The organism is Candidatus Phytoplasma zeae (assembly GCF_001712875.1).
In the GTDB taxonomy this organism is placed as follows: domain Bacteria; phylum Bacillota_I; class Bacilli_A; order Acholeplasmatales; family Acholeplasmataceae; genus Phytoplasma; species Phytoplasma asteris.
The window spans coordinates 519,043-576,118 of the sequence record NZ_CP015149.1 but is presented as its reverse complement, the minus strand read 5'-3'; the positions used below and the strand labels follow the sequence as shown (position 1 = coordinate 576,118).

General features: G+C 27.8%; 54 protein-coding genes and 1 other RNA gene. 45 read left to right on the top strand and 10 right to left on the bottom strand.

From position 1 onward, the window contains the following. Nucleotides 1–774: 774 nt before the first annotated feature. On the bottom strand, nt 775–936 hold the full coding sequence (locus MBSPM3_RS03030) for a hypothetical protein (protein WP_157084493.1): 162 nt from the start codon (nt 934–936) through the stop codon (nt 775–777). 96 nt (nt 937–1,032) lie between these two features. Between MBSPM3_RS03030 and asnS the strand changes: the two genes are divergently transcribed. From asnS to MBSPM3_RS02740, 20 genes are all read left to right on the top strand, one after another. Continuing rightward, the gene (gene asnS / locus MBSPM3_RS02840; RefSeq protein ID WP_069028428.1) at nt 1,033–2,553 is read left to right on the top strand and encodes an asparagine--tRNA ligase; all 1,521 of its coding nucleotides are present in this window, start codon (nt 1,033–1,035) and stop codon (nt 2,551–2,553) included. Nucleotides 2,554–3,017: 464 nt separating this feature from the next. Continuing rightward, nucleotides 3,018–4,124 (top strand): ABC transporter ATP-binding protein, encoded by a 1,107-nt coding sequence (locus tag MBSPM3_RS02830; RefSeq protein ID WP_069028426.1) that lies wholly within the window; start codon nt 3,018–3,020, stop codon nt 4,122–4,124. Beyond that, nucleotides 4,125–5,066: a carbohydrate ABC transporter permease gene (locus MBSPM3_RS02825; protein ID WP_069028425.1), complete on the top strand. Its 942-nt coding sequence runs from the start codon at nt 4,125–4,127 to the stop codon at nt 5,064–5,066. Between the two features lie 35 nt (nt 5,067–5,101). Then, a complete protein-coding gene (locus MBSPM3_RS02820) occupies nt 5,102–5,989 on the top strand; it encodes a carbohydrate ABC transporter permease (protein WP_069028424.1) in 888 nt (295 codons plus the stop codon). Continuing rightward, nucleotides 5,973–7,595: an extracellular solute-binding protein gene (locus MBSPM3_RS02815; protein ID WP_069028423.1), complete on the top strand. Its 1,623-nt coding sequence runs from the start codon at nt 5,973–5,975 to the stop codon at nt 7,593–7,595. Before MBSPM3_RS02820 ends, MBSPM3_RS02815 begins: the two co-directional genes overlap by 17 nt. 34 nt (nt 7,596–7,629) lie before the next feature. Next, nucleotides 7,630–8,598 carry a DHH family phosphoesterase gene (locus MBSPM3_RS02810; protein ID WP_069028422.1) on the top strand — a complete coding sequence of 323 codons (969 nt, stop codon included), beginning with the start codon at nt 7,630–7,632 and terminating at the stop codon, nt 8,596–8,598. 219 nt (nt 8,599–8,817) lie between these two features. Further along, nucleotides 8,818–10,200 carry a tRNA uridine-5-carboxymethylaminomethyl(34) synthesis GTPase MnmE gene (mnmE, locus tag MBSPM3_RS02805; RefSeq protein WP_069028421.1) on the top strand — a complete coding sequence of 461 codons (1,383 nt, stop codon included), beginning with the start codon at nt 8,818–8,820 and terminating at the stop codon, nt 10,198–10,200. Nucleotides 10,201–10,295: 95 nt separating this feature from the next. Continuing rightward, the gene (locus tag MBSPM3_RS02800; protein WP_069028420.1) at nt 10,296–11,234 is read left to right on the top strand and encodes a DHH family phosphoesterase; all 939 of its coding nucleotides are present in this window, start codon (nt 10,296–10,298) and stop codon (nt 11,232–11,234) included. A gap of 249 nt (nt 11,235–11,483) precedes the next feature. Then, nucleotides 11,484–13,409 (top strand): threonine--tRNA ligase, encoded by a 1,926-nt coding sequence (gene thrS, locus MBSPM3_RS02795; RefSeq protein ID WP_069028419.1) that lies wholly within the window; start codon nt 11,484–11,486, stop codon nt 13,407–13,409. A gap of 288 nt (nt 13,410–13,697) precedes the next feature. Then, complete coding sequence (gene infC / locus MBSPM3_RS02790) at nt 13,698–14,342, top strand: translation initiation factor IF-3 (protein WP_232308836.1); 645 nt, start codon at nt 13,698–13,700, stop codon at nt 14,340–14,342. A gap of 132 nt (nt 14,343–14,474) precedes the next feature. After that, a complete protein-coding gene (gene rpmI, locus MBSPM3_RS02785) occupies nt 14,475–14,681 on the top strand; it encodes a 50S ribosomal protein L35 (RefSeq protein ID WP_011412939.1) in 207 nt (68 codons plus the stop codon). A gap of 14 nt (nt 14,682–14,695) precedes the next feature. After that, nucleotides 14,696–15,619 carry a 50S ribosomal protein L20 gene (rplT, locus tag MBSPM3_RS03330; RefSeq protein WP_069028418.1) on the top strand — a complete coding sequence of 308 codons (924 nt, stop codon included), beginning with the start codon at nt 14,696–14,698 and terminating at the stop codon, nt 15,617–15,619. Nucleotides 15,620–15,769: 150 nt separating this feature from the next. Beyond that, a complete protein-coding gene (locus tag MBSPM3_RS02775) occupies nt 15,770–16,399 on the top strand; it encodes a hypothetical protein (protein WP_069028417.1) in 630 nt (209 codons plus the stop codon). Then, nucleotides 16,392–17,450 (top strand): M42 family metallopeptidase, encoded by a 1,059-nt coding sequence (locus MBSPM3_RS02770; RefSeq protein ID WP_069028416.1) that lies wholly within the window; start codon nt 16,392–16,394, stop codon nt 17,448–17,450. Before MBSPM3_RS02775 ends, MBSPM3_RS02770 begins: the two co-directional genes overlap by 8 nt. Before the next feature lie 270 nt (nt 17,451–17,720). After that, nucleotides 17,721–17,951 (top strand): acyl carrier protein, encoded by a 231-nt coding sequence (acpP, locus tag MBSPM3_RS02765; protein WP_011161081.1) that lies wholly within the window; start codon nt 17,721–17,723, stop codon nt 17,949–17,951. A 103-nt stretch (nt 17,952–18,054) separates the two neighbouring features. Beyond that, complete coding sequence (gene leuS / locus MBSPM3_RS02760) at nt 18,055–20,520, top strand: leucine--tRNA ligase (RefSeq protein WP_069028415.1); 2,466 nt, start codon at nt 18,055–18,057, stop codon at nt 20,518–20,520. A 150-nt stretch (nt 20,521–20,670) separates the two neighbouring features. Continuing rightward, nucleotides 20,671–21,309 carry a guanylate kinase gene (gene gmk, locus MBSPM3_RS02755; RefSeq protein WP_069028414.1) on the top strand — a complete coding sequence of 213 codons (639 nt, stop codon included), beginning with the start codon at nt 20,671–20,673 and terminating at the stop codon, nt 21,307–21,309. After that, complete coding sequence (locus MBSPM3_RS02750) at nt 21,290–21,535, top strand: DNA-directed RNA polymerase subunit omega (protein ID WP_042067559.1); 246 nt, start codon at nt 21,290–21,292, stop codon at nt 21,533–21,535. Before gmk ends, MBSPM3_RS02750 begins: the two co-directional genes overlap by 20 nt. A 170-nt stretch (nt 21,536–21,705) precedes the next feature. Then, nucleotides 21,706–22,620, top strand: coding sequence for a 16S rRNA (cytosine(1402)-N(4))-methyltransferase RsmH (gene rsmH, locus MBSPM3_RS02745; RefSeq protein WP_069028413.1), 915 nt, complete (start codon nt 21,706–21,708; stop codon nt 22,618–22,620). A 161-nt stretch (nt 22,621–22,781) separates the two neighbouring features. Next, complete coding sequence (locus tag MBSPM3_RS02740; RefSeq protein WP_069028412.1) at nt 22,782–24,242, top strand: MATE family efflux transporter; 1,461 nt, start codon at nt 22,782–22,784, stop codon at nt 24,240–24,242. Nucleotides 24,243–24,442: 200 nt separating this feature from the next. On the opposite strand, the gene MBSPM3_RS02735 is transcribed toward MBSPM3_RS02740, so the two are convergent. The 7 genes from MBSPM3_RS02735 to MBSPM3_RS02705 form a co-directional block, all read right to left on the bottom strand. Further along, nucleotides 24,443–26,443 carry a heavy metal translocating P-type ATPase gene (locus MBSPM3_RS02735; RefSeq protein WP_069028411.1) on the bottom strand — a complete coding sequence of 667 codons (2,001 nt, stop codon included), beginning with the start codon at nt 26,441–26,443 and terminating at the stop codon, nt 24,443–24,445. A 219-nt stretch (nt 26,444–26,662) separates the two neighbouring features. Further along, nucleotides 26,663–26,962 carry a septation regulator SpoVG gene (gene spoVG / locus MBSPM3_RS02730; protein ID WP_034172172.1) on the bottom strand — a complete coding sequence of 100 codons (300 nt, stop codon included), beginning with the start codon at nt 26,960–26,962 and terminating at the stop codon, nt 26,663–26,665. Between the two features lie 275 nt (nt 26,963–27,237). Then, entirely contained in the window at nt 27,238–28,044 is an 807-nt protein-coding gene (gene rsmA / locus MBSPM3_RS02725) for a 16S rRNA (adenine(1518)-N(6)/adenine(1519)-N(6))-dimethyltransferase RsmA (protein WP_069028410.1), read from the bottom strand. Nucleotides 28,045–28,150: 106 nt separating this feature from the next. Next, nucleotides 28,151–29,404 carry an HD domain-containing protein gene (locus tag MBSPM3_RS02720; RefSeq protein ID WP_069028409.1) on the bottom strand — a complete coding sequence of 418 codons (1,254 nt, stop codon included), beginning with the start codon at nt 29,402–29,404 and terminating at the stop codon, nt 28,151–28,153. Between the two features lie 305 nt (nt 29,405–29,709). Then, nucleotides 29,710–30,306 carry a phosphate propanoyltransferase gene (locus MBSPM3_RS02715; RefSeq protein ID WP_232308835.1) on the bottom strand — a complete coding sequence of 199 codons (597 nt, stop codon included), beginning with the start codon at nt 30,304–30,306 and terminating at the stop codon, nt 29,710–29,712. 279 nt (nt 30,307–30,585) lie between these two features. After that, nucleotides 30,586–30,996: a restriction endonuclease subunit S gene (locus MBSPM3_RS03065; RefSeq protein WP_069028407.1), complete on the bottom strand. Its 411-nt coding sequence runs from the start codon at nt 30,994–30,996 to the stop codon at nt 30,586–30,588. 417 nt (nt 30,997–31,413) lie between these two features. Beyond that, nucleotides 31,414–31,752, bottom strand: coding sequence for a hypothetical protein (locus MBSPM3_RS02705; RefSeq protein ID WP_069028406.1), 339 nt, complete (start codon nt 31,750–31,752; stop codon nt 31,414–31,416). A gap of 913 nt (nt 31,753–32,665) precedes the next feature. Here MBSPM3_RS02705 and MBSPM3_RS02700 point away from each other — a divergent pair. The 17 genes from MBSPM3_RS02700 to rnpB all read left to right on the top strand — a co-directional run bounded on the left by MBSPM3_RS02700 (nt 32,666) and on the right by rnpB (nt 44,119). After that, nucleotides 32,666–32,902: a hypothetical protein gene (locus MBSPM3_RS02700; RefSeq protein ID WP_157084492.1), complete on the top strand. Its 237-nt coding sequence runs from the start codon at nt 32,666–32,668 to the stop codon at nt 32,900–32,902. Continuing rightward, a complete protein-coding gene (locus MBSPM3_RS02935) occupies nt 32,817–33,077 on the top strand; it encodes an ABC transporter permease subunit (RefSeq protein WP_083985322.1) in 261 nt (86 codons plus the stop codon). The genes MBSPM3_RS02700 and MBSPM3_RS02935 overlap by 86 nt, the downstream gene beginning before the upstream one ends. 560 nt (nt 33,078–33,637) lie before the next feature. Further along, complete coding sequence (locus tag MBSPM3_RS02695) at nt 33,638–35,434, top strand: ABC transporter substrate-binding protein/permease (RefSeq protein ID WP_069028404.1); 1,797 nt, start codon at nt 33,638–33,640, stop codon at nt 35,432–35,434. A 1-nt stretch (nt 35,435) separates the two neighbouring features. After that, complete coding sequence (locus MBSPM3_RS02690; RefSeq protein ID WP_069028403.1) at nt 35,436–36,164, top strand: amino acid ABC transporter ATP-binding protein; 729 nt, start codon at nt 35,436–35,438, stop codon at nt 36,162–36,164. A gap of 177 nt (nt 36,165–36,341) precedes the next feature. Further along, nucleotides 36,342–36,755: a hypothetical protein gene (locus MBSPM3_RS02685; RefSeq protein WP_069028402.1), complete on the top strand. Its 414-nt coding sequence runs from the start codon at nt 36,342–36,344 to the stop codon at nt 36,753–36,755. Further along, nucleotides 36,679–36,921, top strand: coding sequence for an IS3 family transposase (locus MBSPM3_RS02930; RefSeq protein WP_083985321.1), 243 nt, complete (start codon nt 36,679–36,681; stop codon nt 36,919–36,921). Before MBSPM3_RS02685 ends, MBSPM3_RS02930 begins: the two co-directional genes overlap by 77 nt. 241 nt (nt 36,922–37,162) lie before the next feature. Further along, on the top strand, nt 37,163–37,423 hold the full coding sequence (gene rpsT / locus MBSPM3_RS02680) for a 30S ribosomal protein S20 (RefSeq protein WP_069028401.1): 261 nt from the start codon (nt 37,163–37,165) through the stop codon (nt 37,421–37,423). Nucleotides 37,424–37,573: 150 nt separating this feature from the next. Further along, entirely contained in the window at nt 37,574–37,837 is a 264-nt protein-coding gene (locus MBSPM3_RS02675) for a hypothetical protein (protein ID WP_069028400.1), read from the top strand. Nucleotides 37,838–37,962: 125 nt separating this feature from the next. Continuing rightward, the gene (serS, locus tag MBSPM3_RS02670; RefSeq protein ID WP_069028399.1) at nt 37,963–39,237 is read left to right on the top strand and encodes a serine--tRNA ligase; all 1,275 of its coding nucleotides are present in this window, start codon (nt 37,963–37,965) and stop codon (nt 39,235–39,237) included. 250 nt (nt 39,238–39,487) lie between these two features. Beyond that, a complete protein-coding gene (gene trhO, locus MBSPM3_RS02665) occupies nt 39,488–40,414 on the top strand; it encodes an oxygen-dependent tRNA uridine(34) hydroxylase TrhO (RefSeq protein ID WP_069028398.1) in 927 nt (308 codons plus the stop codon). 182 nt (nt 40,415–40,596) lie between these two features. Further along, complete coding sequence (gene rplU, locus MBSPM3_RS02660) at nt 40,597–40,905, top strand: 50S ribosomal protein L21 (RefSeq protein ID WP_069028397.1); 309 nt, start codon at nt 40,597–40,599, stop codon at nt 40,903–40,905. A 5-nt stretch (nt 40,906–40,910) separates the two neighbouring features. Further along, nucleotides 40,911–41,246: a ribosomal-processing cysteine protease Prp gene (locus MBSPM3_RS02655; protein WP_069028396.1), complete on the top strand. Its 336-nt coding sequence runs from the start codon at nt 40,911–40,913 to the stop codon at nt 41,244–41,246. A 1-nt stretch (nt 41,247) separates the two neighbouring features. Then, the gene (gene rpmA, locus MBSPM3_RS02650; protein WP_069028395.1) at nt 41,248–41,526 is read left to right on the top strand and encodes a 50S ribosomal protein L27; all 279 of its coding nucleotides are present in this window, start codon (nt 41,248–41,250) and stop codon (nt 41,524–41,526) included. A gap of 33 nt (nt 41,527–41,559) precedes the next feature. Next, nucleotides 41,560–42,819: a GTPase ObgE gene (gene obgE, locus MBSPM3_RS02645; RefSeq protein ID WP_069028394.1), complete on the top strand. Its 1,260-nt coding sequence runs from the start codon at nt 41,560–41,562 to the stop codon at nt 42,817–42,819. A 342-nt stretch (nt 42,820–43,161) separates the two neighbouring features. Beyond that, entirely contained in the window at nt 43,162–43,332 is a 171-nt protein-coding gene (locus MBSPM3_RS03230) for a Panacea domain-containing protein (RefSeq protein ID WP_232308834.1), read from the top strand. A gap of 158 nt (nt 43,333–43,490) precedes the next feature. After that, complete coding sequence (locus MBSPM3_RS03225) at nt 43,491–43,652, top strand: hypothetical protein (protein WP_232308833.1); 162 nt, start codon at nt 43,491–43,493, stop codon at nt 43,650–43,652. 95 nt (nt 43,653–43,747) lie between these two features. After that, an RNA gene (rnpB, locus tag MBSPM3_RS02635) (RNase P RNA component class B) lies at nt 43,748–44,119 on the top strand. Between the two features lie 285 nt (nt 44,120–44,404). Here rnpB and MBSPM3_RS02630 read toward each other — a convergent pair. Next, a complete protein-coding gene (locus tag MBSPM3_RS02630; protein WP_232308832.1) occupies nt 44,405–45,271 on the bottom strand; it encodes a hypothetical protein in 867 nt (288 codons plus the stop codon). Nucleotides 45,272–46,706: 1,435 nt separating this feature from the next. On the opposite strand from MBSPM3_RS02630, the gene MBSPM3_RS02620 reads away from it, so the two are divergent. The 8 genes from MBSPM3_RS02620 to MBSPM3_RS02585 all read left to right on the top strand — a co-directional run bounded on the left by MBSPM3_RS02620 (nt 46,707) and on the right by MBSPM3_RS02585 (nt 55,793). Further along, nucleotides 46,707–47,852, top strand: coding sequence for a metal ABC transporter solute-binding protein, Zn/Mn family (locus tag MBSPM3_RS02620; RefSeq protein WP_069028391.1), 1,146 nt, complete (start codon nt 46,707–46,709; stop codon nt 47,850–47,852). Between the two features lie 30 nt (nt 47,853–47,882). Further along, complete coding sequence (locus tag MBSPM3_RS02615) at nt 47,883–48,647, top strand: metal ABC transporter ATP-binding protein (RefSeq protein WP_069028390.1); 765 nt, start codon at nt 47,883–47,885, stop codon at nt 48,645–48,647. 100 nt (nt 48,648–48,747) lie between these two features. Further along, nucleotides 48,748–49,812 carry a metal ABC transporter permease gene (locus MBSPM3_RS02610; protein ID WP_069028389.1) on the top strand — a complete coding sequence of 355 codons (1,065 nt, stop codon included), beginning with the start codon at nt 48,748–48,750 and terminating at the stop codon, nt 49,810–49,812. Then, nucleotides 49,812–50,906 (top strand): metal ABC transporter permease, encoded by a 1,095-nt coding sequence (locus MBSPM3_RS02605; protein WP_069028388.1) that lies wholly within the window; start codon nt 49,812–49,814, stop codon nt 50,904–50,906. The genes MBSPM3_RS02610 and MBSPM3_RS02605 overlap by 1 nt, the downstream gene beginning before the upstream one ends. A gap of 406 nt (nt 50,907–51,312) precedes the next feature. Beyond that, nucleotides 51,313–52,497: a hypothetical protein gene (locus MBSPM3_RS02600; protein WP_232308831.1), complete on the top strand. Its 1,185-nt coding sequence runs from the start codon at nt 51,313–51,315 to the stop codon at nt 52,495–52,497. Nucleotides 52,498–52,634: 137 nt separating this feature from the next. After that, a complete protein-coding gene (locus MBSPM3_RS02595) occupies nt 52,635–54,146 on the top strand; it encodes an ABC transporter ATP-binding protein (protein ID WP_069028387.1) in 1,512 nt (503 codons plus the stop codon). Nucleotides 54,147–55,050: 904 nt separating this feature from the next. Beyond that, nucleotides 55,051–55,305, top strand: coding sequence for a hypothetical protein (locus MBSPM3_RS02590; protein WP_157084491.1), 255 nt, complete (start codon nt 55,051–55,053; stop codon nt 55,303–55,305). Nucleotides 55,306–55,373: 68 nt separating this feature from the next. Beyond that, on the top strand, nt 55,374–55,793 hold the full coding sequence (locus tag MBSPM3_RS02585) for an iron-sulfur cluster assembly scaffold protein (RefSeq protein WP_069028385.1): 420 nt from the start codon (nt 55,374–55,376) through the stop codon (nt 55,791–55,793). 154 nt (nt 55,794–55,947) lie between these two features. On the opposite strand, the gene MBSPM3_RS02580 is transcribed toward MBSPM3_RS02585, so the two are convergent. Beyond that, nucleotides 55,948–56,997: an HD domain-containing protein gene (locus MBSPM3_RS02580; protein ID WP_069028384.1), complete on the bottom strand. Its 1,050-nt coding sequence runs from the start codon at nt 56,995–56,997 to the stop codon at nt 55,948–55,950. Nucleotides 56,998–57,076 lie beyond the last annotated feature (79 nt).

The following is a 57,076-nucleotide window of genomic DNA, read 5'->3' as shown; positions in this document are numbered from 1 at the left end:
TTTAATATTACCTTTAGTATTTTATTTTAATTATTGTTTTTTATTTGTTATATTAATTTTTTATTAAATTATTATTATTATTAATCACATTTTTTGTTCCTAATTCTAAAAAAAATAGCTTTTAACTTTATTTTTCCTCAAATTAAGGAAAAATTTATTAACATTTTAGGAACTATTTTTAACAGTTTGGAAACATTTTATTTTTAACAACTATTTTTAAAATTTTTTTGCTTTCACATTTTTTCTAGAAAAAATAAAATTATTCAATAAAATAATAACATAAAAAGCCACAGTTTTTAGGAACAAAAAAAATAACTTTTTCCTAACTTTGAAAAACCTTTCTTTTTAAAAAAGAAGGAACAATTTTAGAAAAAATCAACTTTTATTTTAATCTTTTTCTAAGTTAGTTTTTTACAACTAAAAATTAATTTTTTTAAAACTTAGGAACATTTTTTAAAACTTAGGAACATTTAAATCTATTTTTTCCTAACTTTTATTTTTATTTTATTTTTACTTTGTTATTGTTTTTTATTCTAATTTATTGCGTTTTTTTCAAAAAAATATCAAAATATAACTTAAAAATGATAAAATAAATTTGTAATTGTTTTTAATTCTTTCAATTTTTTTTGGGTTATTTTTATTTTGAGTGTCTTTTTTAAAAAAAATTTTATTATTTTTAGACAATTTTTATAATCTTTTTTTACTTTTTTAATTAAGATCTATTAATTTCCTAAAACTTTTAAAATTTTCAATTTTTTATTATATATCGCTATTTTAATTAAAAAAATAAACAAAAAAATTATTTTTCATATTACTAATTCTAATACTTTTTGCCTCTCTTTTTTTATTTTTTGCTTCGCTATTATTTTTTCCTCCGATTTTTTTCTTTAAATTTCTTTTTCTTCTTATTTTAATCCCCCTTTTTTCTATTCCCATTTACATTTTTTTTAATTCATATTCGTTTCATTTCACTTTTTTATTTACAACAAAATATTACAACATTAAATAAAAACAAAGGATTAGTAAATTACAATGAAAATTTCTATCAAAGATATTTTCCAAAAACCAGAGTTATTTTATCAAAAAAAAATAGTATTAAATGGTTGGGTTAGAAATTGTCGTTATCAAAAAAAATTAATTTTTATCGATTTAAATGATGGTACTTTTCTGGAGAATTTACAAATTATTTGTAAAGAAACCAAAACCAAAAACATCGAAATCGCCGCCGAAATTACCGAATTTCATGAAAACCAAAAAGTCAACACCAACAACGAATCTCCAAATAACATTAATTTAGAAAAATTAAAAGAAATGTTGCAAATTGGGGCTTCTTTGCAAGTGGAAGGTATTCTAAAAGCAACCAAAAATCGCCAAACGCCTTTTGAAATTAGTGCCCAAAATGTTTCTCTTTTAGGCGCAAGTGATTTTTCTTATCCGCTTCAACCCAAAAAACATTCTAAGGTTTTTTTGAGACAAATATCTCATCTAAGAGTGCGCACCAAACTTTTTGGAGCAGTTTTTCGCATTAGAAATACCGCTTTTTTTGCCCTGCACAGTTTTTTTCAAAAAAAAGGTTTTTTTCACATCAACACTCCCATTATCACTGCTAATGATGGCGAAGGCGCGGGTGAATTATTTCAACTTACAACCCTTAATTTAGAAGCTTTGCCACAAACAAAAAACATTTCAAACGCTTCCAAACTTGCCGATGAGACTACCAGCAAAAATGAAATTGATTATCAAAAAGATTTTTTTGGCAAAAAAGTTTTTTTAACAGTAACAGGTCAACTAGAAGCAGAAGCGATGGCTTTGGGTTTGAATAAAGTCTATACTTTTGGTCCTACTTTTAGAGCTGAAAAATCAAATACTCCAAGACATGCTGCTGAATTTTGGATGTTAGAACCTGAAATGGCTTTTTGCAATTTATCTCAAAATTTAAAAGTCGCCCAAGAAATGTTACAATTTGTTATTGCTAAATGTTTAGAACAAAATTATCAAGATATAGAATTTTTGGATAAGACAGAAAAAAACGGTTTAATTGAAGAATTAAAAAACATCGCTGAGGAAAAAGAATTTTTGACAGTAAAATACGAACAAGCTTTAGAAATTTTGCAAAAAAGCAACACCAAATTTGAAAACCCCCTTTTTTATGGCGCTGATTTGGCAACCGAACACGAAAAATATTTAACCGAAACACATTTTAAAAAACCAGTTTTTATTGTTGATTGGCCCAAAGAAATTAAAGCTTTTTATATGAAAAATAATCCCGATCAAAAAACAGTAGCTGCGATGGATCTTTTAGTTCCTCGTGTCGGAGAATTAATTGGCGGATCGCAAAGAGAAGAAAATTTATCAGTTTTAATTGAAAAAATGAACCAAATGAAAATTCCTCAAAAAGATTTGGAATGGTATTTAGATTTACGCCGTTTTGGGGGATGCATTCATTCAGGTTTTGGCTTAGGATTTGAAAGACTACTAATTTTTTTAACAGGATTAGATAATATTCGTGATGTAATTGCTTTTCCAAGAACTTATCATAATTTAGTTTTTTAAGTTTAATTAATAGTATCGTTTTTTATTTATCAATTTACAAGAACTTTAAAACTTTTTAACCTTTTCTTAAATATTTTTTAACTCTAAAATATTTTTCTAAAACATTTTTTTATTTTTTGTTGGGAATTTCGCTTTTAATTATTTTTAAAAAACAAAAAAAATTGCAAAATCATATTTAATATTTTTTAACTATTAATTGTCAATATTTTTTAAACATTTATAAAATTTTATAAAATTCAAAAAAGTAAACAAAAGTCCAAAAATAAAAAAATCACCAATAATTAAAAAATGATTAAATTCATCTAAAAGATAAAAACCAAAAATCAAAAAACCAAAAACAATAAAAAAAGTTAAAAATAATAAAATCAAAATAATAAAACCAAAAAACAAATCAAACCAAACCAAAATCACAAACACAAACACAAAATTAAAAGCCAAAAAGCTAAAAATAAGGAATACAAAAAATGGGTATAAAATTAGAACAAGTTTCTAAAATTTTCATCGATAAACAAACTAAAAAAGAAACTTATGCTGTAAAAAAAATTGACATCAACATTCCTAAAGGAAAATTGGTAAGTCTTTTAGGTCCTTCGGGTTGTGGCAAATCGACTACTCTTTACATGATTGCAGGTCTTCATCCTATTTCGGCTGGAAAAATATTTTTTGGCGACAAAGATGTCACTAACCTGCCTATTGAAAAAAGAGGTATTGGTTTAGTTTTCCAAAATTACGCTCTATATCCTCATATGACAGTTAGACAAAATATTTCCTTTCCACTGGAAAATCTAAAATTTGCGCGCGACATTATTGTGCAAAAAGTAGAAGAAATTGCCAATTTAGTAGGAATTGCCGATCATTTAGACAAAAAACCTCAGCAAATTTCAGGCGGACAACAACAACGAGTAGCAATTGCAAGAGCCTTAGTAAAAGAACCTCAAGTTTTGCTTTTAGATGAGCCCTTATCCAACTTAGATGCAGGGTTACGCCTCAAAACTAGAGAAGAAATTAGAAGAATCCAACGAAAAACTGGAATCACTGCTATTTTTGTTACACACGACCAAGAAGAAGCAATGTCTATTAGTGATGAAATTTGCTTAATGAATAAAGGACAAATCCAACAAAAAGGCGCTCCTCAAGAAGTTTATGCCAATCCTAACAACTTGTTTGTTGCCAAATTTTTAGGTAATCCGCTTATCTCTATTTTTGAAGGAAAAATTACTTTTGGAAAAGTAACTATTGGAGATTCACTTCTTTTTGATTTTTCTTCTAACAAAACTTTAAAAAACCTAAATCAAGAAATCTATGTAGCCATTCGTCCCGAAGGTTATTGGTTTGACACAAACGGTAATTTTGAAATCGAACCTCTCTTTTTAGAAAATATGGGAAGAAACCTAATGATGTTAGCAAGACATCCGCAAGCTGTTAAAAACACTTTCCACCTTGTCTTTGATGAAAAAAGTAAAGATATTATTTTTCCCCAAGGATTTGTTTCCAAGAAAAAAATTAGATTCCAAATTAAAGAAAATAAGTGTTTTCTTTTTGATAAAAAAACCGAAAATAGGATTTTTTAAATGTCATTGCTAAAAAAACTTTTCCATCACAATTCCACTAAATATTCCAAACATAATCATTGGTATTATTTGGCGCCTGCCTTAATTCTTATGGTTTTATTTAATTTTTATCCTTTGGTAAAAACACTTTTTATTTCTTTGGATAGTAGATATAATAAATTTGCAGACACATTTTCTTATTCGTTTAATTTTTACAATTACACTACTACTTTTTGTGATCCTGATTTTAGAACTGCACTTTTTAACACTTTTTTACTGGTGTTTGTTGCTGTTCCTATTTCTATTTTTTTGTCTTTAATGATTGCCTTAGCACTTAACAGTGTTTATAATCGTTTTTTAAAAAATATCTTTCAAACCATTTTTTTCCTCCCTTATTTAACAAATCCTGTTATTATGGGAATGGTTTTTGCAGTCCTTTTTTATCACAATAGTTTTGGCATCCAAACGCGCCCTGAAGGTTTTTTTAATTCTTTTTTTGGGCTCCAACAAGATTGGATTAACATTGCAGCTCCTTATTCGTATAAAATGTTTGTTTTAATTTTTTATGTAGTGTGGAAATCCCTTCCCTTACAAATTTTAATTTTTAGTGTGGGATTAAAAAACATTAGTAAAGATTATTACGATGCTGCCAGAATTGACGGCGCTTCTAAAATAACTCTTTTTAGAAAAATTACTCTTCCCCTACTTGCTCCTACTATTTTTTATCAACTTATTATTGCAATAATTCAAGTTTTTAAAGAATATGAATCTGTTATTGGAGTTTTTGGTAATTCCGATATTACTAAGGTAAATACTGTGGTAGGCTATATTTATCAACAATTAGAAGGAACTTTAATGGATTCTTATTCCAGAGGCGCTGCAGCCACTGTTATTTTGCTTTTAATTTCTATTCTTTTTACCGCCATTAATTTTTTCTTTTTTGAAAAGAAATTAAATGAATAAAATAAATAATAAATAAGGATCGAACCTTGATAATTATGTCAAATTCAAATAATAAAACAAAACTCATTTTTGCCAAACTTAAAAAACATTTACCCAAAGTTTGTGCCACTTTTACCAAATACTTTTTTTTGTCTTTTTTTGCTCTTTTTTTGGCTATCCCTTTTTATTGGATGCTAAATTTAGCTCTACAAGACAATCCTGCTTGTCCTAGTTTTTTTCCTAAAGATTTGACGTGGAACAACTTCTCTTTTCTATTTACCCGTTATAGCTTGTTTTTGACTTTTTTTAAAACCCTTACTGTTGTTTTTATCTCTACTGTTTTAGGTATTTTTGTCTCTATTATAACTGCTTTTGCTCTTAGTATTTTAGAATTTAGAACTAAAAAAATTATATTAGGAGTCTTTCTAATCACCACTATGATAACTACTGAAAGTATGTTTTTAACTAACTATCAAACAGTTGCACGCCTAGGTTTTGTTGATTCTGGTCAAGGTACGCGCGTTTTTAGTGGCATTTATTTAGCAATGATTCTTCCCTTTATAATCAATGTATTTCATATTTTTTTATTAATGCAAAATATCAAAAAAATTCCCAAAGAACTCTATTTATCTGCCAAAGTTGATAGTAGTAGTGATTGGAAGTTTTTATACAAAATTTTAACTCCGCTTTTAAGAGATAACATCATTAATATCATTATTTTTAGAGCAGTTGCTACTTGGAATGCTTATTTGTGGCCTGAACTTGTAGGCGGGAAATTGCTTACTAATGTGATTAGAAATATTTTTGACTCTGAAAAAAACCAACATTTAGTCAATCAACAAATGGCAGCTACTGTTTTGATGACATTACCTTTAGTTTTGTTGTTCATTTTTTGTAAAAGATATGTTTTAGAAGGAAAATTAAACAGTGGTATCAAAGGATAAATCAAAAATCATTCATTTTTTTACTTGCTTATTTGTTATTTTAGCATTTATTGTATTATTTCCTAAAATTGATTCTAATGCTTTAAGAAATAACCATGAACAAGAATTAAATGAAATGCTTACCAAATATAAAGATAGCGAAGCATGGGAAAAATTTCTAGAAAAACCCATCGAAATTGTTTTTTGGCATCGTTTAGATCCTGAAAAAGAAAAAGGAAAACCAAAAAATGCTTTAGAAGAAATTATTGAAGAATTTAGAGAAAAATATCCCAAAATCAAAGTAAAAACAGAATATAAACCTAGTTGGAGTGGGATTGTAAAAAACATTAATGTAGCTCTTCCAGCCAACAACGAACCTCATTTAATTGTTTCTTATGCTGATCATTTAGTAAATTATTATGAATCAGGTAAATTAGTTCCCCTTGATGGATTTAAAGATCACACCAATGAAAAAATCAAATTAGACCCTTGTACAACAGATCCCCAAACAGAAAAAACATATTTTTATTCTAGTTTTGAAAATGAGGCTCAATTGCCTTTGGGTAATGAAAAAGAACCAGGGAAATGGTATTCCTTGCCATTTTCTAAATCTATTGAATTGATGTATTACAATCAAGATTATTTTAAACAATTAAAAGGCAAAATTCAAAAACAAAAAATCGGAATCGATTCCGATTTTGAATCTTGTTTTGACAATTATGATAACTCTAATTTTGAAGGCAAACTTAAAGATGGTATTACATGGGAACAAATGAAAAAGTTATGCAAAGTAATTAAACAAGTTGACTCTGAAAAAATCCCTATTTCTTACGATTCTGAATCTAATTTATTTATTATATCTTCCGAACAAAGAGGAATTGAATATACAACTTCACCAATTAAAAAAGATCCATCAAGTCGTGAAGTAGGAGTACGTTTTAATAATCCAGATGCTAAAAAAATGATTAAAGATTTTAAAAAATTTTATGATAAAAAATATTTAATTACTCGTAAATTATCTGGTGAAAGTTATACTACTCATTTATTTATGGATCAAAAAATTTTAATGGATATTTCTTCTTCTAATGGATTTGAATATGTTTCCAAAGCTCCATTTAAAGTAGGGATAACTTCGGTTCCTTATTGGAAAAAAGGAAAACAAGGTCCTGAGTCAGGCAAAAGAAAAGTTTTACAACAAGGTTCTAATATTAATTTATTTTATAAAAAAGATAAAGATGAAGTGCTTGCTTCTTGGTTGTTTTTAAAACATTTAACTTCTAAAGAAACAAACGAAAAATTAATCCAAAAACTTAGTCAATTTCCTACTCGTCCTTGTTATGATAAAAGCGCCCAACCAGAACAAACAAATTCTGAAAATCCTTCCAAAAATTCTAAAAATCCAGAAATAAATAAAGATATTTTTGACTTTATGAAACGTGAAAGAAAAGAAGATGAAGAATCATCTCAAACAGGTAACCCCATTTATTTCTTTTCTCCCACTTTTAGAAAATCCCAGATGTCGCGTATAGTTGTAGAAAAATTAGTAATAGATTGTTTTTTAGATAAAGACTTAGACAAAAACATCGATACATTATTTAATGAAGCCCAACAAAAAGCAAACTCCTAAAAACTTATTAAAATTAACAAATTAAAGGAACATTATGAAAATTATTTACAATAAAATTAAAGCTTTTGAAACAATTATTATTCACGGACACATCAATCCAGATGGTGATTGTTATGGCGCTCAACTAGGTTTAAAAGATGCAATTACAGCAACTTTTCCCCAAAAAAAAGTCTATGCAGTAGGGCAACAAAATCATTCTTTATCTTTTGTAGGTGTGATGGATGAAGTTTGTGATTCTTTGTACCAAAGCGCTCTTGCTATTGTTGTTGATTGTGGTCAAGAAAACAAAATTAGTGACCAAAGATTTAAATTAGCTAAAGATACAATTAGAATTGATCATCATTTATTAATGGATAATTACTGCAATTATCAATGGGTAGATGCTAATTATTCTTCTTGTTCTCAAATGATTTTTGAATTTAAAGAAAAATGCAATATGAAATTAACTCATAAAGGTGCTTTGGCTATGTATGTAGGTATGGTAACTGATACTGGTAATTTTTGTTTTGATAGAGTTGACCAAAACACTCTTAAAGCTGCTTCTTCCTTAATTGCTTTTGACCTTGATGTATCACAAATTTTTTTTCATCTTAACAAAGAAACTCTTACCTTGTTTCAATATAAAGCCTATATTTATCAAAATGTAGTTACTTCCCAAGGATTTGCTTACGTTTTTATTTCTCAAGAAACATTGAAAAAATTTAACTTACATATTGACGTTGCTGCAAGTTTGGTTAATATTTTGGGTCATTTAGAAAATCATCCAGTTTGGGCTTTTTTCTTAGAACAACCAGATTTAACAATTAGAGCTCGCATTCGTTCTCGTGGTCCTGAAATTAACTCCATTGCTAGACAATTTAAAGGCGGAGGTCACCTTAGAGCTTGTGGTGCTACTTTAAATAACAATCAAGAAATGACTTTTTTCATATCTCAAATAAAAGACTCAATTAAAGCTTTTGAAACCAAATCCCAAGACAAAAATCCAAAACTAATTAAAAATTAATTAATAATAAAATTAATAAATTCAATAAATACACATATAAAAAAAATCTCCAATAACCAATAATAAAATTAACCAAATAAAACTTTTATTTTGATAATTCTTTTTCCTTTTCCTTTCGGTTGTAAATTATTTTCATATTATAAATGATAAATATCAATTTAAAACAACATTCAATAAATGAAAAGATTACAAAATCATAAAGAAAGGAGCCCCCAATAAATGTTTTTTGATACTATTGCTGCTATTTCAACTCCTTTAGGAACAGGAGGAGTTAGTATAATTAGGGTTTCTGGCAACAATTCTATTGCAGAAATAAATAAAATTTTTAAAGGCAAAGACCTTACCAAAACCAAAACACACACCATTACTCACGGTTTTATCCTCAACAAAGACCAAACTATTTTGGATGAAGTTTTGATTTCTGTTTTTAAAACTCCTAATTCTTTTACTGGCGAAAATGTTGTAGAAATTAATGCTCATGGCGGTATTTTAATTACGCAAATGGTTTTAGAAAGAGTTTTGTCATTAGATATTAGGTTGGCTTTTCCAGGCGAATTTAGCCAAAGAGCCTATCTTAATGGAAAAATGGACCTCATTCAAGCTGAATCCATTATGGACCTAATTCATGCCACTAATGAAAATGCCATTAAAATTGCTCATTCTGGTTTGCAAAAATACACTTCTCAATTAGTGACTTCTTTGCGCGACCAAATCCTTAATTTAATTGCTCAAATTGAAGTTAATATTGATTATCCTGAATATGATGACATTCCTCAAATCACCCAACAAAAAATTGCTTTGGAAGTTAAAAGTTTAATCAAGCAATTAGAAAATATTTTGAACCACTCCTATAAAAATAGATATCTTAAAGAAGGAATAAAAACTTTAATTGTTGGACGTCCCAATGTTGGTAAATCAAGCCTTCTTAATGCTTTTTTAAACGAAACCAAAGCTATTGTTTCTGATATTTCAGGCACTACCAGAGATTTTGTTGAAGCTTATTTTAATTGTCAAGGTATCACCCTTCATTTAATTGATACTGCAGGCATTCGTAAAACTGATGATCCCATTGAAAAAATAGGAATTTTAAGAACAGAAAAAATGCTTTTACAAGCAGAATTAATTTTATTAGTTTTAGATAAAAGCAATCATTTGCAAGAAGAAGATATCCAACTTTTGCAATTAACCAAAAACCATCCGCGCATTATTATAGGAAACAAAGCGGATTTGAAAAGTGATAAATTAATTTCTTCTCTTTCCAACAACTCTTCCCAATTAGCACCACAAGAAATTATTTCAGTTTCGAGTTTGGATAAAACAGGGTTTTTAGATTTACAACAAACAATTTTAAAAAAATTCCAATTAAATGATATCCAGCCCAAAGATTTTAATTATTTTTCTAATGCAAGACACATTAATCAAATCCAAATTGCTCTTCGATCTTTCCAAGATTTGCAACAAGCCCTTTTACAATCAATGCCAATCGATATTTATTCTATTGATCTTACTAAAGCTTATAAAGCGTTAGGACAAATTATAGGTGATAATCAAGAAAATAGTTTAATTAAAGAATTGTTTTCTAAATTTTGTTTAGGAAAATAAAAGAAACCCAAAAAATAAGAAAATATCAAGAACCCCCCAACCAACATCATTTTAACTAAACTAATATTTTAACAAATACAAAGAAAGGAACAAATATGAAATTTATTGAAACCCAAATTAAAACCTTTGACACTATCATTATTCACGGACATAAAAATCCTGATGGTGATTGTTATGGTTCTCAAATAGGTTTAAAAAATATGATTCAAAATACCTTTCCTCATAAAAATGTTTATGTGGTGGGGCAAACCAAAAACCATTTAACTTTTTTGGGTCAAATGGATGAAATACCAGATGAAACTTACCAAAATGCTTTAGTAATTGTAGTTGACTGCGGTACTACTCAAGCCATCAGTGACCAAAGATTTAAATTGGGAAAAGTTGTTATTCGAATTGATCATCATATTTTAATCGAAAATTATGGTAATTATCAATGGGTTGATGATTCTTTTGGTTCGTGCTCTGAGATGATTTACTTGTTAAAAGAAAAACTCAATTTAAACCTAACTTTTAAAGGTTCTTTGGCTATTTATGTTGGTTTAATTACAGATACTGGTAATTTTAGGTATCATAGAGTAAGTGCCCAAACTTTAAGAATTGCCTCAGAATTACTTAATTATGGTATTGATGTTGCTTTGGTGGAACAAAATATCAATAAAGTAACACTTAATTTTTTAAAATATCAAGGATATATATGTCAAAATATTATTGCTTGTGACGGATTTGCCTATGTTTATGTGAATCAACAAATAATTGAACAATTCAACATTACTTTAGAAGAGGTTTTTTTGTCGATTAATATTTTATCTAATATTAAAAATTTCCCCTTTTATGCTCTTTTTTTTGAATGTCCTGATTCTAAAATTCAAGTGCGTATTTGTTCTAATGGACCGCAAATATATCATATTGTTCAAAAATATGGTTGTAAAGGTCACCTAAGAGCTTGCAGTATGTTTTTGCCATCCGAAAAAGAAATTTTGCCTTTTGTTGCTACAATAAAAAAAGAAATTGCACCATTTTTCAAAACCACTTAAAAATTTAGATTCCAAATAATAAACACCAATCAACTAATTACTAAAAAAAGACTCCCTTTTTCTTGTGATTTGTGTTATAGTTATGATATATGTTATTTAATTTTTTAGTATAAAATACATATTATATCACACATTATTATTTAGATAAATTTTTTTGCCCTTTATTATTTTTTCTCCTCCATTATCTTTGTTTTTCCCCAATTTTTTAAAAGATCAAAAAATCAAAAAACTACAAAAGAAAGGGTTTTTATGATTAAAATCAGCTTTTTTGACAACCAAATACAAGAATTTATTTCAGGTATAACTCCTTTGGCAATTTGGAAAAAACACTTATCTACACATTTCAAAAAACCAGTTGCAGCCCTTTTCAACGACCAACCAATCGAACTTGATTTTCATTTGAAAGAAAACGGCAATTTAGAAATTTTAACCGAATCTGATCCTAAATCTTTGGAATTTCTTAATCACAGCACCGCTCACCTTATGGCGCAAGCCGTTGCAAGACTTTATCCAGGTGCCCTTTTTACAGTAGGACCTGCCATTAAAGAAGGATTTTATTATGATATTGATTTTCAAAATCACACCATTTCGGAAAAAGGTTTTCTTGCCATTGAAAAAGTAATGCATCAAATTTCTTTGGAAAACCACCCCATTACAAGAGAAGAAGTTTCTTTCGAACAAGCCCAAAAATTATTTGCTTGCAACCCTTATAAACAAGTTTTGCTGGAAAAATTTCGCAACCAGACTATCAGTATTTATCGTCAAGGAGAATTTTTTGATCTTTGCCGCGGCGGTCATGTAACCAAAACAAGCCTTATTAAACATTTTAAACTTTTAAAAATATCAGGAGCTTATTTTCAAGGAGATGCCAAAAAAAAAACTTTGACTCGCATCTATGGTACTTCTTTTTTCAAAAAACAAGCGCTTGCGGACCACTTGCAACTTTTGGAAGAAAGAAAAGAGCGCGACCACAAAAAACTTAACAAAGAACTAGATTTATTCATGTTTCATAAAGAAGTTGGTTTGGGACTTCCCTTTTGGCTTCCTAAAGGAGCTACTGTAAGGCGCATCGTTGAAAGATATATTGTTGACAAAGAATTAAGTTATGATTATCATCATGTCTATACGCCCATTATGGCAAATACTGAACTTTACCGTATTTCTGGACATTTGGACCATTATGATTCTAATATGTTTCCCATCATGACTTTGGAAAATGGTGAAAAACTAGTTTTAAGACCAATGAATTGCCCTCATCACATGATGATTTATAAAAAAACTCCTCATAGTTATAAGGAATTGCCTTTGCGTATTGCTGAATTAGGAATGATGCATCGGTTTGAAAAATCAGGAGCTGTTTCTGGTTTACAAAGAGTAAGAGAAATGACTCTTAATGACGCTCATATTTTTGCCTGTCTTGACCAAATCAAAGAAGAAATTAAAAAAATTATTAATTTAATTTTAGAAGTTTATCTTGATTTTAATATTAAAAATTATGAGTTGCGCCTAAGTTATCGTGACCCTAATGACACAGAAAAATATTTTAATGACGATCAAATGTGGCATCACGCTGAAAAAACCCTCAAAGAAACTATTCAAGAATTGAACCTACCCTTTAAAGAAGCCATCGGAGAAGCTGCCTTTTATGGTCCTAAATTAGATGTGCAAGTGTTTACTGCCCTAGGCAACGAAGAAACATTATCAACAGTACAACTTGATTTTTTGCTCCCTCAAAAATTTGATCTTACTTTTATTGGAGAAGACAACAAACACCATCGTCCTGTTGTCATTCACCGCGCAGTTGTTTCTACTATGGAAAGATTTTTAGCGCATTTAGTAGAAGAAACAAAGGGTGTTTTTCCTTTATGGCTTGCTCCTGTACAAGTGCTTTTAATTCCTGTGTCTGCTCCTCTACATTTGGAATTTAGCCAAAAAATTAAAGAAATGTTACAATTACAAAATTTCAGAGTAGAAATTAATTCCAAAGATACTACTTTGGGTTATAAAATTAGAGAAGCACAAAAATTAAAAATTCCTTATCAAGTTGTAATTGGCGACAACGAAATGACTAACAATTTAATTAATTTTAGAAAATATGGCTCTCACCAACAAACCACAATTAAAGTTGATGAGTTTGTTTCTTTATTAAAAGACCAAGTTTTGCAAAAAAAATAACCTCTTAATTGCCAAAATCCCCCAAAAACTATTGACAAACCGCACTTTTTATTATATAATTAGGACAGTGTTGTTATTGTTTTATTTTATAATATTCAAAATACAATTATAAAAATTATCAAAGATTTTGTAATAATCTTATGATATTAACGTGAAAAGAAGATTTTTCTCTCACTTGATTAACAATTAGTTTTTAGGCAAATGGCACATAAACATTTAATTTTTTTGTAAAAAAAATGCAAAAAACATTTAGTGTTAGTTATTTTAGAGAAGAGAAATGTTCATTGGGTGTTTCTCTTTTTTTATTTTATTTTCTCTTTTTGCCTTGTTTCATTTTCATGTTATGTCATTTCATTTCATTTTTACAAAATAACCCCAAACCTAAAGGAGGTTTTAAATATTAAAATCAACAAATTTAAAAAAAGTTCCAATTCCGATTTATATAATGAAAATATCCCACAAGGGGAATACCTCATTATTGATGAAAAAGGCGAACAATTAGGTGTTTTTGACCAAAAAGAAGCTTTAAAATTATCAGAACAAAAAGAAATTGATATTGTAGTGGTAAACGCAGATGCCTCACCGATGGTAGCGCGACTAATGAATTATCAAAAACATCGTTATAACCAACAAAAAAAACTTCGTGAAGCCAAAAAGAAAACCCAAATTATTGTTTTAAAAGAAATTCGCCTCAATCCTACCATTGATAAAAATGATCTAAATACTAAAATTAAACAAGCTCAAAAATTTTTAAAACAAGGTGATAAAGTAAAAGTTAGTATGCGTTTTCGTGGTCGTATGATTAATAATTTTCAATTAGGAGAAACAGTTTTTAAACAAGTTATGCAAGATTTGAAAAACCTATCTCAAATTGAGACTCCTTTAAAATTACAAGGTAATCAACTAACAGCAGTTCTGTCCCCTTTAAAATAACCCTTAAAGGTTATGAATGGTATTTGAATGGCTGAAAAATTACCCAAAACAAAACGCGACTCAACCAATTTACAAACCAAAAATATTTTTTTGCACCCAATTAAAAATTAAAAATAAATAAAATAAGAAAGGATGATTAAAGTGATTAAGAAAAAATCCCACAGCGGGCTTAAAAAACGAATTAAAATTACTAAAAAGAAAAAATTATTAAGAGGCCACGCCTACAAAAATCACCTTGCAGCTTCCAAAACTACTAAACAAAACCGCCAACTAAGAGGAGTTACTTGTGTTAAACTTTGTGATTACAACAGAATCAAAACTCTTATTAGAGGATTATAGAAAGGAAAAAGAATATGGCAAAAATTAGTTTTACTCCTGCAAGACACCGTCGTCGCAAAAAAGTTTTAAAAATGGCAAAAGGATATTTTGGTTCCAAAAGCACTCTTTACAAAACAGCTCACGAGCAAGTAATGCGCTCTTTGCAATACGCTTATAGAGACCGCAAACAAAGAAAAAGAGATTTTCGTAAATTATGGATCTCCCGTATTAACGCTGGTGCTATGTTATGCGGCATACAGTATTCTCGTTTAATGCACGGACTTGCTTTGGCAAAAGTAGATGTTAATCGTAAATTATTAGCAGATTTATCACATTTACAACCAGAAACTTTCGCACAATATGTTCAATTAGCAAAAGAAGCCTTAGTGCAATTTCAACAAACATTAAAACAAAAAAAAGCGCAATTAACTAAATTACAAGAAGAACAATTAAACCAACTTGCACAAAAAGAAGAAAAACCATCTCAACTTAAAAAAACCCCAAAACCACAAACCACTCAAGAAAAATTAGAAGAAGCAAATTCGCCAAAATTAGAAAAAAAAGAATTAAAAGAAAATGCTCCTAAATTAGAACAAAAAGAACCCACTCAAACAAAAGAGCAAGAACAAACACAAGAATTACAACAAGAAAAAACAGTTGAACCTGTAAAAGCTGTTGAAGTTTTGCAACAAGAAACACAACCACAACCCGAAGAAAAAACTTCTCTACAACCTGAAAAAGTTTTATCTACTGAAATTTCTGAGGAAAAATCCGATGATGCTTTGGAAACAAAACCACAAACTACCCAAATTAAAGCAAAAAAACCTTCTTTAGATTTATCTAAAATGTTGCTTCTTGAGTTAAAAAAATTAGCTAAAGAACACAAAGTTCCTAATTTTCATAAACTTAAAAAAGCCGAAATTGTTACAGCTTTAAAAAAGCTCTTGCTAAAAAAATAATTTAAAAATTTAAAAATACGTATTTTCATGATTTTTCATTTTTTAATTTTAAACTTGATTTGTATGTTTTTTCATGAATAATTATTTTTTAATTTTTCATTTTACAATAATTAGAAAAAATAAAATAGGAGTTATATAATATATAATATAATGAATCAAATGAAACAAAAACGTTTACAAGGATTTTACTCTTTATTATTGGCAATTTTTTTCTTTTTGGTAGCTGGATGTTGTTTTTTTGACCAAACTTTCCAACTTGGAAGTCTGAAATTCCAACTAGGATTATTTTTCTTAGGTGTCCTTTTATCGCTATTTACTTATTTAGTAGTTTTTAAAAAATACAAAGAAACTTTATCCAAGCTTCGTTTTGTCTTTGCCCTAGAAGCTTTTGTCTTTGTTTTTGTCATTGTTACTGCCTTTTTGTTACCAGGATTAGGCTTGTTAAATATTGATGATTTCAAAACCAAAAACCCTTTAGTTGGCAAACTTTTAACTTTTAACTATTGTTTATCATTGATGTTTGTTCTTCACAGCTTCATCAATTTAAATATTAATTATTTCAAGAAACAAAACTTTTCATTTTTCATTTTATATCTTTTAATGTTTGGATTTGGTTGTTTCGGATTAGGTAGCAATTTATTTGAAAACTTAAAAGATATCATTTTAAAATCATTTGCTGTTTTATCTTTAATGCACAGTATTTATCTTACATTTAAAGGAATTAAACAATTCCAAACCGCTAGTTTACACGCACCCAAAAAGGATAATGAAAATGAGTGATTTAGTTTCTTTATTAAAAGATTTAACAATGTTAAATGGTATTCCAGGTCAAGAAAAAGCAGTTGCTAATTATGTAGTTGACAAAATCAAAAACCAAGTAGACTCCATCGAATATGATAATTTAGGCTCTGTGATTGCTTGTAAAGGAAAAACAGGACCTCGCATTATGTTTGCAGGACATTTGGATGAAATAGGCTTAATAGTTAAGCAAATTACTCCAGAAGGTTTTATCAAATTCCAAACTCTTGGTGGTTGGTTTTATCAAGTGATGCTTGCTCAAGTTTGGCAAATTCACACCGATAAAGGTGTTCTTAAAGCAGTTACTGGTTGCAAACCTCCGCATGTAATGTCTTTTCAAGAGCGCAATCAAGTTATCAACACTTCTTCTATGTATTTAGATATTGGAGTTTCCAACAAAGAAGAAACCTTAAAATTAGGAGTTCGCGTTGGTGATATGGTAACTCCTTATATAGAATTCAGCACGCTTGGTAATTCTGATTATCTCCTTGCAAAAGCCTTAGATAATCGCGTGGGAGTTGCAATTGTGATGCAAGTTTTACAAAATGTCAATCCTACTACCAATCAATTTTTTGGTGTTTTTACTACCCAAGAAGAAGTAGGACTACGCGGAGCTCAAACCAGTGCTCACAAAGTACACCCTCAAATTGCTATTGCTGTTGATACTGGTATTGGAAATGATGTTCCAGGGGGCGAAAAAGAAGGGCACACTCTAGGAAAAGGTCCTCAAGTTTTAGTTTATGATGGGGGCTTAGTCGCTCACAAAGGATTGCGTAATTTTGTCCTTAAAATCGCTGCCCAAAACAATATCCCTGTTCAAGAAATAAGTGGCAGTGGTGGTAGAACTGATGCTGCAACTATGCATTTAGTGCGCGAAGGAGCCGCTTCCTTATCTTTTGGCGTTCCTGTACGCTACATTCATTCCCACACTTCTGTAGTTCACAAACAAGACATCATAAACACTGTTAAACTTTTAACTTTGTTAGTAAATCAATTAGACGAAAAAAAAGTTAACGAAATTTTATTTCAATAAAAACACTTCCAAAATTAAATAATTTCTCATTGGCAAACTAAATTATTTGAATAAAATATTTTAGTTTGTTTCTTGTAAATAGGCACCTTTTTATAACTTATAATCAAAATAACTTCATTTCAGACCACCTTATTTTGCAAATTTACACACCAAACCACAAGCAAATAATTTACTTTTGTTTTTATTTTGGCAAATGCAACAATTAAAAAAAGATTTTTTTTAGTATAATATTATTAAGCAATTATTGCTTTTTTGAAGGAGAAATAAAAAATGGTTTTTGAAAAAATTAAAGCTTTAATTGCCACCCAATTATCTTTAGACGCTTCTACAATTACTTTAGACACTCGTTTTAAAGAAGATTTAGGACTTGATTCGCTAGACGCTTTAGAACTAGTTATGGAAGTAGAAAAAACATTTCAAATCAACATTAGTGATGCAACTTTACAAAATTTTAAAACCGTTCAAGATATCGTTTTTTACATAACCAAAAACACCCCTTAAACTAACTCATTTTCTTTTTCAATCATTTTCACAATTAATTTAAATTTATTACCACATTATAACACATTATAAAAGTTAAAACAAATATAGAAGGCTTTCGAGTATGACAAAATTAATTTATGATTTTAAACAAATAGAACATAAATGGCAACTTTATTGGCAACAAAATAAGGTGTTCAAAACTCAAGATAACTTTTCACAAAAGAAATTTTATTGTCTTGATATGTTTCCTTATCCTTCTTCTGAAGGGCTTCATGTAGGCCATATTGAAGGTTATACTGCAAGCGATATTATGAGTAGGTTCAAACGCATGCAAGGTTTTAATGTTTTGCATCCTTTTGGTTGGGATTCATTTGGGCTGCCTGCCGAACAATATGCTTTGCAAACAGGCAAAACTCCCCGTACTTTTACTTATGAAAACATCAATAATTTTAAAAAACAAATTCAAAGTATTGGTAAAAGTGTTGATTGGGATAGAGAACTTGCCACCTCAGATCCTTATTTTTATGCCTGGACTCAATGGATTTTTAAAAAACTTTACGAAAAAGGACTAGCAGTTCTCAAAAATACAGAAGTAAATTTTTGCCCTAATTTAGGAACAGTGCTTGCTAATGAAGAAGTAATTTCTAATGAAAAAGGGATGTTTTCTGAAAGAGGCAATCATCCAGTTGTTAAAAAAAAGATGAAACAATGGGTTTTAAAAATAACTCAATATGCAGACAGACTTTTAGACGACCTTAATTTAGTTAATTGGCCTTTAAATGTGAAAGAAATGCAAGCTAATTGGATTGGCAAAAATCAAGGTGCAATCGTCTCTTTTCCAGTTTCTGACCAAAAAATAACTTTAAAAACTTTCACCACTCGCCCTGATACTCTTTTTGGTGTAACTTTTTTAGTAATAGCGCCCGAACACGAATTAGCCTTACAACTCACCAAACCCGAATACCAACAAGCAGTTAACAATTATTTGGAATTAACCAAACAAAAAAAAGACTTAGAAAGAGACATCAATAAAGACAAAACAGGTGTTTTTACGGGTAGTTTTGCAATTAATCCTTGCAATAACACCAAAATTCCTATCTGGATTGCTGATTATGTCCTTCCTCATTATGGCACAGGTGCTTTAATGTCTGTTCCTTTTCATGATCAAAGAGATTTTGAGTTTGCTCAAAAACATGGTCTAAAAATGATTCAAGTTATAACTCCCCCGTCTTCTGATTTGGAAAATCCTACCGCCAACCAACCCAACCCTCCCTTAACTGAAGCTTATACGGGAGAAGGCATCCACATCAATAGTGATTTTTTAAATGGTCTTAATAACGAACAAGCCAAAACTAAAATGTTGCAATTTTTAGAAAAAAATAATCACGGTTACTCTCATTATACTTATAAATTGCGTGATTGGGTCTTTTCGCGCCAACGATATTGGGCAGAACCCTTCCCCATTTATTATGATGACACCAACAATAAAATTTATACTGATAGCGACGAAAACTTGCCCATAGAACTTCCTTTTTTGGAACAAATCAAACCATCAGGCACAGGCGAATCACCTCTCTCCAAAGCCCATTTTTGGCTTTATTTTGAAAAAGATGGCAAAAAATATCGCAGAGATTCTAATACTATGCCACAACTTGCAGGTAGTTCTTGGTACTATATTGGCTATATTTTGAAAAATTATTTGGGTCTAATCCCATTAAATACCACCAAAGCAAAAGAACTACTTGACTATTATTTGCCAGTAGACTTATACATTGGAGGAACAGAACACGCTGTTGGTCATTTACTTTATGCACGTTTTTGGCATAAGTTTTTATACGATCTGGGTTTAGTTTCTACCAAAGAACCTTTTCAAAAATTAGTTAATCAAGGTATTATTTTGGGAAATGATCACACTAAAATGTCTAAATCCAAAGGCAACGGCGTAAGTTCTTCTTTAATGCTTGCACGCTACGGCGCTGATGTACTGCGAATTTATATCATGTTTATGGGTCCGTTAGAAGATATTAAAAGTTGGTGTGAAAAAGGTTTCAAAGGAATACAACGTTTTTTAAATAGAGTTTATCAAATGTTTTCTTTTGCAATGCCAAATGATTTTGAAACTTCTCTAAACGCTATTTATCATCAAACCATTTTTAAAACAACCCAAGATTATGAAAAATTGAAATTCAATAAAGTTATTAGTCAATTAATGATTTTTGTCAATCAAGTTTATAAACATCAAAAAATAGGCAAAAAACAAGCACAGACCTTTTTGCAACTATTAAATCCGATTGCTCCTCACTTGACAGAAGAAATTAATCAAACTATTTTGAAAAATAACAACCAACTAGTTGCTTTAACTTGGCCTTTGTATGATAAAACTCATTTAGAACAACTGCAAGTAAAAATTATTTTGCAAGTAAATAGTAAATTAAGAGCTGTTTTGGAACTTCCTTGTGATTTGTCTTCAGAACAAATTAAAACTCTAGCTTTGCAAGATGCAAAAGTTAATAAGTTTGTATGCCATAAAAACATTCAAAATATGATTTATATTCCCAATAAATTATTAAATATTATTGTTAATTAATCAATATTAACATCAATATTAATTTTTGGTGGCAATTGTGTATTTTAATCAAAACCACTTTTAATTTTAATCTTCAATTTTTAAAATTATTTAAGCACAACTAATATTATTAAGCACTTTCACAAAATTTAATAAAAAAGGTAAGTTAACATGAAATTAAATAAAAAAGGACTTTTAATAGTTCTTTCAGGACCTTCAGGAGTTGGCAAAGCCACTGTGAGAAAAGCTTTGTTTGAAATGACTAATCATAATTTTGTGTATTCTGTTTCTGCTACTACCAGAAAACCGCGACCAGGTGAACAAGATGGTAAAGATTACCATTTTCTAACTAAAGAAGAATTTGAAAAAGGGATTGAAAATAATTGTTTTTTAGAATGGGCTAAATTTATTGATCATTATTATGGAACTCCTAAAAAGCAAATTCAAGATTTTTTAAAACAAGGAAAAGAAGTGTTTTTAGAAATTGAAGTTGAAGGAGCCACTCATTTAAGAAAAAAGCGTATGCCAAACACAGTTTTTATTTTTTTGGTTCCGCCTGAAAAAAAAGCTCTCTACGATCGTTTAAAAAAACGCGGCACTGAACAAGAAGCAAATATTGCAAAACGAATTGCCAAAGCCAATAACGAGTTTCACTTAGTTCACAAATACGATTATATTGTAGTAAATGATGAAGTGTCTAATGCTGCTGACCGTATTATTGCAATTATTAGAGCAGAACATGCCAAAACGAAACGCAGTATTCGTAATTATTTAAAAATATTGGAGGATAATGGTTATGCAGAACAATAGTAAACCAAATAAAAAAAAATACAATAAGGAAGGTTTGATCTATCCTTCGATTGATAAATTGTTGGATCAAATTAATTCCAAATACAAATTAGTTCATATTGCAAGCAAAACTGCTCATGTGATAGAAGCTCAAAAAAAAGAATTGCCTGAACTTGTGTGTAATAAAGTAGTTGGTAAAGCTTTGGAAGAAATTATTAATGATAAAGTTAAATTTGTCTTTAAGTAATTAATATTTAGGTACCATTTCACAATTGATAAAATAAGTTAAATTACAAATAATATTGTGTAATTTAACTATTTTTTTATAATTGCAATTCATCTCTTACCTTCCTTTTATTTTTCCACCATTTATTATTTTTAATCACATTTTTTAACTTTGCAAGCGAGGTAAAATCCATGAATAAAACACATTTTAACCACATTTCAGTTCTCAAACAAGAAGCCATAGATTTTTTAAAGATAAAGCCCGAAGGTATTTATGTAGATGCCACTTTAGGACAATGTGGGCATACTATAGAAATTGTAAATCTTTTGCAACAAGGATTTTTATATTCTTTTGACCAAGATGTAGAAGCTTGCACAAACGCTAAAAAAATCTTGCCCCCACATTTGCCAATTGAAATAATTCATAGCAACTTTTCGCATTTAAAAACCCAATTAGCACAACGAAATGTTTTTCAATTAGATGGTATTTTATTTGATTTAGGGCTATCTTCTTTTCAAATTGACAATCCCCAAAGAGGATTTAGTTATTTGCACAACACTCCTTTAGATATGAGAATGAATGTTAATCAAACAATTACTGCACAATATATTTTAAATAATTACTCCTTTGCACAATTAAAAAATATTTTTAAGATTTATGGTGAAGTTAAAAATGCTGCTTTGGTTGCCTCAGAAATTATTAAACAAAGACCTTTGTGCACATCTTATGATTTGGTTGCCATCACTGATCGATTTTGCAATCGCCAAAAAGGACATAGTGCTAAAAAAATATTTCAAGCATTGCGTATCGAAGTTAACCAAGAATTAGAATCTTTAAAACAAGCCTTGGAACAAAGTCTTGATTTGTTAAAACCCAATGCCAGGATAGTAGTTATTAGTTTTCATTCGTTAGAAGACCGCATTGTTAAACATTTTTTAAAAAAACATAGTACTTTTGTTTTGCCTAAAAAATTGCCTATTACAATTATGCCCCAAACTCCTTTAAGTATTATTACTAAAAAAGCTTTTTTGCCAAGTGAGGAAGAAATGCAAAATAATTCTCGTAGTATTTCTGCTAAAATGAGGGTAGCTGTCAAAAATGGTTAGTTATCTAAATAAATGAAATAGTTAGCGCGCCTCCTCTAAATATCACCTTTTGCCTCCCAAAACCCCTCTAATTTTGATAAAATATAATATGTGTTATAGCTTTTATTTACACATATTTTCAAGTTGTTTGACCCAACCAAAACATTAGATGGAGGTTTTTTGTGGTTAAAACAAAAGCAACAACACAAATTTTAATTAATGAAAAAAGAAATAGAAAATTTTTATTAGAAGGAAACTTATGGAAAGTAATTTTTTATTTTACCTTTCCTATCATTATTTATTGGATTTTTCAAAATGCATCAGATGCTATTGATCTTTTTATTTTAAAAAGAAATCAAATTTCAGATAATCAACTTACCTTTGTAAGTCGCGTACATATATTTAAAGGTATTCTTGTTCCTTTTGGTATTTCTATTGCCACAGGAGGAGTTATTTTAGTAGGGCGTGCTTATGGACAAAATAATATTAATAAAATGCACCTTTATTTGGCAAAAACGTTTGTTCTTTCCATTTTAACTGGCTTTATTTTGGTCTTTTTATGCATTTTTGTTTTTAAAAGTTTCATTGCAACTAATATTTTAAAAATTAGTCAAAATGCAATTGAAAACAATGAAGGTATTAAATATTATAATCTTATTATATTGTCGCTTGTTTGTATCATTATAAATACAGTTTTTTTAAGTTTGGAGCGTGCCAAAGGTAATAACAAAATTGCTCTTTTTTTAAATATTTTAAACGCTTCTGCTAAAATTATTTTTTCTTTTGCTCTTTTTCATTATTGGAATTCTTCCATGGTTTCTTTGGCTTTGGCTACTTTGATTTCTAACGGAATTGTTACTTTATTTGCTTTGTGGTTTTTATTTTTTGACAGCAAAAATCCCTTCCGTATTATTTTATCCAAAATCAGTTTTGATAAAGAATTTTTGAAAAAACTTTCTAAATTAGCTATTCCTGTTTGTGCTAGTATTAGTATTTATAGTGTTGGCAAATTAATTGTAAGTATCATTGTTAAAGAATGGTACGGTGATCCTCAAGGAATTAGTAGTTCCCAAATTGGAGCTAATTTAGCCTTAGCAGTAACTATTAATAATGTCTTTTATAATGCACTTAACTCTTTTTCTGATTCCCAAAATGCTATTATATCTCAAAATTTAGGTCATAACAATCTTAATAGAGTCTTTGAAGCATTCAAAAAAATTATTTTTTGTATGTGTGTTTTGGCTTTAATAGGTTCTTTGATTAATATTTTTGGTTATAAGTTAATTTTGCCATTATTTCATGATAGTCCTTGGGAAAAGATTCCTAGTTTGGAACAAGATGCTTTCCGTACATTATTATTTTTTGAAACTACTAGCTTATGGTTATCGTGTGGTTCTATTATTATGTTTAATTTTTTATTAGCTTTTAAACGCGTAGGACCTTCGGTTTATCTGAATTTTTTAAGAACTTTAATTCGTATCTTTTTTATTGTTCTTTTTTCCAAACACTTTTTAAATCAAGGTGTAATGGGAGTAGGTTTGAGTATTTTTCTTAGTAATTTTATTTGTTTTATCATTACATTATTAATTTTTGCAACTTTTTATCTTAAATTAAAACGTGATAAAACATTTGAACAAGATTAAATATTTTATATATTGTAATAACTTTTATATTGATAATTATTTAATAATAATAGATTTTATTATACTCAAATAAAATACTTCCAAATTTAACACTCTTTTAAATTATGTTTTGAATCTTAATATGTAAATAAAAAACCACCCTTTTAGGGTGGTTTTTTTTGTCTTTGTGCTGTCTTTTATAATGAGGTTAATAAAGTAAATTATTTATTAAAAGATTTTGTGTTTTTCTTTTTGTCTTTTAGTTTGGGGTTTTTGGGACTTTGTAAAAGTCTTAATCCATTGAAAATAACTAAAAGTGTGCTTCCTTCATGGCAAGTGACTGCCCAAGGTAAATTCATTTCTCCAAAAAGATTACAAAGATTCAATATACAAACTACTACCATAGCAAAAATAATATTTTGCCAAATGATTTTGCGTAGTTTGACAGCTACTTGGTGAATATAGATAATTTTTGATAAATCATTTTGCATTAAAACTGCATCTGCTACATCCATTGCCACATCAGTACCGTTTTGCATCGCAATTCCTACATCAGCAGCTGTAAGGGCAGGAGCATCATTGACACCATCACCTACCATTACTGTAGTGCCTTTTTCTTTTTGTAGTTCTTGAACTTTTTCTAGTTTATAGGCAGGTAGAATATCTCCCCAAGCTGCTTTGAGATGAAGTTTTTTTTGTAAGATGTAAGCGATTTGTTGCGTATCTCCTGTAATTACTGCAGTATAGATGTTTTTATGGTTGAAGTATTGCATTAAATGATAAGCTTGAGGACGTAATTTATCCAAAAGAGCTAAAACCATAACAATGTTATTATTACAACTAAAATAAACGATGGTTTTGCCTTCGGATAAAAATTTTTGCGTTTGGGCTTGTAAAGATCCACAGATTGGAGTTTGGGTAAAAGCAGTAGCTTTGGCAATTTTATAATGATTGTTTTGATAAAAAGTTTCAAGGCCGATGCCAACTGAGCTAGTAATTTCAATTTGGAGGTGAGATTTGTGGTGGAAATGATTTTTAATAGCTAGTGCTAAAGGATGGTTGGATTTTTGTTCCATCCCTAATAATATATCTAAATATTTGTGATATTTTTCTTCAGAGATTTCGGGGGCTACATAAACATCAGTTACTTGAGGTTTGCCTTCGGTAAGGGTGCCTGTTTTGTCGCATGCAAAAGCTTTGATATCTGCCATTTTTTCCAAAGATCTGCCGTTTTTGAATAAAATCCCTTTTTTAGTGAGGTTAGAAATAGCTGCAAGAGTGGAAGGAATGTCAGCTGCAGCTAGGGCACATGGAGATGATACAGTTAAAAAAATCATTGTTTTGTGTAGCCAAGTGCTAAATTCGAAATTGGGATTACTTGGTCCAGTAAAATGTAGTATTCCTGCAAGACCAAGGACAACAACAACTGTTGCCATAATGGTTTTTACATAAATTGGTTCTATTTTTTTAATTAAAGTAGCAGTTTTGGAAATATTGTTTTGGGTTTGGCTTACTAATCTTACAATTTGAGTAAAAACAGTCTGTTCGTTAGTAGCTGTGACACGCATAACAAAATGGTTGCTGCCGTTAATGGTGCTGCCGTAGACAAAATCGCCTGGTTGTTTGTCACAAGGAATGCCTTCGCCTGTAATGTTAGCTTCGTTAATGTTGGGATTGCCCGAAACAATGACGCCGTCAGTAGGGATTTGGTCGCCTGGTAAAATTAAGACTAAATCATTGATTTTGAGTAGTTTGGAAGGAATAATTTCAGTACTGCCGTCTTCTTTTTGTAATCTTGCTTCTGCTACTTGAAGCTTTAAGAGATTTTTGATTTCTTTTTGACTTTTTGTCTCAACGTATTCTTCTAAAAAAGAAGCTCCTGAAAATATGACAATTAATAAAATACCGTCGTTGTAGTTTTTTAAATATAAAGCTCCCAGAGCCGCTAAAGTCATTAAAATATGAATATTGGGAGTGAATTTTTTAAATTTGCAAGTATCTTGCCAAGTTTCTATAAAGCCTTCTAAAATAACATGATAGCCGATTAAAAATAAAAGTGCCAAAGAAACAAGAACTAATACTAGTGTGTTTGTGCAATTATGAGAATGCAAATATAGAGCAAATAAACTATATAAAAATGTTCCTATAACAAAACAAATTAATGGTTTTTTATCGTTGTGTTCGTGATTGTGGATGGATGAAGAATTGCTGCAACAATACAAATTTTTGTACCTCTTTGCTTAATTTTTTTGGATAAATATAATTGTAAATATTTTAGTAATGTAAAGTGTGTTTGGAAAAAGTGTTAATGGATGAGTTGTTTGTTAGTTTTGGGTTTTTAGTTTCGCATTTGCAAAATTTTTTAATAAAATGGCGTTTTGAATTCAAAACATGTAAAAAAAATTCCAAAAAAATCTGGAATTTTTTAAAGTTAATAATTATTAATTTTCAGAATTTTGAGAAAAATCTTCTTCTTGTGGAGGGTTATCTAGCAAATCTTGGTATTTGTTTTTGATGCAATTTTCAATTAGTTGACGGGTTTCTGAATTGATGGGATGAGCGATATCTCTAAAGTTGCCTTTGGAAGTTTTTCTACTTGGCATAGCAATAAATATACCTCTTTCTCCTTCTATAATTCTGATGTCATTAACTACAAATTGGTTTTCAAAAGTGATTGAAGAAACTCCTCTTAATCTACTTTCACCGTTGATTTTTCTAATTTTTACATCGGTAACTTTCATTTCTTAAGCCTCCAGTTTTGCTTCATTTTATATTAAATGCTAAATTATTATTCGTTATTTATTATTAATTATTTATGGTTTGTGTAATGATACAAATTAAAAATTACAAATAAAATATAAATAATAATTGGATGCAGTTAATATTTTAATGGTTTTTTTATTTAAAAAAAGATTAATATTTAATTTTTTGATATTGATGTTTAATATCGGAAAAAAGGAAAATCATTTCCTAATAAGCTTTGTGATTTATTTTCAATATGAAAAGTTTTATTATTTTATGACATATTAAAAAAAATAAACCATTTAACAGTTAATTTTTGAAAAGTTTCTAAAGTTACCTGTTCGGCTCTAATTTGTAAAGGGATGTGATGTTGTAAGAAAAAAGGAATAATGGTTTCTTTGGATAACAAAAATTGACAAGATAAGTTGTTGAGTAAAGTTTTTCTTTTTTGTTTAAAGGAAGCTTTTATAAACTTGATAAATTGTTTTAAGAAAGTAGGGCAAATGTTGTTATTTTTAGTAAGTTTAATAACAATACTGTCTACTTTGGGTGCAGGAAAAAACATATATCTTTTAACTTCTTGGATTTTTTCAATACTAAATAGAAATTGAATAATTACAGATAAAGCGTTATAATTTTTGTTATTGGGTTGAGCCAGTAAACGCATTCCTACTTCTTTTTGAATCATAATAGTAGCATCATTAATTTGGGGAGTGTCAATAATTTTAAAAAGAATAGGTGAGGTAATATAATAAGGTAAGTTACCAATTAAACTTAATTGAGAGTTAGGACTAAAATAATAATCAAAATCTTTTAATAAATCTCTTTTTAAAAAATCATCATAAATGATATTAACATTGTTATGATTTTCAAAATTTAAAAAAGGTTTGAGAGTAGCATCAATTTCATAGGCTAAAACATGTTTAGCTTGAGGGACAATAATTTTGGTTAAAGCACCTTTGCCAGGTCCAATTTCTAAAACATTTTTGTCTGTGATGGAAGCCTTAGTTACAATTTTGTTTAATAAATTAACATCTGTTAAAAAATTTTGACCGTATTTTTTTTTGGTTGTATGATGCATTTGATTTCCTTAAATAAAATTGATATGGATGTTGGCTTTTGGGATTTGTTGTTAGTTGAGAATTGGGGAAGTTGTTTGGGAGGGGTTTATAGGGGAAGTTTTGGATTTATAAAGGGCGATAAAAAAATTTATTATCTTGTTTAGGACTACTTTTGATTAAACTTTTAATAATGGGGGATTCTTCTTTCAGACTTTTGAGTCCTCCCTTAGATTTAATTAAAATTTTGGTTTCAAATTTAGGCTTACTTTCGGAATAAGCATTTTGAAAAGCAGCATTACTTGAAGTATAATATTTAATATAATCGTGGTTTTGGCTGTGATATTGTTGCTTAATGTTTGCAATTTGTTCTTGGGTTTGGTCGTTATCATCTAAAATGTGCCAAATACGTCTATTGAGAAAATCATTACATAAATTTTTTAAAATGATATCCTTACTATTTTTAAGATGTAGGATTAAACCGTTCATATAATAATCATCAATTGCTAAGTATTTGTCTAGGTCAGTTTGATTGTTTACAAAATTGTAAAAAGGTTGGATGTATGGGTCTACAGGATAGTTATTTTGTAATAAATCACATAAACGTTTACAAATTTTTTCTAAAATAGTGCTATAAGCTCTTACTTTGGGATGATAATAAACTTGCCAGAACATATGATAGCGGTTAATTAAATAATTTTCAATAGCAAAAACACCACTTTGTCTAAAGGCAATACATTTTTCGTTATTTTTGCTAGGATGAGGCTCAATTATCATGCTACGCATTAAACGTTCTAAATCGATATGACCATAAGTGGCACCTGTAAAATAAGAATCTCGTTCTAAATAATCTAGTCTGTCAATATCAATTTGACTAGTTAAAATTTGTTCTATTAAGGGAAATTTCTTTGTTTTTTCAATCACACTAGCTACATCGTTTTTGAAATCAGGGCTTATTTGGTCTAATAAAGCTCCAATTTCTTTGTTATGTTTGATGATGCGTGCACTTTGTGTTTCGTGGTTTACGTCAAATAAGGTTTCAAAAGAATGAGAATAAGCACCGTGTCCAATATCATGTAACAAAGAAGATACTAGTAAAATTAATTTTTGGGTTTCAGAAAAGTGTTTTTTAATATTTGTGATTTTTAAAAACTGTCTTGCAAGTTCATAAACACCTAAACTGTGTGTAAAACGAGAATGTTCTGCTCCATGAAAGACGATGTTAGCACCGCTTAATTGTTTTATACGTCTTAATCTTTGGAAAACGGAAGTATCAATTAATTTTTCAATCAATTCGTATTCCAGATAAATATAACCGTAGATAGGGTCACGAAAAACTTCAGATCTGAGAAACTTTTTAAAAGATGGATTGGTTGTTTGCATTTATTTTATTGAGGATAATTTTTAATTAAGTTTATTGGGTTTTTGAAATTTTTATCCTTATCCGTTTTACCTCCTTCTTGTTGTTTGCGTTTTTAAGAAGAGTTTTTATTGAGCGAAAGACACAAATGAAAGGAAATTTATGTCTTTCGTTCAATAAAAAAATAAAATAATTGTTAGTTATATTGTTAGTTTTGCTAAGGGGTGAAAATAAATATAGGTTATAAGGTCTTTGGGGTGAGTTGCAAGATCCTTATAACGCAAGAATTTAAGTTGACAAAATAATTTATTTTTTTATTTTTAATGATTTATTTCAGTAATTTAACAGTATCGCCATTTTTAAGTAAAAAAGCACTGCCGTCATCGGTATCTAAGTGGCATTCAAGTTTAAAATCGGGGTGTACTCTGCACAAAACTTGTTTTAAGATGCCAGGCTTAGTGCCTTCAATTTCAATACTTACCATTTGTTTGTCAGTAATGCCAAAATTTTTTGCATCTTGGGTAGATAAATGAATATGTCTGTTGGCAATAATAACACCTTCTTCAATGTCTACTTGACCTTTGAGACCTATTAAAGTGGCTTTGCCTGAACCTTTAATATCGCCTGAAGATCTAACAGGAGCTGTAAATCCGTGTCTTAAAGCATCGCTTTGACTAATTTCTACTTGGTCAAAAGGTCTTGTGGGTCCTAAAATTCGAACTTGTGGAAGAATTTTTCCTGATGGACTCATAACATCAATTTTTTCTTGTGCTGCAAATTGTCCTGTTTGTTTGAGGGGTTTGAAAAAAGTGAGTTGATAATTTTTTTGACCGAATAAAATATCTAGTGTTTCTTGTGATAGGTGAGTGTGTCTTCCTGAGATTCCTATTGGAATGTGATACATGTTTGCCTCCATTGTTTGCATTTACAGCTTTATTATAACATTTTTATTATAAAATGCCTCTTATTTTCTACATATTTTGATTTTTTTATTGAAGAATTGGTAAAAAGTTTTTATGCATAAATAGTATATAATTTTTAGTAATTTACTTTATTATAACATGAATTATTAGAAATATTCAAGTTAATTTGTTTATTTTGTTGTTTTATTGTTTTGTTATGCTATATTTATTTAATGACAAATAAAAAGACCCTTTGTAAAAAGAGTCTGGGGGTTAAAGGTATTAATTAAAAGGTTTGTAAGTTAAAATAATAATTTATTAAATAAATATTGTTTTTGTTCATCGGTTTTATTTAATAAATCTTTCATTAAAGAATTGAGTAAATTTGTTTTTTCTTCTATTTGTTTTAAGGTTTTATTTAAAAAAGTGGCTATTTCATTTTGTGTTTCTAATGGGGGAAGAGTTATTTTTATTTTTTTTATTAGCTTTTGGGTGAAATTGGGAATGTATCCTTGTTTTAAATAAAAATAGAAATACAAAACATTAAAAGAATCATCTTTAGATTTTAAAATTTGTAAATTTTGAGCAGCCCAAAAAGTTTTAGTATGGAAATGAATATAACCACAACTACCTACACTAGTTATAGTTATAGTATTTTCACGAGTATTAGATTTGTTATAAGATCCTTTGGGTTTTATACCTCCACCCCACACTTCGTAATCTCCATTTTGTTCACAATCTGATATATTTAAATCTGTTATATCATCAAGAGTAATGTCTTTTGGTGGTTTTGGAGATTTCCAAAAGATATAGATATTTTTAGCTGTTGTGCAATTTTGTAATAATTTTTCTAAAGTATATGTTTCTTGTGGTATTTCAATTGTTTCTTTGTATTGGACGTCAATAAATAAAGTTGCTAAATTGTTATTTGCATCTTTAATTTTAGTATCTAGAATATATTTATTGTTAATATTAGAATTATAAGAAGGTGTTTGTAGAGTATTTATTTGAAATATATCTTTAATAGTATCTTGTGTTTCTACATTTTGTGTATTTGAATTTTGAGGGATTAATGTTTTTAATTTAGTAATAATTTGTTCTTGGATTTGATTTTGGTTACCTGGGGTTAATTAAATATTATGTATTTTAGCAATAAAATATTTATTATGTATTTGGGATAGTTTTTCAATTTCATTGTTGATATCTGTATTAAGGTCGCATAAATTAGTTGGGGATGGTTGGAAATTGTTGGGTTGGGTTTGATCCTTTTTGGATGTTAAATCAGATTCAAGATCTTCGATTTTGGTTTTGATAGAAGAAATATTTTTAAAAGGTTCAACTTTGTTTTTTATTGTCTCATAAATTTTATTTCTATTAAGTTTGAAAGTATCAAAGCAATTCTTTATTTTTGTTTTTAGAGTGTTTATGTCATTGGTGTTGAGTGTTTCTTTGTTTGCGATACTTGTCATAAAATTGTTTTTTCTGCATGGGCATTTTGGGTTAATGTAGTTTATATCGTGGTATGCCTTGGTCTAGGATGTTTTTTTAATGTTGTAAATTCACTATTTTTACAGTTTCATTTTTTAATTCCTTTATATTATGAAATAAATATGCGTCATATTCGTCATATTCAGTTACAAATGTTTGTAATTGTTCAATAAGTTTATCAAGTTGTAAACTTAGTTTTTTATTTCTATTTTCAATTTGTTTATTTTTTAAATCTGGACTTTGAGTAAAAGCATAATGTTGGTTGTTGGGTCTTTGTTCGTTAGGTTGTGCTTCTAAAGTGTTAATAAGGATAGTTTGGAAAAGACAAATAAAAGCTATAATTAATAAAATTATGCATTTAATTAAATATTTTTTATTATTTTTTAGTATTCATATAAGTTAAACTCCCATAATGTTTTTGATTTAAAATGATTTTAGATATTTAATTAATAAAGTTTGAATAGTACTAAAATTAAGTTTGATTGAAAATATTATTGATTATGTTGCTAAATTGTATTTGGAATAATATTTTAATCTTTTTTGTTTAATATTTCATTTTGAAAGGCTCCTTATTACATTTTTTCTATATAATAGCTAGTTTGTATATTAAAGTAACTACCATTAAAGTATATTATAACTCAAAAAAAACGTTAAAATATGCTCATTTTTGGGGTTTTAAGGGTGTTTGGATGGGTTTGAGTGTTATTTTATAGGGATAAAGTTAATTTAAGGTAATAAAAAAAAGACTAGTTTTTAGGCTAGTCTTTAAGGATGTTTGTTTTATCTTTTGTTTATGTAATTTATTTATTATATATACTTAAAATTAATATTTCCTTTCATCTTTATTTTTTTAATATTTGCAAAATTAAAATAATTGTTGTATAATATTAAATAATGAATATTTTGATAAATAGAATGCATCAAGCTCATGCAGCATTAGTTGTCATTGTATTAAATTCAGCTGCTAATATTGCTGTTTTTTTAATGCAAACTCTTAAATTTATAGATAAAGGACAAGTAGAAGCGGCTCAATCTTTAGGATTGAATAAAAAAACAAACCTTCTATTATGTTACTTTCCCACAAGCATTAAAAAAATCAGTTCCTTTAGTAGTAGCACAATTTGTTACTAATATTAAAGCTTGTACTTTCTTCGGATTAATTGCATTAATTGATATGTCATTTGTTACAAATGATGCTATGAATGTTACAGGAGATTTAGTTGCTCCATTTGTAATACTTTCCTTTGTTTACTTAGTTTTAATTCAATTTATTAATATGTTAAGTAAATATTTAGAAAAAAATTAAATCCTGCTTTAAAAACTTTAGTTAGTGCTTAATAAATTAATTTAAGAATTATAAGAAACAAATATTAAGATAAAACAAATATTAATTCTTAATATAAAATATAAAGATAATTAATGCATAACTCACTACATTTTAATTATAAACCCAATATTTATTTCTTACCTTTGAATCTTTTATATTAAAATAGTTATACTGATATTAATTAAATGTTAATTTTAATTATTTTTATGTTATCATAAATAATAAAGTATTATTTTAAAAAATATCTTATTATTAAAAGTTTGATATTGTTTTAGAATTGAAAAATATTTATAAATGATGCACATTATAATTTATGTATATTTATAATATATAATATATTTATAATATATAAATAAAAGGTTAAAAAATGAAAATTAAAAAGATGCCTCCCAAATATAGATTTCATATTCATAAGTATATTAAAATTGTTGTATCTATTATAACAATGATGTTTGTTTTTTGGTATTTTAAATTAAATTTTTCAAATAGATAGTTTTTACAAGCACCAAAATTGAAAGTGAAGGTAAAAATTATATATTATGATTCAAAGGAAAAAAGAAAAATACAAAATTACTGAATATCTAAAATATACTAAATATGTTTTATTATTTATGTTTATGATTTTTTGGGTATGGCTTCATTTTAGTGTGGGGTTATTTCAAAGAGTTAATAATTCTAAGAAATATTTAAGAGTAGCTGTGGTAGCTGATGCAGCTCCTAATAGTTTGACTATTAAATCTGATAAAGATACAAGTAAAGCTCATAGAACTATTCAAGGTGAATATATTTCAGGATTTGATATAGATTTAATTGATAAAATAGTAAAATCATTACCTCAAGAAGAAAAGTATGAAGGTTGTAAATTTAGTCTTTTTGATTTTGATGGGATGTTTACTGCTGTTCAAAATGGTTCAGTTGATGTAGCTATTTCTTCTATTAGTATTACTGATAAAAGAAAAGAAAACTTTGATTTTCCTATTGCCTATACTTTGGATAATACAGGGTTTTTAGTAAGAAAAGATGATGCGCGTTTTAAAGATTTGCCAAAAGAAGTAAAATATGAAGATATAAAAGGTATATTAAAAGATTCCAAAGACCCAATTAAATTTTTAACTCTTACTGGTTCTGTGGCTGATAAAGTTATTGAAAATATTAGATCAGATTTAGGAAATTTATTACACATTACTAAATCCAATCCTATTGATGATGCTGTTATGTGTGCTCAAAGCGTCAAAGATAAAGCTTCTGATATTTTTATAACTGATAGTTATATTACTAAATATTATGCTTCGCAAAATGATGAATTAAAACATATATCAATTATATCTGATGATGCTCGTTTTACTGTTTCTCCTACAGGTTTAGGAATTGTAGTTAAAAAAGGTAATACAAAATTAATTACTCCAATTAATAATGCTTTTAAAGAAATTTTAAAAAAAGAAGAACTTGTTCTAGAGGGTTATGGTTTAGATGTTAAAGGTATAATTGAGTTAACCAAAGAATTAAAAGAAGAACAATCAAAACCAACTGACAAACAAGACCGAAATAGAATAAAAACTTTAGAAGACAAAATATCTAAATTTAAAGAAATAACTAATAAATGGTTAGAACAATCTTTAAAAGAGTTAAGTCAAAAACAAGGATTAAATTGGTATCAAAAAGTATCTCTTGTTTTACCTGATTATGCCACGCCTTTAAAAACTACTTTATTACTTGCATTAGATGGAGTTATTGTAGGTTTTATCTTAGCTATTGTTTTAACAGGGATTAAAAGTATTAAACCTAATTATCAAACACAAAATCCCTTTATTGTAGGGTTAATACAAAGTTTTCTTTACTTGCTTGATGCAATACTTTATATTTTTAAATCAATTCCAGTAGCAGCCCAAATGATTATAGTTCATTTTGGTTGGAGAGCTTATAATCCTGAATTAAATCCGATGTATTCAGGTATTATAGTGTTATTATTAAATTCAGCAGTTAGTATTACAAATATTTTATTACAAAATATTAAGTTTTTAGATAAAGGACAAGTAGAAGCTTCTCTAGCTTTAGGAATGACTCAAAGACAAACATTTTTTTGTGTTATTTTCCCCCAAACGCTTAAAAGATCACTTCCTTTTGTAGTACAACAATTTATTGTAAATATTAAAGATAGTGCTTGTTTTGGTGGTTTGGTTGGTCTGTTAGATGTAGCATGGAAAGCCAAAACTCAAATTGTTCAAACAGGAAGCATTGCTATTCCTTATGCTATTACTGCTTGTATCTATTTAGTGTTAATTACGATTGCTAATTTATTTGTTAAATATTTAGAAAAACAAAAAAAAGGAGTTTAGAATGCAATATTTAATTGAAGTTAAAGATCTTTGTAAAAAGTTTGGCGATAAAGAGATTTTAAAAAATATTAATTTAAAAATTAAAAAACAAGAAATAGTAACTATTATTGGTTTTTCGGGTTCAGGGAAATCTACTTTATTAAGATGTTTTAATCTATTAGAAGAACCTAATTCTGGTCAAATTTTAATTGATAATAAAAATATCTTAGATAAAGGAGTAAAATTATCTGATCTAAGAACTAAAGTAGGAATGGTGTTTCAAAGTTTTAATTTATTTGAAGGAAAAACAGTATTAGAAAATTGTTGTTTAGCTCCGATGAAAGTATTAAAATTATCTAAACAAGAAGCTCAAGAAAATGCTTTAGAACGGTTAAAAGAACTAGATTTAGAAGCTCTTGCTAATCAAAGAGTAGAAACTCTTTCAGGGGGACAAAAACAACGTGTTGCTATTGCTAGAGTTTTATGTATGAAACCTGAAGTTATTCTTTTAGATGAACCAACTTCTGCCCTAGATCCTGAATCTACTTTGCAAGTATTACAAACTTTACAAAAATTATCAGAGAAAAAAATAAATCTTATTATTGTAACTCATGAAATGAAATTTGCTCAAAGAGTATCTAATACTATTTATTTTATGGAACAAGGTAAAATTCTTGAAAAAGGCACTCCGAAAGAAATTTTTGAAACTGATAAGTTTCCTAAATCTAAGGCTTTTTTTGAAGATTTTTGATTCCTTATAAATATATCATTATTTATTAAAATAACCCAAACTGCAATTACAGTTTGGGTTTTCCTTTCTTTTGGGGTAGATAAATTGTTGTAATTGTTTATAATTTAGGGTGATAGAATTATTTAATTTTTTAAATGTTTAGGAATGATTATAATAAATAAATGGAGATAGATAAATATGCAATATTATACTGAAGAAATGATATTAAATCGTCAATTTTTAAATCTTGCTAAAAATATGAAAGCTACAAGACCTCATCAAATATTATGTGGTGGCATTACTGAAGTTTATTACCAGGATAAAGTTTTATATGTTTCAGTTGTCCTAGATACATATAGTCGCAAAATTTTGGCTTATCATGTTTCTGATTATGAAGGCGCACCTTTAATTATAGATACTATTGATAAATTAAATGTATTTGAAAATGATTGCATTTTTCATTCTTATATTAAATTTCCATATTATAAATTGGATGTTGAAGAAATTTTAGAAACCAAAAATTTAATTCAGAGTTTTGAAGATAGACAAGGGATTCAAAAAGGAAAATCTTCCCCCTTTTACTTATTTAACTTCTTTCTTTTCTTCTTTTAAATGTGAATGTATTTATTATGGCATTCCAAACCCTAGAACTATTAGTAAAAAAGTTATGATTGAAGCTATTTGTAAATATATGTCATATTATAATTTAGAAAGAATGCATTCATCACTTAATTATACTACTCCTGATGCATTTGAAAAAAATATTTTCAAAAGTTAAATGAATAAGTATTTGAAAGTAATTTTGGGTATTGTTTCGAGTTATAAAAAAATCTCCATAAACGAGTTTCCATAATTTTATTTTTACAAATATTACATAATTTATTATGCAATGCAAAAGATATAAAAAACACTATAATTACACTATTTTATTGTTTTTTTATCTAAATTTTGGTATAATCCCCAGTAGAGTTATTAATAATAAATTGATAATTAAGTAACTAAAAAAGGAGATTATAATCATGGCTAATATTAAACAACAAAAAAAACGTAATAAAACTAATGAAAAACGTCGTTTGCAAAATGTTTCTTTTAAATCATCTGTAAAAACAGTGGTAAAGCAAGTAAAAACTGCAGTTGCAAACGCTGATAAACAAAAAGCCTTAGTTTTATTAAGTGTAGCTTATAAAAAATTTGATAAAGGGGTTTCTAAAAGAGTTTATCACGCTAACTTTTCTGCTAGAAACAAATCTGATTTACAAAAATTAGTAAATACCCTTTAATTTTTCTTTACAAAACTCACAAAAACCACATTAATTAAAACAAACATCAAAACTTATCATAATATTGGACCAACAAACAAACATAACATTAATATTTTAATTGTAATTATTTTATTTAAATATATTTGAGTGGAAAAGGTTGATAAATTTATGTTTTTTTGGGCAAATAAAGTAATTTATGTAACTTCAGGATTTATTGTAGGATCAGTTTTAGGGGCAAGTCTATATTTTAGATCGTCATTAAATGAACCTAAATATTTTGCACAAACCACAGTAAAAAAAGGTGTAAATGAAGTTAATAAAATTTTAGGTACCGAATTTAAATCTCCTACAGGAAACCCTTCTTCTAGTGAAGAATTTCTACATTGGTGGTTTGAATTTATAAATGGTTTGAATAATAAAAAAAATAAGTAAAAATTTTTCAAACCCCATTAACTAACAAAATTTATATTCTTACTACATTTATATTTTTCCAATTAAAACTTATTATTTTTGCCACCATTAAATTAATTTTTCCCAAACTAAAGAGGTATTTTTTTATGTTAGATCTGAATTTTGTAGTCCAAAATCTGCCATCTGTTATTGCAAAATTAGAAAAAAGGCAACAAAATTTTGCTTATTTAAATAAATTGCCTCTTTTAGCACAACAAAGAAAATCTTTACTTTTGGAAATACAGGATTTAAGAAGTCAAAAAAATCAATCAGCTAAAAAAGTCGCCCAAAAAGCTAACGCCAAAGAAGATATTACTCTTATTTTGCAAGACACTAATTTTTTGCGTGATGATTTACAAAAACTAGAACAAAAGTTAAAACTAAAAGAACAAGAAATTTTTGATATTTTAAGCATTACCCCCAATTTACCACACGATTCTTTACCAATTGGCACAAACGATAAGGACAATAAGGAATTGTATTGCGAAGGACAAATAAGAACTTTTGCATTTACGCCCAAAGACCATGTTTATTTAGCTGAAAAATTAGATATTCTCGACTTTAAAAAAGCTTCTAAAATTTCTGGTAGTGGATTTGTTGTTTGCAAAGGGCTAGGAGCACGCCTCGAAAGAGCCTTAATTCAATTTATGATGGATCTTCATAGTAAAAAAGGTTATCAAGAAATTATTCCTCCTTATATTATCAATGAAAAATCCATGTTTTCAACAGGTCAATTACCCAAGTTTGAAGATGAAGTCTACAAGCTTTACAACTCCAAAAATAATTGGTATCTAAATCCTACAGCAGAAGTTCCTACTATTAATTTGCATCGTGAAGAAATTTTTAAACCAGACACACTTCCCATTAAATACGTTGCCTACACTACTGCTTTTCGCCAAGAAGCAGGCTCAGCTGGCAAAGATACTAGAGGAATTTTTAGACAACATCAATTTAATAAAGTAGAATTAATCCAGTTTTGCCATCCCCAAAATTCTTATGAATGTCTAGACCAAATGTTAAAAGATTCCGAAGAAGTGCTAAAACTGCTCAAACTTCCTTATCGTGTTGTTTTACTTTCTACTGGGGATTTGGGTTTTAGTATGGCAAAAACTTATGATTTAGAAGTTTTTTTACCCAGTTATAATTGTTATCGTGAAATTGGTTCTATCAGTAATTCTTGCGATTTCCAAGCAAGACGCGCCAATATTAAAATTAAAAATCCTACAAATAATAAAAATGAATATGTTCATATTCTAAACGGTTCAGGTTTGGCTGTTGGAAGAACTGTCATTGCTATTTTGGAAAATTATCAAAACCAAGATGGTACTATTACAGTTCCTGAAATTTTACAGCCTTATTTAGGAACCGATATTATCAAGTAATTTGAATGTTTTTAACAAGAATAATTTAGAATATAGAGTCGAATCTTTTATGAAAAATAAAGTGATTCGGCGTTTTTTTATTGGTAAAACAAAAGCCACTAAAAATCTTAAATAAAAAATTATAAATGAAGCCAAAAACATTAATCATTCATTGTTTCAAATTCCTAACAATTTATTTTAATAATAAAATAAAGTCCAAATTAATCAGATTTTGCATGCAATCTCAATTGAAAAGAGGCATAATTATTTTATGACACAAACTTCTAACTCCCAATACTTAGTTATTTTATATTATCAATATGCTCCAATAAAAGACCCTCAAACTTTTAGAGACCAACATTTTAAATATTGTGAATCTCTAGGACTTTTAGGACGTATTATCGTTGCCCAAGAAGGTATAAACGGTACTTTGTCAGGTCCAGAAGAACAAATACATAAATACATGGATCAACTAAAACAAGATCCTCGTTTTTGCAACACCGTTTTTAAAATGGAAACTGTAGAGGCACACGCTTTCCCGCGTCTTTCTATTAAAGTTAAGCCCGAATTGGTTAATTTGAGTCTTCAAGAAAACGTTGATCTTACTAAGGACAAAGGTGCTTATTTAGCTCCTCAAGAATTTTTGCAAGCCTTGCAAGAAAAAGATACTTTAATTCTTGATGCTCGTAATGACTATGAATATGATTTAGGACACTTCAGAAATGCAGTTAATCCCAATATTAGATATTTTCGTGATTTGCCAAATTGGGTCAAACAAAACACCCATTTATTAAAAGATAAAAAAATCGTAACTTATTGTACTGGTGGTGTGCGTTGTGAAAAATTTAGCACTTTCTTAAAAAAAGAAGGTTTCGATGATGTCTATCAATTAGAAGGAGGCATTATTTCTTATGGCAAACACCCCGAAACTCAAGGTGATTTGTGGGATGGTCAAATGTATGTTTTTGATCAAAGAATAGCAGTTCCTGTTAATCAAAAAGAACATGTTATCGTTGGTAAAGACTATTTTGATGGCACTCCTTGTGAACGCTATATTAATTGCTCTAATCCTCAATGCAACAAACAAATTTTGTGCCACGAACATAACGAACACAAATATTTAGGAGCTTGCAGTGATAAATGTAGCAATCATCCGCAAAATAGATATCTCAAAAAGCACAATAATCCAAACTCATAACAAAAAAAATACTCATATTTTCATAAGATATGTTATAATAATGTATGATTATTGTATTTTTTTGGTTTGGCTACAATACCCAATTAAAAAAATATAAAAACCATTGTTTTTAAACAATTAATTATTATCAGATCCAATAAATTATCCAAGATAATTTGCAATTTTTGCAAGGAGGAAAGAAAATGTTTGCAATCATCAAAACTGGGGGAAAACAATTCCGTGTTTCTGAAGGACAAGAAATTTATGTTGAAAAACTAAATGTTGAGCCAGAAACAACTTATCAATTTCAAGAAGTTTTAGCTGTTGGTGGCTCCAATCCTGTTTTAGGCACCCCTTTTGTTAAAGACGCTAAAGTAACAGCTCAAGTAATCAAGCACAACCGCGCTAAAAAAATTATTGTGTTTAAGTATAAAAAACGTAAAAAATATCGTTGTAAACAAGGACACAGACAATCCTATACTAAACTTTTGATTACTAAAATCACTGTTTAAAAACTATGATTCGTTATTGTTTTTACAAAGAAAAAAAAAAAATTACTAGTATTCAAGTTTGGGGGCACGCTTTATATGCTCCTAAAGGTTTTGATATTGTGTGTGCTTCAGCTTCTACTGCTATTATTGTAACTTTAAATGCTTTAGAAAAACTTCAATTCCAAACAGATATTACATATAATCTACAAGATAAGTTGTTTGAATTAGAAGTGAAAACCACCCAAAATACTGTTCTTTTTACTTTGCTAGATAATTTAGAATACACTATCTGCAATTTAGCCAAACAATATCCCAATAATTTTAAAAAAATATCTCAAATTCAAACAAGAAAGAGGTTATAACATGTTATTGCAATTACAAATCCAGTTATTTGCTTCTAAAAAAGGAGCAGGTTCTACTCGAAACGGTAGAGATTCTCATTCCAAAAGATTAGGTGCTAAACTTTCTGACGGTCAATTTGCCAAAGCAGGCGCTATTATTTATCGTCAAAGAGGAACCAAAATTCACCCTGGTTTTAATGTTGGTAGAGGTGGAGATGACACTTTATTTGCTAAAATAAGTGGTATTATTAAATTTGAAAAAAAGCATGGTCGTAAAAAAGTTTCTGTTTATCTGCAATAATTTTTATGCATTTAATGAAAGCAGGTATTTAGTTTGCATTTTGTTGACGAAGCCTTTAATGAAGTTTTTGCTGGCAATGGTGGTCATGGCATCGTTGCTTTTAGAAGAGAAAAATATGTAGCTTTTGGAGGACCTGCTGGTGGCAATGGTGGCAACGGCGGGTCTGTTATTTTTGTAGGCGACAAAGACGAAACTACCTTATTAAAATTAAAATATCAAAAACATCTTAAAGCACCACATGGAATAAATGGCAAAAATAAAGGTCAAAATGGAGCCAACGCCCCTCATCTTTATGTTAAAGTTCCTTTGGGGACAGTTTTTTATACTGCTGATAACAAGTTTTTAGGAGAGATTTTATACGATCAACAAACCTTAGTTATTGCTAAAGGCGGCAAAGGCGGCAAAGGTAATAAAGCATTAGCTACTTTTAAAAATCAAGCTCCAAGTTATGCTGAAAAAGGTGATTTAGGTGAAAGTTTTAAAATCAAAACAGAACTTAAAGTTTTAGCTGATATTGGTTTATTAGGTTTTCCAAGTGTTGGTAAATCCTCTCTTATTTCTGCTATTTCCAAAGCCCAACCCAAAGTTGCTTCCTATCCTTTTACCACAATTAAACCTCATTTAGGAGTTGTTGAAGTAGATGGTTTTAGTTTTGTAGTTGCTGACCTACCAGGACTAATTGCCAATGCTCATTTAGGTTGTGGTATGGGAATTCAATTTTTAAAACATATTGAAAGATGTCGTGTTTTAGTTCATATTTTAAGTATGGAAAGTGCCAATCCTTACCAAGATTTCCAAACTTTAAATCAAGAATTAAATCAATACAATCCCCAATTATTACTTAAAAAACAAATTATTGTTACCAATAAAATGGATTTACCTGATGCTTTGCAAAAACTTACTCTTTTAAAACAACAAATCAAAGACCAACCAATTATCCCTCTTTCTTTAGTTTCTTTTGATAATTTAGAGACCTTAAAATATGAAATGAGCTCCCTTTTGCAAAATACTCCCTTAGAAGTTACTCAAAACAAAAACAACGAATTTAAATTATACACCCTTCCTGATAATCAAAATACTATTTCTGTTATTAAAGAAAGTGATTCTGTTTTTGTTGTGTCTGGTAAGCAAGTAGAAACTTTTTTTCATCGTACTGATTTTAACAACGAAGAAGCTGTAAAAAGATTTAATAGAATATTGAAAAAAATAGGAATGGAAGAACAATTACAAAAACAAGGAGCCAAACCAGGAGATCAAGTTAAAATTTGTGATCGTTTGTTTGATTTTTTATAATTTGGTAATTATAACATAAAGAAATTATATTTTTGCTCCATAAAAAAATGATGAATCACTCCCCTTATTATTTAAAAATATTTTTCTTAAACTTCATAACCTCTCATTATAAATCTTTTTTGCCCCCAAAACTAAATAAACAAATGTAAGATCTTAATATAAGATCTTTTTTATTACCCAAAATCAACAAAAACAATATACGAAGCAAACAAAACAACATAACCCCCCCTTAAATAACCCAAATTTTAATTTCCCCAGTCAAAAATATAACCTAATTCATCAAAATTGAGTTATAATAAAATAAAAAGCAAAAACAAATACTTAAAACAAAAGGACTAAATCATGAATTTTGTAACTAGAAATACTAGAATTTATATATCTGATTGTGCTAATTATATTATTAAAAGAATTGATGTTAATCATATGAAACTCCAAAAGCTACTTTACTATTCTTATGCTGCTTATTTAGTTAAATATAAAGAATCTTTGGCTGTTAATCTAGTAGAAGCATAATCTTTTAAAAACTTAAACATTATCACAAAGACGAAATTATTAAAGAGCCTGTTTCTCAAACTTGTGAAAGTAAATTAAATTGGGAAAGAAAACAAGTAACGGATTTCATTATTTCCAAATATGGATGGGTAGATTCATGATCTTTGATGAGGCAATCCATGAGAGAAGCTTCCTTTGATAATTATTTTGAAGAAACTCCAATGTATCATTTTCCCAAAGCCTGTTATATTCCTGATGAGGCAATATATCATTATTTTAAAGATTCTAGTAATTGGTATGTTTTTCCTAAATATTATCCTACTTGTTTACAAAGGATGTAAAATATTGTGAATTGTTAAATAAAATTAATAAAATATCTACAAACATAATTTAAAGATTGCATTTTACTTTAATGTTTGATACAATAAAAGAGGTCAATGGAAGTGGCTGAGGTTTAAAATAAGTATTTTAAGCTTAGGAAAGTCCATGTTAGCACATGCTGCGATTGCATGTAGTGTTTGTGTCTAAGGAATTAATAACTTAGAGTACTGTAAAAAGTAACGGCGTTTTTTAGCTCTAAGGATTGTAATAATTACATTATTTTAATCTATGAGATAAAAACTGAAAGTGTCACAGAGACGAGTTAATTAGAAATAATTAAGTGAAACGCGATAAACCCCTCAAGCTAACAACCCAAAATAATGGTAGGGGCATGCAAAGCGATTAAATGAAATCAGTTTTGCACTACTTATTAGTAGAAGATAAATAGTCACACTTGTTTAACAAGAACAGAACATGGCTTATGCACATTGACCTTTTTTATTAAATTATTTAAAAATCAATAAAGATTATTTGCTTGCTATTATATTTATTATTTGGTATATCTATATTTTGGCAAGAATTATAATTAATGTTATTTATATTATTCATTTATAATTATTGTATTTTATTTGCTTTTAAGTAATTTAAAAATTATTTGTTCCCCCTTTATAAACAAAAAAGCCAAACTGTAAAGTTTGGCTTTCATTGTCTTTATGCCTTTATATTGTGATATTTCTTAAAAGATATTAAATAAGTAAAGATAGTAATTTATTTATTTTTGATGTTTGATTTTATAAATTAAAATGAGTAAAAAAGCAACTATTAGACCAGTTATAATTATTATAATTGTATAAAAAATTATTGAATTTGTTGTAGTAGTTTTAGTTGTTGAAGCTGCATTTGTTTCTTGTTGATAGTTAATTTCTAGTTCCATTTCGCTTTCATATTCGTGATATTGGTCTTCTTTTGCTAAATCGTATTCTATTTTACAAAAATTATTACTGCCATCTTTGTTTTTGCTAAATTGAAAATCTTTAGGTAAAAATTTATTTTGAAGTTGAGGATTTTTTTGCCAAATAGCTTCACATATTAATTGCTTTCTTTGTTCATCAGTAATATTAGGTGTTATTTGTATTGTTCCTAAATGGGCATTTATAATAATTTCCTCCAAGTTTATCGTTTTTTTATTAAAATTAAATTCTATTTTATTGCCCAATATATCTTCAATTTGAAAACTGCCTTGCCATTGCATTTCTTCCAATTCATATTTTTCTTCTAATTGTTCGCTTGCTATTTCAAAATCATCGCTTTGTATTTGGATGTTTGATTCTTTATTTATTTCTTTAAGTATGTCATTTAAAGCAATTATAATATCTTCTTTGGTTAATTGATTATTTTGTTTATAATAACTAAAATCATTGATTGTTCTTTTTTCTAGGGGAAATAATTGTTCGAAATTTTTGGGATTCTTTAAATTTTTTAAAGGCAGATTATTTATTATTTGGGGTTTTTGTTGTGTGTTATTTGCATTTTTTTCAACCCCTACTCCATTTTCCTTTTCTTGGATGTTTTCTAGTTGTTGTTGTTTTTCAGCATAAATACTAATTTGATTGCAAAAATGTATGCCCAATAAAATCATGAATAAAATTAAAGTAAAGTATTTGGGAAACAAACACATAATTGCTTTGCTTTGGATTTTCATTATTAAAAATATTTTACTTTTCTATAAATATTAAAGGGTTTCAAAAATAACCCCATTAAAATATTACAGTATAATTATATTTTTTGTGCAACATTTGTATTTATCACATTTTATTATTGTGCCTTTTTCAACAACTTTGCATCCTTTAATTTTATTTTACGCCCCCCCAAATAAAAAATTTGAATTAAAATATTGTGCCAAAAGTTATTTTTTGTTTTTTTTATGTTTAATTTTAACAATTTTATATTATAATATAGATATAATTATTTAAATATTTTGAGTCTTAACTTTAAACTCTTACTTATCTTAGATTTAAAATATTCAAAAGCAACTACTAACTTTATAAATTATTTATTTCTAATTTTATTAATTTTATTAATTTTTCACAAATCACACATTAGCAAAACAAATAAGATAATAAATTAACTATATTTATTCTTTATTTTTAATTATATAAAATTTACATAATGGATATATTTCTATTTTGCAATTGCTTTCAAACTCAAACCCAAAAATTATTTTTTTGCAATTGATTTTCACAAAATAAAATCTTATTTTTATAATAATTTATATAATCCCCAATATATTTAATCATTAATTAAATTATTTTTATAATATGTTTGCAATTTTTTGGAAAATAATAAGCATATTTTCTAAGTTTATTATTGTGTTAATAACCTCTTTTATTTAATTCTTAGCCATAATTTTATCATTTTTTGCAACAAACACCACCAACAACAAATTAACATTAATTGTAATTTAGATTTTGTTAATTATTGTAAGTTTTATCAATTTTGCACCCTAAAGCCATATTTGTATCTTTTTTTAATAACTTTGGCACTAAATTATTATATTTGCAACATTTCCCTTAACACATTAATTTAGTTTTTGTACCCCCTTTTTTTATATTTATTCAGGGTCATTTATACGAGGTATTACAAAACCATTTCAAAAACACTTGCATAATATTTTGAATTAATTTATATTAAGATATAATAAATATCTTTAAAGTTTTAGTTTTTTCATAATGTAAATATGAAACACATTTTAAAAAATGAAATTATAAGTAATAAACTTATTTTAAAATATAAAATAAAAACATTTTATTACTAAAATTAACACAAATCAACCCCCCCAAATAACAAATTAGCCCTCATTATAATTAAATATTTTTGCTACTTTATTATAAATGTATAGTCATAACTGTATCAAAATTGAAATTTTTAATGATGGATTTTACAAAGAAGTCCCAAAACCACTAATTTATAATTGCATATCATTAGATATTTTTATAACATCGTTTTTACCTCACAAAATAGTTCCTTTTAGATCATTTTAAATCAATTCAGAAAGGCAAAAGGAGACCATAATTATGGATTTTTTTATTAAACACAAACAAAAAATAATCATTTTTCTTTTGGCAACAATAACAACGCTGATTTTGTCTATTCCTTTTTTATCTTTGACAAAAGCCAATAATGACAAAACTGCTTCAAAAGATTTACAAATAGTAACGACTACTACCATGTTAAAAGATTTAGTCAAACATTTAGTTGGTGATGTGGCAGAAGAAGAACAAAACGAATATCAAAAAATTGAAGGTATTCAAGTTGATTCTTTAATGGGAGTAGGAATTGATTCGCACAATTACAAAACCAAATTATCAGATCGCAAAAAAATTAAAGAAGCTGATTTAGTTGTGATTAATGGACTGCATTTGGAAGCTAAAATGGCAGAAGCCTTCCCGCTTTTAACGAATAATTCCTTTACCGTAGTGCAGTTAGATGAAACGCATACCAAAGTTATAAATCAAGAAGGTAAAGAGGAGGAACACATTAAAGAAGAAAATATTAAGCGAGATGAAGATACTCATGGACCAGATCCTCATATTTGGTTTGATATAGATCTTTGGATTAAAGTTTTAAAACAATTAAAATACAAATTAAAAACAGTATTGAAAAAAGACCTACGTTTTAGCCAAAAGGATATTGATAATTTAAAAAACAATTGCGACACATATGCACGAAAATTAAAATTATTAGATACATATGTAGGCAAGAAATTTAACGAATTAAAAGGACAATTTTCTTCTCAAGGCAAAACATTTATTTTAGTTACTGCCCATGATGCTTTTTCTTATTTAGCTAGAAAATATGATTTTGAATTAAGTCCAATTCAAGGAATTTCTACCCAAACAGAAGCCAGTATCAGTGATATTGAAGAATTAGCTAATAAACTGGTTGAAAACCAAGTAAAAGCTATTTTTGTAGAAAGTGCTTTTCCAGAAGGAACGCTTGATTCTCTTAAAGAATCTGTAAAAAGTAAAGGTCATAATATTAAAAAAAGTGATGAAGAATTATACGCTGATGCTTTGGGTTCAGAAAGTGAAGATCCAATAGAATTTGAAGCCGACAAAGATAAAGACAGGAATTCCAAACCAACAAAATACAAACATTCCACCTATATTGGAGCTTTATTACACAACATTCATACAATAGAAAAAGAATTAAAACAATAACAAAAATAACAAAGAAATAAGGAGATTATAATGAAAAAAGAAATAGCCATTAAAATTAGAGATCTAACTGTAGCTTATCATCTAAAACCAGTTTTGTGGGATATTGATTTAGATATTTATCAAAGCTCTTTGACAGCTATTTTGGGTCCTAATGGTGCTGGAAAATCTACTTTAATTAAAACTATTTTAGAATTGATTCCCAAAGTTTCTGGAGAAGTTTTATTTTATAATCAAAAATATGGACAAGTAAGAAAAAAAATTTCCTACGTGCCACAAAGAAATTCAGTTGATTGGTTTTTCCCAACTACTGTGTTTGATGTTGTTTTGATGGGCCGCTACGGACATTTAGGATGGTTTAAAAAACCAACTGCTAAAGATAAAGAAATAGTAATGCAATCTTTGGAAAAAACAGGAATGCAAGACCTTAAGGACCGTCAAATATCTGAACTTTCAGGCGGACAACAACAAAGAATTTTTTTAGCTCGTGCCTTAGCTCAACAAGGAGATATTTATTTTATGGACGAGCCTTTTCAAGGAGTTGATATCCAAACAGAAAAAAAAATTATCCAAGTTTTAAAAGATTTGCAAAAAGAAAATAAAACCATTATTGTAGTGCACCATGATTTAGAAACAGTGACTCAATATTTTGATCATGTAGTTTTGGTAAACGTAAAAAAAATTGCAAGTGGCACTAAGTATGAAGTTTTTAACCAAACTAATTTAACTAAAACTTTTCAAAATAAACAATTAAAAAAAGACATCCATAATTTGCAACCCCCCAAAACAACTAAATAAAAAGAACCAAAATAAATAATCAAATTAAATATAAATGATTAAAATAAATAATAATATAATAAAAAGAATAAAATAACCAATAAATAAGAAAGGATGAAATATGTTTGCTTTAGAATTTAATTATACTGTTGTTAAAGTGCTTTTAGCAGCTAGTTTTTTAGGATTTACATCAGGTATTTTAGGTGTTTTTATTATCCTAAAAAAACAAGCCTTAATTGGAGATGCTCTTTCTCATACCGCTTTGCCAGGAATTGCCTTAGTTTATCTTTTTGCTCGTAGTACAGATATTTGGTTTTTGTGGCTGGGTGCTATTCTTGCCTCGTTTGTTACTTTGCTTTTGATGGAACTTATTAAAAAATATTCCAAAATTAAATCAGATACAGTCTTATCGTTAGTGCTTGCTTCTTTTTTTGGTCTTGGCAACGTTTTGATTGCCATTGCTCAAAATACTGGTGAGGATAACAAAATAGCTACTTTGGAAAAATTTATCTTAGGGCAAATTGCTTTAGTAACTGAACTAGATATGATTTATACTGGCATTATGGCTTTAATTACTTTAGTTGTGGTAGTTGGCTTGTGGAAAGAATTCAAAATTTATATTTTTGATGATAAGTTTGCCCAAAGTGTAGGTTTTAACACTAAAATTATGACTTTTATTCTTAATTTCTTATTAATTGGAGTAGTAGTTATTAGTTTAAAAATTATTGGTATTATTTTGACAAGTGCCTTTTTAATTATGCCAGGAGTAATTGCTTTTCAATTTAGTGATAGATTTGTTACTAATGTTATTGTTGCTTCCATTGTTACTTTCTTTTCTAGTTTAATTGGAGTTTTTATAAGCAATAGTGTACAAGATATGCCAACAGGACCAATGATTATTGTTATTACTACTTTATTTATTGCTTTGTCCTTGCTATTTTCTCCTAAATATGGAGTTATTAGTAGATATGTGCAAAAAATTAAATATCAAAAAAAGATTAAAAAATTTCGTCAACTTATTCATCTTTATTACAAAAAAGAAGAAACTCATACTTTGAGTTTGCCAATAATTCAAATAGAAAGTTTTTTATGGAAGGAAAAATATTTAATGTTACAAAATCAAAAAGCCCAATTAACACCTAAAGGAATTAAATTAGTTGAAAATTTAATTGATGGTATTGTTTAATGATAAGTTTTATAAATAATGTTGTTGGTTGCTTTGAACTAGATGTTTTTTTAGTTATTTTATTTTGTTCTTTGACTTTGGCTAGTTTAGGAGTTTTTTTAGTATTGAAAAAGTCTTCTATGGTAGTTGATGCTATGAGTCATAGTGTTTTATTAGGAATAGTTGTAGCTTTTTTAGTAGTTAAAAATCTTAATTCCCCTCTTTTAATTATGGGAGCTGCTTTAGTAGGTGTGCTTACAGCTTATATGGTAGAACTTTTAGGCAAACATTCTAAAGTTACCAAAGATGCTTCTATTGGGATTGTGTTTACTTTTTTCTTTTCGGTAGCAATTATTTTGATAAGTCTTTATACAAGACACGAACATTTAGATACTGATGCTGTTTTTTTAGGCAATATTGAACTTACCCACATTAAACAACTCAAAAAAATCATTCCTCTTTTATGTCTTAATTTGTTGTTTGTGCTTTTCTTTTATAAAGAATTAAAAATCTATATTTTCGACCCTACTCTTGCTGTAATCCTCGGCTTTTCCACTACTTTAATTAATTATTTATTGATGTTTTTAGTTTCTATGACAGCTGTTATTTCTTTTGATGTAGTTGGTTCTATTATGGTAATTTCTTGTATGATTGGACCTGCTGCTACATCTCTTTTAGTTACTAAGAATCTATATAATAGCTTTTTGCTTTCTTTATGGCTTGCATTTGTGAATTCTAGTCTTGGTTATTATTTGGCAATTGGACTTAATTTACCAGTATCAGGATTAATTGCTTTTATGAATTTAGTGAACTTTTTGCTCTTTTTCTTCTTAGCTCCTAAAACTGGAATTGTTGCCAAAATGATTAAAAATAATTTGCAAAAAAAAGAATTTATGATTATTTCTTTACTAATGCATCTCAAAAATCATCAAGATCAATTACAAAAAAATCATTTTCAAGAGATTTATAAAGATCTAAAATGGTCTTTATCTCGTTATAATAAATGTCTTAATAATGCTTTAAAAAAAGGCTATATTCAAATAAAGCAAAATCAAGTAATACTAAATGATTCAGGAAACTATATTTTAGAAGAAAAAATTGCTCTTTGGATATAAAAAACTACACTCAACAAACAACTTCAATAAAGTGGGTTTTATCATATTGAAAGAATTTTAAAACACTTAAATAAAAAAAATTAACCCTTTGCTAAGGTATTTTTTTAGCTTACCAACATCACAAATTTGCTTTTGTTTTATAAAATTAAGTTATAATAAATATGGTACCATTTATAAGTATATAGAAATTATAAACAACACTTTCCTATTTTATATCAACACTTTATTATCACCAAAAACATCATGCATTATTTTTAACTTTGCACCGCAAAACCATAATTATCAAAAAAATTAATTTATTTGTTTAACTTAGAAAAAACTAAAATAAATTATAATAACAATAAAATATCTTATCATAACATTTAATGTAATACTTAAATGTCCTATAAAACTAAGGAGTAAAACGATGAAATTTATAGGTAAAAAAATATTATGTTTAGCATTAATATTAAATTTAGTTAATTTTTTTATTTTTATAGTTTTTAATGTTTGTAGTTTTAGTTTTTTTAAGAAGAAAAATTCTTATTTTAATAATAATGTTGTTTATGCACAGAAAGAAGAAAGTGCAAATAAGGGGAATAATAAAGATCAAAATGATGCAAAAGATAATCAATTAAATAAATCAAAAGAAGAAAAGCAAGAAGAACAAAAAGAAGGGTGTGGTTCTTTGTTGTGGAATAAAGTCAAAGAAGTTGGAACAGCTATTTATAATACATTGCCAGGAACCAAAGCCCCTGAAAATATTAACACACAATTATTAAACCAAATACAAGAAGAAATAACTGCCATTGAAGAAACAAAAGAACAAATTAAAGAATTAACCCAACAAGACGAAACATTAAAAAATATGTTAGAATCTGATGAAGCATATAAAAAAGCGGAAAAACAATATAAAGAAGTAGAAAACAATTTAAAAGAAAATAAGTTTCAAGAAGCTTCCAATTTATTAAAACCTTCTCCAACTTGGTGGCAATCTTTTATAAGTTTTTTTCCTTTTGTGGATAATCAAACTCCTCAACCCTTAAAAGAAGCTTATAAAACTGCGTTGGATAATTTACAAAAAGTTCAACAAGTAAAAGAAGATTGGAATAAATTACAAAATATAAATGATGTACAAGAATATAAAATTCTTTGGGCATCTATTAAAGATAAAATTAATAATTTTTGGCCTTCTGCTAATGCTGATGTCACTCCTACACCTTCTGATTTAAATTCACAAGAAGAAATACCTGCTATTAAAAATTTTCTAAATAATCATAAATTTGCAACTAAATTGCTTGGTTGGTGTTTAGGAGAAAAAAGTAATGATGTTGAAACAATAGCTTCTAATTTAACAAACAGATTAGCTCAATATATAGGCAATAAAGCTGAGGAAAAACTTCAAAATAAAGTAGAACAAGCTAAAAAAGATGTTCCTCAAAAAGCTACAGATGCAGTTAAAGGCTACATATTTCAAGTTATTACCGCTGCTGTTGCTTTTACTGCTTTAGTTATTACATTTCTTTACTGGTTTATAATTAAAAAAATTAAAAAAAATCAAATTAAAAAACCACAAATAAGTAAAAAAGTTACCTTAAATAAAACAAAATAAACTTTTTTATTCTTAAATAATAAATAAGCAAAAACAATAATTTATTTTACATCATTTGCTATTATTATTTCTTAAATATTATATTATTAGTGTTTTTATTTCAATTTCATACGAAATAAAAAGGAGATTAATTTTTTATGTTAAAAATTAACCATTTATTTAAAAAATTTCAAAATACAGAAGTCCTTGAAAATGTTTCTTTTCAATTGCCTCAAAAAGGATTAGTTTTTATTATTGGTAAATCAGGTTCTGGTAAGTCTACTTTATTGAATCTCATAGGAGGGCTTGACAAACCCACTAAGGGAAATATTACAGTTTTAGGACGAAACATTAATGAATTTGCTTCATTCGAACTAGATGCTTATCGCAATTATTTTTTAGGATTTGTTTTCCAAGAATATAATTTATTAGATAATTTAACAGTTTTTGAAAATATTCAAATAGCTTGTGCACTACAATCAAAACAAGTAGATAATTGGAAAATGCAACAAATATTAAAACAAGTAGAATTGGATGGTCTAGAAACTCGCTATCCTAATCAACTTTCAGGAGGACAAAAACAAAGAGTAAGTGTTGCTCGTGCTTTAATTAAAAATCCTAAAATGATTTTGGCAGACGAACCTACTGGTAATTTAGATGAAAAAACAGGACAAAAAATCTTTGAATGTTTAAAACAAATATCAAAAGATACCTTAGTTGTTATAGTTTCTCATGATACCCAAAGTGCTTATAAATATGCAGACCGCATTATTGAATTTGCTGATGGTCAAATTGCAAAAGACCTTACTAAAAAAGTAACTAAAGCTTCCACTGATAAACCCCAAATATTGCAAAATAAAACTTATACCCAAGAAGAAGTTGCTAATTTATTAAAACAAAAAAATAATACTATGGAACTAGATTTTGCACCCACTTTGGCAAATGAAAATTATAGTTCTCAACATCAAGCAATGCATTTGCCTTTAGTACAAACTCATCTTTCCAAACAAACAGCTCTTTTAGTAACTCAAAATATTTTAAAAAATAATAAGAAATTATCTTTTAAAATCATTTCTACATCTAGTAATGGTGCTTTATTCTTAACTCTTTCTTTTTTAACATTTTTCAATATGTTTCTTTGGTTTTGTAATTTAGGTTATGTCACACCAGAAAGTCAAGCCAAAAACAAGACATTTTGGTTGTTATTAGCACCTTTATCATTTCACATATATTTTTTAGGTATATCTTTTTATCAAATGATTATTCATATGAGAAATATTATCACCTTAAAAAACAAAGATATTGGCATTCTAAAATCTTTAGGGGTTTCTGATCGAGATATTCACAAAATATTTCATCATTTAAATATAAAAATAGTTATTATTCAATTTTTGGGAATTCCTTTATTCTTTTTGATATTTGTTTTATTCATGGCAATATCAGCTTCTTTGCAAGGCAAATTAGAATTATTTTTAAAGTATTCGCCCACCCTTTACTCATCTTTAAAAGAATTTGTGCCTCTTTATTTATTTTTGTTAAATATAGTTTTATTTTTTGCTTTAGCTTATGCTTATCCTTTTTTCTTAAATCATGTTTCAATCAAAAAACAATTAAAAAAAGTCTTAAAACAAAATCCTTTAACTATTATTTCAACTATTCCCAAAGCATAATTTTTTGAACCATTTCATTTATTAAGCATTAAGACAATCAAATTTGAATATAATATTTAAGATCAACTTTAAGTTGGTCTTTTTTATTTTTATCGACTAAATTGCTATCATTTCATGCATTCACCAAGTTATTTATATATAATAATTTTTTCAAGCAATCAAACACCAACCAAAATTAATTACCAACTAAAAATTACTAAAAATATTATTTTATTTGACTACTTTTGTTGTCTAATTTAGTTAGATAATGCCAATTTTATTTACTGCAATCTATCTATTTTAATTTATGAAAAATTTAAATTAATTGTTTTGCAACACTTTAACCATTACTAAAAATATTATGAATTTATTTTTTATTTATACTACCCATTAAAATATTTCTAATAGCTTCGTTGCATTCAAATCCTTAAATTTAAATAAATTATTTATTTGCTTGAGAAAGGTTTTAAATTTATGCAAACTCCCCAAATTATTAAAGTTGCAAGCCCTTTGCAATCAGTTGTAAATACCCTCAATAAAGCTCGTGATTTAGTCAAAAAAAGACGGTATTGACCTACAAGTTACTAAGGTAAATTATTATACAGAAGGAACAGATTTAATTTCTTCTGGCAAAGCTGATGGTATAATATATTTTAATTTGGAAGATGTTAAAAAAACACAAACATTTACGTGTTTTGTACGTCCTTTTTAATGAATTGCACATAGCTCCTTGTGATTTTGCTCAAAAAATTAGGACTCGTTGAAGTAAGCGAACAAGACCATCAAAGAAAAAGGTTTTAATCTATCCTTAAAGGATGTCAAAAACATTTATGATTTTGAATTTATTAAAACTTCGCATCTTTTAGAAATTCCTCAAAAATTTCAAGATACTCAAAAATATGATCTTGCAATTAATTGTCCTGGTATGATGAGAGATAGTAATTTTGTAAGAGTCGGTTCTATTGGTTTAGGCAAAGAAGAAAATATTGAACCTCAAGAAGATGTTTTTTTATCTTATGTTGTTATTTTAGCTGCTAAAACAGGAACCGAGACAACTCCCAAAGTTACAATCCTTAAACAAGTTTTAAATGACACTCATTATAGAAAAGTACAATTTTTACATGATGGCACAACTCAGGATTATATTATGGTAAAAGACCAGAATGAGTTAAGAGAATAAATTCAACAAAAATGGTTATAATCAAATTATTCACATATTTTTTATTATAAGTGCCAGAAAGAAATAAAATGTTTGATGTTAAAAAACACGAAATAATTATGAAACATTATCACAATCCACAAAATCAAACCGATGTTCGGCTTCCAGGCTATATTCCGTTTGAAAAACAAACTTCTTATTGTGGTGATAAAGTTATTATTCAATTAAAGTGTGATAACAATAAAATTATAGATATTAAATATGAAGCTAATGTTTGTTCTATTTGTGTTGCTTCTGCCAGTGTTATGTCAGTTTATTTGCAACATTTAACCAAAACACAAACCTTAAACAAAATTAATCATTTTATGGCTATGGTACAAAATCAAACTTATGACAGCACTTTGCTTAATTCTGATCTAAAATCATTTGATATAGTTTATCAATTGCCAGGTAAAATTAATTGTGTTTTGTTGCCTTGGCAAACTTTGCAAGAATTCTTACTTGGATAATTTATTACAAAACTTTTAATATTTCATATTATAATAAAAATAAAATAGATAATAAATAATGATTATTACAACAAAAAAGACCGTTAAAAACGGTCTTTTTTTATTATTAAATGCATTTTCAAACTCACTATTTTTTGCAATTAAGAAAACAAAATTATTCATCATCATTATTTTGATCTAAATCTAATGATTTATAAAACCCTTTTTTTTCTAAAACAGGGATGGGTTTTGTAAATGTTTGGGTGGTGGTTTTTTGTAAAAATTCTTGTAAAGACGTTAATTTACAATCAATATTATCTAAATACCAAAGTAAAAGAGCTTCTCCTATTTGTGGTCTTTTGGCAGCTCCATGTTCTAAAAGTCCATGATGAGAAATTAACATATGTTTTAATAACAATACTTCTTCTTTATCTTGAAAACCCAATAATTGTGCTTCTTTTTCTACTTCACAAGCAACCATAACTAAATGACCTAATAGCAAACCTTTGGGAGTATAGTTTTTTTGTTCTAAATCTAGTTCTTTAATTTTTTCCATGTCATGTAAAATAGTACCTGCAAATAGTAAATCACTATTTAAAAAAGGATAAATTTTTAAAAGAGATTCTGCCATTTTTAACATAGTTAAAGTATGATAACCAAGTCCGCCATAATAATTATGATGAATTTTTAACGCTGCTTTGGAAATTAAAAATTTATTTTTGTTTTTGCAATATAAATTGTAAGTAATTTGTTTTAAGACTTTGTTTTTTATTTTATGTAAATAGTTTTCTAATTCGTCTTTTACTATTGCAAAAGAAATAGGAGCACATTCATAAAAGGCTAAATAAGTTTCATACAAAGTTTGCATATCTAATACATTATAAGCTAAATTGTATGTTTGATTCATCAAAATAAGTTCTTCATTTTTGAGAAGACAAATAGTTTTAAAATGATATATTTGTCCTTGGATAGGTGATGTGGTTTGAGGTTCTAATTTGATGTTGATGTCGATTTTGTCTTGTAATTGCAAGGTGATATTATAAAAATGAAGTCCTTGATTGATGCTTGTTACTTTGCCTGTAAAAAAGTTGATTTGTCCTTTTTGATATTTGGGTAAGATGTTGGTTTGGTTTTTTTTCATACGTTTGTTTCCTATTGGTCTAGATTGGGATTGATAAAAATATGTTGATGAAAGTGTTTGTAAATGGAAATAGTAAGTTTGCATTATTACATTTATAAACAAAAATAAATTGATGTTTATAATTTTGTTATTACATAATTTAGTTCATTTTATTTTTATTCAT

Bases quoted from the DNA above. Each gene is read 5' to 3' on its own strand.
- MBSPM3_RS02715 (WP_232308835.1), bottom strand. From the start codon at position 30,306: ATGCAAACAATGGAGGCAAACATGTATCACATTCCAATAGGAATCTCA.
- MBSPM3_RS02605 (WP_069028388.1), top strand. From the start codon at position 49,812: ATGATAAGTTTTATAAATAATGTTGTTGGTTGCTTTGAACTAGATGTT.
- serS (WP_069028399.1), top strand. From the start codon at position 37,963: ATGTTAGATCTGAATTTTGTAGTCCAAAATCTGCCATCTGTTATTGCA.
- rplT (WP_069028418.1), top strand. From the start codon at position 14,696: ATGGCAAAAATTAGTTTTACTCCTGCAAGACACCGTCGTCGCAAAAAA.
- thrS (WP_069028419.1), top strand. From the start codon at position 11,484: ATGATTAAAATCAGCTTTTTTGACAACCAAATACAAGAATTTATTTCA.
- rpsT (WP_069028401.1), top strand. From the start codon at position 37,163: ATGGCTAATATTAAACAACAAAAAAAACGTAATAAAACTAATGAAAAA.
- MBSPM3_RS02750 (WP_042067559.1), top strand. From the start codon at position 21,290: ATGGTTATGCAGAACAATAGTAAACCAAATAAAAAAAAATACAATAAG.
- MBSPM3_RS02705 (WP_069028406.1), bottom strand. From the start codon at position 31,752: ATGACAAGTATCGCAAACAAAGAAACACTCAACACCAATGACATAAAC.
- MBSPM3_RS02685 (WP_069028402.1), top strand. From the start codon at position 36,342: ATGCAATATTATACTGAAGAAATGATATTAAATCGTCAATTTTTAAAT.
- MBSPM3_RS02830 (WP_069028426.1), top strand. From the start codon at position 3,018: ATGGGTATAAAATTAGAACAAGTTTCTAAAATTTTCATCGATAAACAA.
- MBSPM3_RS02690 (WP_069028403.1), top strand. From the start codon at position 35,436: ATGCAATATTTAATTGAAGTTAAAGATCTTTGTAAAAAGTTTGGCGAT.
- MBSPM3_RS02825 (WP_069028425.1), top strand. From the start codon at position 4,125: ATGTCATTGCTAAAAAAACTTTTCCATCACAATTCCACTAAATATTCC.
- MBSPM3_RS03030 (WP_157084493.1), bottom strand. From the start codon at position 936: ATGGGAATAGAAAAAAGGGGGATTAAAATAAGAAGAAAAAGAAATTTA.
- rsmA (WP_069028410.1), bottom strand. From the start codon at position 28,044: ATGCATCATACAACCAAAAAAAAATACGGTCAAAATTTTTTAACAGAT.
- MBSPM3_RS02820 (WP_069028424.1), top strand. From the start codon at position 5,102: ATGTCAAATTCAAATAATAAAACAAAACTCATTTTTGCCAAACTTAAA.
- MBSPM3_RS02800 (WP_069028420.1), top strand. From the start codon at position 10,296: ATGAAATTTATTGAAACCCAAATTAAAACCTTTGACACTATCATTATT.
- MBSPM3_RS02810 (WP_069028422.1), top strand. From the start codon at position 7,630: ATGAAAATTATTTACAATAAAATTAAAGCTTTTGAAACAATTATTATT.
- leuS (WP_069028415.1), top strand. From the start codon at position 18,055: ATGACAAAATTAATTTATGATTTTAAACAAATAGAACATAAATGGCAA.
- MBSPM3_RS02585 (WP_069028385.1), top strand. From the start codon at position 55,374: ATGTTTGATGTTAAAAAACACGAAATAATTATGAAACATTATCACAAT.
- MBSPM3_RS02595 (WP_069028387.1), top strand. From the start codon at position 52,635: ATGTTAAAAATTAACCATTTATTTAAAAAATTTCAAAATACAGAAGTC.
- MBSPM3_RS02580 (WP_069028384.1), bottom strand. From the start codon at position 56,997: ATGCAAACTTACTATTTCCATTTACAAACACTTTCATCAACATATTTT.
- MBSPM3_RS02655 (WP_069028396.1), top strand. From the start codon at position 40,911: ATGATTCGTTATTGTTTTTACAAAGAAAAAAAAAAAATTACTAGTATT.
- rplU (WP_069028397.1), top strand. From the start codon at position 40,597: ATGTTTGCAATCATCAAAACTGGGGGAAAACAATTCCGTGTTTCTGAA.
- trhO (WP_069028398.1), top strand. From the start codon at position 39,488: ATGACACAAACTTCTAACTCCCAATACTTAGTTATTTTATATTATCAA.
- MBSPM3_RS03225 (WP_232308833.1), top strand. From the start codon at position 43,491: ATGAGAGAAGCTTCCTTTGATAATTATTTTGAAGAAACTCCAATGTAT.
- MBSPM3_RS02610 (WP_069028389.1), top strand. From the start codon at position 48,748: ATGTTTGCTTTAGAATTTAATTATACTGTTGTTAAAGTGCTTTTAGCA.
- spoVG (WP_034172172.1), bottom strand. From the start codon at position 26,962: ATGAAAGTTACCGATGTAAAAATTAGAAAAATCAACGGTGAAAGTAGA.
- MBSPM3_RS02615 (WP_069028390.1), top strand. From the start codon at position 47,883: ATGAAAAAAGAAATAGCCATTAAAATTAGAGATCTAACTGTAGCTTAT.
- MBSPM3_RS02695 (WP_069028404.1), top strand. From the start codon at position 33,638: ATGATTCAAAGGAAAAAAGAAAAATACAAAATTACTGAATATCTAAAA.
- MBSPM3_RS02675 (WP_069028400.1), top strand. From the start codon at position 37,574: ATGTTTTTTTGGGCAAATAAAGTAATTTATGTAACTTCAGGATTTATT.
- MBSPM3_RS02775 (WP_069028417.1), top strand. From the start codon at position 15,770: ATGAATCAAATGAAACAAAAACGTTTACAAGGATTTTACTCTTTATTA.
- MBSPM3_RS02600 (WP_232308831.1), top strand. From the start codon at position 51,313: ATGAAATTTATAGGTAAAAAAATATTATGTTTAGCATTAATATTAAAT.
- MBSPM3_RS02590 (WP_157084491.1), top strand. From the start codon at position 55,051: ATGATGAGAGATAGTAATTTTGTAAGAGTCGGTTCTATTGGTTTAGGC.
- MBSPM3_RS02700 (WP_157084492.1), top strand. From the start codon at position 32,666: ATGAATATTTTGATAAATAGAATGCATCAAGCTCATGCAGCATTAGTT.
- rpmA (WP_069028395.1), top strand. From the start codon at position 41,248: ATGTTATTGCAATTACAAATCCAGTTATTTGCTTCTAAAAAAGGAGCA.
- MBSPM3_RS02630 (WP_232308832.1), bottom strand. From the start codon at position 45,271: ATGATTTTATTGGGCATACATTTTTGCAATCAAATTAGTATTTATGCT.
- rsmH (WP_069028413.1), top strand. From the start codon at position 21,706: ATGAATAAAACACATTTTAACCACATTTCAGTTCTCAAACAAGAAGCC.
- rpmI (WP_011412939.1), top strand. From the start codon at position 14,475: ATGATTAAAGTGATTAAGAAAAAATCCCACAGCGGGCTTAAAAAACGA.
- asnS (WP_069028428.1), top strand. From the start codon at position 1,033: ATGAAAATTTCTATCAAAGATATTTTCCAAAAACCAGAGTTATTTTAT.
- MBSPM3_RS02620 (WP_069028391.1), top strand. From the start codon at position 46,707: ATGGATTTTTTTATTAAACACAAACAAAAAATAATCATTTTTCTTTTG.
- MBSPM3_RS02720 (WP_069028409.1), bottom strand. From the start codon at position 29,404: ATGCAAACAACCAATCCATCTTTTAAAAAGTTTCTCAGATCTGAAGTT.
- mnmE (WP_069028421.1), top strand. From the start codon at position 8,818: ATGTTTTTTGATACTATTGCTGCTATTTCAACTCCTTTAGGAACAGGA.
- MBSPM3_RS03230 (WP_232308834.1), top strand. From the start codon at position 43,162: ATGAATTTTGTAACTAGAAATACTAGAATTTATATATCTGATTGTGCT.
- MBSPM3_RS02770 (WP_069028416.1), top strand. From the start codon at position 16,392: ATGAGTGATTTAGTTTCTTTATTAAAAGATTTAACAATGTTAAATGGT.
- acpP (WP_011161081.1), top strand. From the start codon at position 17,721: ATGGTTTTTGAAAAAATTAAAGCTTTAATTGCCACCCAATTATCTTTA.
- gmk (WP_069028414.1), top strand. From the start codon at position 20,671: ATGAAATTAAATAAAAAAGGACTTTTAATAGTTCTTTCAGGACCTTCA.